A 54774-nucleotide genomic window follows, 5' to 3' on the forward strand; every position below is an offset into this window, starting at 1 on the left:
CTCTCGGCGCCATCGTTTCCCCGCCCGATGCCGTCGCGGCGAAGGCGGTGCTGCACGGTCTCGCACTGCCCGCCCGCACGATCACGCTGCTCGAGGGCGAAAGCCTGCTCAACGACGCGACGGGACTGGTGCTCTACCGGATGGCGGTGGTGGCCGCGTTGACCGGCGCGTTCAGCAGTTCGGATGCGGCGGGCAGCTTCTTCGCGTTGATCATCGGTGGCGTGTTCGTCGGCATCGCCTGCGGGTTCGCCGCGAGCACCTTGACCGGACGCTACCTAGACGGCGAGCTCGGGGTCACCGCGAGCTTCCTGGCCGCATGGGGATCCTACATCCTTGGTGAGTCGCTCCACGTGTCGGGCGTGCTGGCGACGGTCTGCTGCGGGATCATCATGGGCTGGCGGCAGCACGCCCTGCTCGATGCGGAACAGCGCTTCCAGTCGCGGGCGGTGTGGCGGGTGATCGGCTTCCTCCTCGAAAGCCTGGTCTTCATCCTGATCGGCCTTTCCCTGCGCAGCGTCCTCGCACGCCTATCGGTCGATGCGATCACCTCGCATGAGACGATGCTGCAGGTCGGCGCGATCGTCCTCGCGGTGATCGTGTCGCGCTTTCTGTGGATCGTGCCCGTCACCTACGGCATGCGCGCGATCTCCCCGTCGCTCCGCCGCCGCGATCCCTATCCGCCGTTCCGGATCCCGCTGGTCATGAGCTGGTCGGGCATGCGCGGCGTGGTGAGCCTGGCGGCCGCGTTGGCGCTGCCGGTCGGATTTCCTGGCCGCGACTTCATCCTGCTCGCGACGTTCGCGGTCATCCTCGTCACCGTCGTCGTGCAGGGGACGACGCTCGCCCCGCTCATCCGGTGGCTGCGTTTCGACCAGGCGGACCCCACGCCTCGCACCACGCTTTCCGAAACGCAGGCGCGCGAGCATGTGGTCTCGGCGCAGCTCGCCGCGGTCCAGGCGATGTCGGCGAACGAGGACGGCACGCACCGGCATCCGCGGCTGATCGAACAGCTGCAGTTCCGCCTCGGAGCGATCCGCCGCTCCGCCGACGCCGGCGGTGCGCTGGATCAGGTCCGGACGGACCACTTCGACACACTGCTTGCAGCGGCCGCTGCCGGTCGCAAGGAATTGATCCGGCTCTATGGCGCAGGCGAGCTCGACAACGAGATCCTCAACGCGCTCGAGAAGGAACTCGACGCGGACGAGATCCGCGCGCGCCACCTGCTGACACCGCTGGATCGCAGACGGGCGAAGGCGTGAGAGCGCTCACGCTGGGCGCCGCTTCGATCGGCACCCACCAACACGCTTTTCCATTCGAAGGTCCTTCATGCTGACACGGTTCAGGCACCACTCCGCCCACGCTTGGATAGCGGTCGCGGTGACCTTCATCGCGCTATTAGTAGCAGCCGGTCTTCGCTCCGCGCCGAGCGTCCTGATGGTCCCGCTGCAGGTGAATTTCGGCTGGGGACGTGGCACCATCTCCTTCGCCGCGGCGATCGGCATCTTCCTCTACGGTCTGGTGGGGCCCTTCTCCGCCGCCCTGATGATCTCGTTCGGCATCAAGCGCACGATGCTCGCAGGACTGACGCTGATGGCGCTGTCGACGTTCACCAGCCTCTGGATGACGGCTCCCTGGCAGTACGTGCTCACCTGGGGGGTCTTCTCAGGGATCGGCAGCGGAGCGATCGCATCAGTCCTGGGGGCCGCGGTCGTGAACCGCTGGTTCGCCACCCGGCAGGGGCTTGTCATGGGGATGCTGAGCGCGAGCACCGCGACCGGCGCGCTTGTGTTCCTTCCCCTCCTTGCCTGGCTCGCTGACGGCGGTGCATGGCGGCCGGTCGTGGTCGCCGTGACCATTGCCTGCGCCGCGCTCATCCCGGTCGTCGCGATCTTCATGTCCGAGCATCCGGACGACGTGGGCGGGCGCCGATACGGGGAGACCGAGCACACCCAGCCGGCGCCCGAGCTGAAGCAGGCCGCTACTCCGTGGCTCGCGTTCGAAGCCCTTTTCCGCGCGGCCAAGGTGCCGATGTTCTGGCTTCTCTTCGGAACTTTCTTTGTCTGCGGCCTCACCACCAACGGGCTGGTGGGCACGCACATGATCGCTTTCTGCGGCGACCACGGCATCGCGCCCGTCGCCGCCGCCGGTCTGCTTTCGATGATGGGGTTCTTCGACCTGTTCGGCACGACGGCTTCCGGCTGGCTGACCGACCGGTACGATCCTCGCAAGCTGTTATTCGCCTATTACGGTCTGCGCGGGCTTTCCTTGATCGCGTTGCCGTTCCTGGACTTCGGGCCGGCGAGCCTTGGGGTGTTCGCCATCTTCTACGGCCTCGACTGGATCGCGACGATTCCGCCGACGGTCAAGCTGGCCAACGTCACGTTCGGCCAGCGCGACGCCCCCATCGTCTTCGGCTGGATCGCCGTCGGCCACCAGGCCGGCGCCGCGACGGCTGCGTTCGGTGCGGGCGTCATCCGCGAACAGTTCGGGAGCTATGCGCCGGCCTTCGTCATCTCGGGCTGCATGGCGCTCGTCGCCGCCATCGTGGTGGTCTCGTTAAGGCTCGGGCCGCCGCCGCAGACCCGGCAGACTGCTCTGGCGTAAGGCGTCGGTGTCGGTGCCACTGCCGCATCCAGAAACGAGGCAGACGACTTCCCGAACTTCGTCTGCCGCAAAGTATTCCGCGCCGCAGTAGGAATCTGGGGCGTAGATAGTTACGAACCTTGCCGAATGCGGATGGCAGGCAGCGGGCGGCGTGTGGTTGACGCCGAGGTTGCCTCTAATATTCCATGATGCCCGGATCGATCAGCAGTCTTTCGAGGTCAATGACACATGGTGGATTTCAAGGGCCGCTTAGGCGGAAAGACCGTCGCACGGCCGGCCGATCCGATCGAACTTTACGGCACGCTGGATCGCGCCAGCGACAAGGGCCCGCTTCGCCCGTCGCAGGAGGCCGTTCTGAAGCAGTGGAACGTAAGAGCATCCAACACGCGTGACGTGATCGTCAAACTTCACACGGGTCAGGGCAAGACACTCGTCGGGCTGTTGATGCTTCAGGCGCGGCTCAACGCCGGCAACGGACCCGTCGTCTATCTCTGTCCCGATAATTTCCTGATCGCCCAGACCTGTGAGCAGGCCCGTCAATTCGGCATCCGGACCTGCACCGCTCCGAAGGAACTTCCCGAAGAGTTCCTCAACGGGACGAGCATCCTCGTGACGTCCGTCCAGAAACTTTTCAACGGTCTCACCAAGTTTGGTTTGAGAGGCGCAGCGATCAACGTCGACACCGTCTTAATGGATGACGCTCACGCCTGTGCGGACCGGATCCGCGAAGCCTGCCGCATCCGGATCCCGTCCACCGAGCCGGCCTATGCATCCCTGAAGGCGATGTTCGCCATCGATCTCGAACAACAGGGAGCGGGAACCTACGCGGACATCGAGAACGGTAAGCGTGAGTCGTTACTCCCTGTGCCCTACTGGTCGTGGATCGTCCGCGAAACGGAAGTGGCGAAGATCCTGTCGGGCGAGAGCGAGCGCAAACTCTATCAAGTTCGCATGGCCGCTGCTGAGGGATATACTGCCACACTGTCAGTGCATCTTTTCTGGCGCCGCGGTGGAGATCGAACCGTACCTGCCGCCGCTCGATGCCTTTGGATCCTACGCTAATGCGAAGCACCGCATCTTCATGTCCGCCACTGTCACGGACGATGCATTTCTCGTGAAGGGACTTCGCCTCGCGCCTACGACGATCACCAAACCGCTGACGTACGAGAAGGAAACCTGGTCCGGAGAGAAGATGGTCGTCATTCCATCGCTCATTCACGAGGATCTTGATCGCGACCGGATAATTGCCGGATACGGGAAGCCCCGTCCTGAGCGAAAGTATGGATTTGTGGCGCTCGTCCCGAGCGAAGCGATTAGCAAGGCGTGGGCGGACAAGGGTTCCGTGGTCGCAAACAAGGACACTATCGACTCGGCAATCGAGACCCTGCGGCGTGGCAACTACGAAAATACGGTCGTGCTGGTCAACCGTTACGACGGAATCGATCTTCCAGACGCGACCTGCCGTGTGCTCGTCTTCGACTCTCGACCCTATTCGGAGAGCCTGATCGATCTCTATGCCGAGGCGGTACGACCGCGGAGTGAGGCCACGCTTCTCCGCACCGTCCGCACGGTTGAACAGGGCATGGGGAGGAGTGTGCGTGGCGAGAAGGATTATTCGGTCGTCGTCATGGTCGGACCCGATCTCGTCAGATTGATCCGCGAAAAGTCCACTCGTCGATTTCTTTCGCCACAAGTCGACAAGCAGATCCAGATCGGCCTCGACGTCGCTGAAATGGCTCGCCAGGAGGTCGCGGACGGCGAAGAGCCGACGAAAGCCTACAACATACTCGTGAACCAGTCTCTCAAGCGCGATGAGGATTGGAAGGCATTCTACGCTGAACAGATGGACGGCATCGTTCCACGCGGGCCGAACGTGGACGTCCTGAATCTTTACGCAGGCGAACTGGCCGCCGAGGAGGCCTATGTCTCTGGGGATTACGCGGGGGCTTCGAAACTGATTCAGGACCTTCTTGATGTTGGCTCCTTCGATGATAGCGATCGGGCTTGGTATCTGCAGGAGCGGGCGAGATACGAGTGGGTCAGCAATCGGCCGCAGTCACAGATCCTGCAGGTTTCGGCGCACAAGCGGAACCGGCTGCTTCTCAAGCCGCCGACCGGTGTGACGGTGACGAAGCTCGAGGTGGTCAGTCAGGCGAGATCCGAACGGATGGCAGACTGGCTGCGGAAGTTCGACGACTATGCCGATATGGATGTGACGCTCTCCGACATTCTCGGACGACTGCGCTTCGGGGTGAAGGCCGACGACTTCGAGCAGGCTCTTGACGAACTCAGCTTCGCGCTCGGCTTCGCTGGAGAAAGACCGGATAAGGAATGGAAGGAGGGCCCGGACAACCTCTGGGCGCTCGATGACAACCGCTATCTGCTTGTCGAGTGCAAGAACGAGGTCGACGTCACGCGCGCCGAGGTGAATAAGCGGGAAGCGGAGCAGATGAACCGCTCCGCCGCCTGGTTCGAAAAGCATTATCGGGGGCTACGCGCCACTCGACTCATCATTCATCCCGCCAAGCGGATCGAAAGCGCCGCGGCCTTCACTCACGAGGTCGAGGGCGTCACCGAGCAGGATCTTGCGCGCTTCGTTCGCACATGTCGCGCGTTCTTCAAGTCGCTGGAAGGTCAGAACTTCGCCGACTTGTCGCCCGCCTACCTCGACGGGCTCATCAAGTCGCACAAGTTGACGGTCGACGATATTATTTCAGAATATTCGCGAAAGCTGAAGGACATGCGGTAGCTCGCGTCCCTTTAATGCGGTGCTCATGTTGCTGCCGGTCTCTGACACCCCAGCGGCAGGCCCAACTCCACGATCGCGCTGCCCTCCTCGTGATTGCCGATGCGGGCGGATCCGTCATGGGCCTCCACGGCGGAGCGGCAGATCGCCAGACCGAGGCCCATGCCGCCGGGCTTGGCGCTGGCGAACGCTTAGCGAAGGACGAGACCAAATCATGTCAAAGACCCCGCAGAAGGTGGATCGTGCCGCGTTCGTCGCGAGCAACCCGCGCTGCTGCTACTGCGCTGGGAGGCGGCCGACGACGGAGATCGATCACGCTCCGGCTCGGATCATCTTCATAAAGAAGCATGGCCCCGAGGGATTCCTGTTTCCCTCGTGCTCCGAGTGCAACCGTATCGCCGGCCTCAGCGAGCAGGTGATGGCGTTCTACATCCGCAGCTTCGATCGGTCGGCCGGTGGCCTCGACGAAGCGGAGTTCGCCAAGCTGGCTTCGGGGTTGATCAACAACGTTCCGGCGGCGGTGCCCCAGCTGCCGCCCCGTCCATCCCACGGCCTCGCGCTTTTCACGCATGGCATCTACGAGGCCGACCGTGCGACGACGGTGCCACCTGCCGCGAAGGCGCACATCGAACTGTTCGCCCTCAAAGTGCTGTACGCGTTGTACTACAGGGTGACCGGCCGCTTCGCTGGCTCGAGCAATCGCTATCTCCTGACTTGGGCACAGACCGGCACGGATGCGGCTCGGCTGATGCTGGCGACTGCCGACAATTGGTTTGACGAGCATGAGATCGGGCAGCGTCGAAATATCGATCTTGGCGATCAATTCCGTTTTCAATACGGCTACCATCAGTCACACGGATTCTTCGGGGTCCGGATGAGCTTCGCAGGTGCCTTCGTGATGTTCGGTGTCATCGGTCCGGCTCGGCAGATGGCGAAGCTCAAGGACCGCGATCCGCTGTGCCCGGCCATCTACGTTGCGGGGAAAAGGATCGAGAAGCGGTGGGGCCGGCGGGCACGTGGTCCCCTTGCGTGAGGATTTTCCAGTTAGAATGGATGCGGGCTCCATTTCCGAAACGCGATCCCCTCGAGAATGTCGTCACCCGTCGGATGATGTGATCTTTGGCGCCGGGCTTACGGTGTGATCACGACGCAAGCATCTGATCGCAACCATCCTTGCGCGAACCGCACCTTGCGATCGATGCAGGGCGCAGGCGATCATACTCACTTTTCGACGAAGTGCGATTAGCTCGCGCAGCTTTGCATCCTCTTCAAGGCTCCATGGCCGACGAATGCGATCAGTATCCGCCATCGCGTAAAGATCTCTGAAAATCGGCTTATCGCCTCAGCTCGCCAATGGGTGTGGATGCAGGCGTTGGAACTCTCGGCTTCAAAGATGTGCCTTATGTCGCGCACCGAGAACCTCGATAGCAGTTTGTGCGAAGTCTCGGAACGTCGCCTGCCACATCGGCCCGGCGTCGCTCCATGCGCAATCATCCAGCGTTCCGTGACGTCTGCTCTCCCATAGCTCGTCCGCCAACGCTTCGACCAGCGCGTCTAGGTCGTTCGACGTGCACAACCGGCAGCGGTAGTCGGGATCAGTCGGTTGCACGAGCGTCGATGAAATCGCCCGCGCGCGTCCATGCACGCTTCGGCCTGGCGTAGAGGTCCAAGCCGCGGACCAGGATGCACGGATCGCTGAACTCGATCCCGCCTGGCCCACTGCTGTGCACGTTACCCGACAAGCTGCGACCCTCGACCGCGCGGGCGGTGATCATCATTGGCCACGCGCCGCCGTCTTTTGTGGGCATGGGGAGGGTGATCGTCATTAAGCCATCGATAAGCGAGCAGGTGCCCATGACGTCTGGCGTCTCACCATCCCACGCCTCCTCGCCAACGACGACGATCTTCAAGTTTTGATCCGGGTCGGCTTCCTGGTCGCCCATGATCATGGTCCAGGTGCCATCGAGGTTGATGTCGGTCATACGGTCCTCGCGAGTCGGTGCGTCCATGGCGTCGGTATAAATCCGCAAAGGTGTTCCCGCAATGTTCTTGCCGATCGGCAAGTGTTGGGCCACGCTATGACCCACGCCGCCGCGCGGCGATTCGACATTGCTTGAGGACGAGAATGCAGCAGGAGCAGCATCTACGGGTGATTTTGCGCCCTACCCGCGACAGTGTCATCGCCACCGGCGGTGAACGACTCCTGATAGCGGACGTCCTTTAGGCGATGGCCGCTCCACACGAAACGCATCTGATCGAAGCTCCTCGAGAAGCCGCGCCCAGCCTGCACGACATCCCGTTCGAGCTCGTGCCGCGCGAGGTTCCGTTCTTCATCTGCGACACGCCCGCCGGCTTCCCGTCACCCGCTCAGGACGACATGCAGGATCCGATCGATCTTGGCGCGTGGCTCGTCGAACACCCGGCGGCCAGCTACATCATGCGGGTCGACGGTCAGTCAATGTCCGGCGCGGGGATCAACGATGGCGACCTGATCGTCGTGAACAGGGCCAAGAAGCCGAAGGCCGGGGCGATCGTCGTGGCGCTGGTGCACGGCGACCGGACGCTGAAGCGCCTGCGTTGGATCAACGGCCGGCATTGGCTAGTGCCCGAGGCCGAAGGCTACCCCGAGATCCTGGTCGACGAGGATGTGGAGATCTGGGGCGTGGTGGTCGGTGTGGCGCGCAAGATGGCATGAGCGCCCCGATCGCCCTGATCGACTGCAACAACTATTATGTCAGCTGCGAACGCGCATTCGATTCCAGCCTCGTCGGCGTGCCCGTCATCGTTCTGTCGAACAATGACGGATGCGCGATAGCCCGGTCGGCGGAGGCCAAGGCACTCGGGATCAAGATGGGCGACCCGATCCATCACCTGCGCGAGAAGGTGCGCGAGCACGGCATCCAAGTCCGATCGTCCAACTATGCGCTCTACGGCGACATGCAGCGCAGGGTGATCGCCGCCTGCGAGCCCTTCGCCCGCGATTTCGAGATCTACTCGATCGACGAGACCTTCATCGATCTGGCCGGGTTCGAAAGTCGAGATCTTGTCGCTCATGCGCATGCGATGCGGGCCCAGGTCCAGCAGTGGACGACGATCCCCACCTGTGTCGGTATCGCTGGCACGAAGACGCTGGCGAAACTGGCCAACGCAGCCGCCAAAAAGGATCCGCGCTTCGGTGGTGTCGCCGACCTGCGCGACGAGGGCACGCGCCAGGGCGTGATGCATGCGTTCGCAGTCGGCGACGTGTGGGGGGTCGGTGGCGCGACCGCGCGCAAACTCGCCGATCTGGGCGTCCATACCGCCGCTGCCCTTCGAGACATGCCGATGAAGCAGGCGCGAGGCATGGGCACCGTCGTCCTCGAGCGTCTTGTCGCCGAACTGCGCGGTGTGCCGTCGAACGCCGTCGAGGCCGTCGAGCCCCGCCGGAAGGGAATGGCCGTGACGCGGTCGTTCGGGACGCCGATCACCGACTTCGAGCAGATGATGGGGGCGCTATCCCAGCATGCGCTCCGGGCCGGCGAGAAGCTGCGGTCCCATGGTCTCGTCGCCGCCCGATTGACGACATTCTTCCATACCAATCGTCACAAGCCCGACCGGCCGCAATATAGCGGATCGCGAACGGTGACGCTCCACCCGATGACAAGCGACAGCCTCGAGCTGATCGCGGCAGCCCGACGCGGCGCGACCAAAGCATGGCGCGACGGCTACGCCTATACGAAGGCTGGGATCATGCTCGACGATCTACTGCCCGAGGACGAGAGACCGCGGACGTTGTTCGAAGAAGACGCAACCAAGCGCGATCGGTTGATGACAGCGCTCGACGACATCAACGGCCGCTTCGGCTCGTGGACCGCGGTAACGGCATCGCAGGGATTCAAGCGCGAATGGAAGATGCGGTCTGAAACGCGTTCGCCAGCCTGGACGACCAATCTCGCCGAGGTGCCCACCGTTCGGGCGTGATTACCGGGTTCGCTGCAACCGCCGCGACTCTGGTCGAGCGGCCCTATGCGTTCGCGCTGGAAATCCGATGACGGTTGGAGATCGATGCCGTTAACGCAATCCAATGCCTCCGCCGACTATGTGGTCCCCGTCAGGAGACGCCTATGAAGTTCGTCGAACTAAAGTCACGGGGCGGCGACTATTTCGTCGTGGCGGCCAACATTGCCTACCTCCGCGCTGACGAAAACGGTCAGACGAAGATCGGACTGATCGGTGGCGACTCGCTTCTCGTCGTCGGCAGCATGGCAGACATTGTAGCGGCGATCGGATCCGGAGACGCCGGGTTGCCGTAATTCGCGAATCACGGCGACCTAGGCAGTGTGTCCCTGGGCCCGAAGTCGTCCCAATAGCGGATGACAGAACTCGGCCCTCTCCTGCTAACGCGAGGGCTCAAGCCAATATCAAGCCAATATTTTGGTTAGCAACCGTTGACGTGACGTGAGTGCGTCTTGTCAAAGTGGCGACCCAGAAGGCCGCCGCCAACACCACCAGCAACAGTGCCAAGGACACCCCCGCCGAGGGCATTTCCGAGCAGTGCACCACCGACGCCACCCGCGATTGTGCCAACTGCGCCATTTCCGCCGCCGCAGCGATGTCGATGGTAGCTGCTATGGCCATGATAGGTGCGATGGCGCGCATCGGCTGCGGTCGGCATCGCAGCCGGAACGGCGACCACGGCCATCATGGCGGCCAGTGCAAACTTGCTCCTCATTGCAGTCTCCTTGGAATATCCCGTAGCGCCGGGACGACGAACGGCTGGGCCTTGCTTCCTATTCTTAAGCTAGGCCCGTGAACGGCGTCCTAATTGGATTGGCAGCTTCCTGTCAGGTTTCCACCGCGTTATTTCTCATCCCGCCGCGTCGGAAACACCGGCCCGCGCACGGTCATACGCTCGGCCGGGTACGGCTGCTGAAGCGCCGCCACGTCCTCGTAGCTTCCACGCAGCCATCGCTCGTGGTCGGCCGGCTCGAGCACAGTGATCATCGCCTTTGGGTGGATCGGCGCGACGAGGTCGTTCGGGTCGCACGTCACCATCGTGAACCCGTTGCCCTTGGCGGTGGCCTGCCAGAAGCCGGCGACCGCGAACAGCGGCTGGTCGATCACCTGGAACCACATCTCGCCCTTGAGCGACTTCTTGCCATCGCCAAGGTCGTGCGCCTCGGGCGTCCATTCGCAGAACTCGCTCAGCGGGATGAGGCAGCGGTTCTCGGGCTTGGCCGCGAGCGCGCGCCACTGGGACAGGCCGAGGTTGCGGACGTTGGTCATTGGCCATGCGGCGCCACCGCCGAGCACATCCCACGACATGATGTCGAGGCAACGGCCGCGATCGGTCTCGCGCACGACGTACGCCCGTCCACGCGGCATCAGCTCGGCCGGGTTGAAGCGGTTATCCATTGGGCGATCGACGCCGAACACGGTTCCGAAGTGGGTTCGGAGCGTCTCGGGCTCGTAGCTGTTGCGGGCGCGGTTGCACATGACGCGAGATTGCCGCAGCCGAGTAACGCTGTCGAGCGGCCTGAGACGGTCGGCTGAAGCGGCGACGGAGGGCAACGAAAAACGGGTAGTCGCGTTGTCGCGATCAGCGTGGCGCGTTGTCGTCCAGGATGCTTGTTTAAGGTGAGTCGATGACCCGACCTGTTGGCTTCGCGCCTCGAACCCCTGCGGAAATGGCTGAGCATGCGATGCGTGCGGATCGGATCGAGCCCTATGGCTTGCCGAGGAAGGTCTGGGTCGAGGACGGACACGTCCTGGTCGAGGGATATGATGGCAAGATCGTAAGCATGACGCCCGAGGTGGCGATCGACCTTGGCCGGACCATTAGCGAGGCTGGCACCGAGTCTCTCATCAACAAGGTCATGGACAGGGCCGCCACCGCAATTGACGAGCATGGCTCATCGACTGCAGCCTGAATCTAAAGGCGTTCTACGGGAACCGAATACTTCGGAATGAGCTCGCAGTCGCTGGGCGCCGTCCCGTACGCGGCGTGGTCGATGCAGTTGGCAGCGGATGCGAAGTTCGCCGCTATGGCAGCACGCACGATACCGTTGTCTCGCATCGACGCATCCACTCCGCCACCGGACACGGAGGTTGCGATCGTACAGTCAAACAGGACCCGGGCATCGTCGATGCGGACCAGCCGATAGCGGAGCGTCGTGGTCGTCTGATTGTGTGAAGGAAATCGGATGCCGTGAGGCGTACGATATCCTCCAAAGCAGGAAGCCGCGGGCCACGTGTACTGGCTATGGGGATTTCGAGTTTGGCCCGGCTGTGCGGCGCGTGTGACGGCTGTCGAGGCGCGTATCGGCGGCCGAGATCATGGTCCCGAGGGGCAGTGTCCGGGGTGCATCTTGCCCATGATCGCAGGTTGAAGGTGCCGCTGATGCAGTCGGTGATGTTGCCAGCACGAGCGGCAGCATCGCCGGAACCGCAAGACCTGCGTGGCGGGATGAAGCTGAGCCATGCGGGGTCATGGCGTGGTCGTCCCGGTCGATGCGGTGCTCTGCGGCGGTGCGCGCGGCTGCCGCCAGCGTTCGAAGGTCTCTATGACGACCATGTGCCCGCCGCAGCATGGACATGGCGGTCGAACGTCTTCCGGCCCGGTCGGCGCATCGGTGATGGCCGGCGGTGCAACGCCAAGTAGCTCACGGATCCGCTCGAGCTGCCCCTTGCGGGTGGCACCGGCGAGCAGGCCGTAGTGACGGATGCGGTGGAAGCCTTTTGGCAGGACATGGAGCAGGAAGCGGCGGATGAACTCATCGGCCGCGAGCGTCATGGTCTGCTGGCGGTCGGCTCCGTCTCGGCGGTAATCCTTGTAGCGGAACGTCACGCCGGTCTCGTCGAAGCGCAGCAGCCGGCCGTTCGAGATCGCCACCCGGTGGGTGTAGCGCGACAGATAGGCGAGCACCGCCTCTGGTCCCGCGAACGGTGCTTTGGCGTAGACGACCCAGTTCTTCTTCCGGACCGGCGACAGGTGGCGCAGGAACGCACGCCGGTCGGCGAGATGGCCCATGCTTCCGAAGAAGCCGAGCCGCCCGGTGTCGCGCAGCGCCATCAGTCGGGTGAGGAACAGGCGGCGGAACAGCTTGCCGAGCACGCGCACCGGCAAGAGGAACGCCGGGCGCGACGACACCCAGCGGCTGCCGTCGGGCGACAGCCCGCCGCCCGGCACAATCATGTGGATGTGCGGGTGATGGGTCATCGCCGATCCCCACGTATGAAGGACAGCGGTGATGCCGATGCGTGCGCCAAGATGCTTGGGGTCGGCGGCGATGGTGGTCATCGTCTCGGACGCCGCCTGGAACAGCAGGCCGTATAGCGCGGCCTTGTTCTGGAGGGCGATATCGGCGACCTCGGCCGGCAGCGTGAACACGACATGGAAGTAACCGACCGGGAGCAGGTCGGCCTCACGCTCGGCCAGCCAGGCGCGCGCGGCGGCACCCTGGCACCGCGGGCAGTGTCGGTTGCGGCAGCTGTTATAGGCCACCCGCCAATGCCCGCAGTCGGTGCAGGCTTCGACGTGACCGCCCATGACGGCGGTACGGCAATGTTCGATCGCCGACATGACCTTCAGCTGGTGCAGGCTCAGGTGCCCCGCATGCGCCGTTCGATATGCGGGACCAGCGCCGCGAAAGATGTTGGCGACCTCGAGGGAGGTCCGCACGAGGGCGTCAACCGGGCGGCGTCTTGCCCTCCATGAGCGCCATCAGCCGGTCGAGCGGGCTGGTCACGGCGCGGATCGTGCGCGTTGCGACCTTGGTGTAGAGCGCGGTCGTCTCGAGCTTGCTGTGCCCGAGCAGCACCTGGATCACGCGGATATCGACGTCCTGTTCGAGCAGGTGAGTGGCGAAGCTGTGCCGCAGCGTGTGCGGGCTGACGCGCTTTCGAATCCCCGCCGCCTCGGCCGCCTCGCAGACGGCACGGTGCAGTTGCCGGGTCGAGATCGGGTCGGTGTAGCTGCGCCCTGGAAAGAGCCAGCCGTGCGGCAGAAGGACACTGCGCCGCTTGCCTTCGCGCCACCACAGCCGCAGCAGCTCGAGCAGCTGCGGCGACAGCATGGCGTTACGATCCTTGCGGCCCTTGCCCTCCTCGATCCGGATCAGCATCCGCTTGCTGTCGATATCGTCGGCCTTGAGGTGCGCGACCTCCGACACGCGGAGACCGGCGCCATAGGCCACGCCCAGCGCCGCCCGGTACTTGATGCCCGGTGCCGCCTCGAGCAGCTTGGCCACCTCCTCGACGCTCAGCACGTCGGGCAGCTTCCTGGGACGATGCGCCAGCACCAGCCGCCGCGACAGGTCCGGCCGCTCGAGCGTCACGTCGAACAGGAAGCGCAGCGCCGACACCGAGCCGTTGATCGTGCCTTCCCCGACACCGTGCTCGCGCTGATGAAGCTGAAAGCGGCGCACATCCTCGGCGGTCGCGGTGTCAGGCGAACGCCCGAGGAAAGCCGCGAAGGCGCGGACGTGGCGGATATAATCATGCTGGGTCCGCGACCGCATCGCGCGCATCGCCATGTCGTCGAGCATCCGTTGACGCAGCGGGGTGACGGGTCGTTCGATCGGTACAATCGCCATGATGAAGTTCCTTTGGTTGAAGGAACTCCATCGTCTGCCGCCGCTGCCGCCGGGCCAAACCTCACCGCAAAGGCGCTACCTCACCACCAACACCAATGCCGCGCAGCGGCTTCGTGCTTTGGGAGCCGATGTGGAAGGGCGTCTTGTTGCCTTCCCATGTCACCAGCAAGCGAACATGCGCTTTATCGTTGGCGGGCGCGAGCAGGTTCATGCGCTCGAAGGTTTCGCGAAGCGCGGCGTTGACGCTCGACCGCTTGGCCGCGTGGATGAAATTCAGGCTTGAACTCCCGATCGTCGCGGGAAGTCCCTCGATTTCTGCGACTTCGACGTGATGGTACAGGACGTGGTTCTCGGCGACCGGTCTCGGTGATTCTGGAGTGAACGGCAACCCGATCGCGACCATCGGTATATCGTTCAGCGCCGCGTTGACGGGCGCGCCTACCACGGCGAGACAGGTGACGAGTGAACCGATGCGCATCGTGGCCCACTACCAGCTGGCGGTGTCCGCTAAGTTAATCTGGTCTGGTTCGGGCCGAAAGCGAGCGCGCGAACGCATGTCCACAGCGATATACAAAGATGGTGTATCGCGGCGGCTGCAGTTCTACCTTGGTGAGATTGCAGCCCTTTCACATACGATGCCTGTACCGGGGTCGACCTGACCTCGTGCATCGAGGGAAGGAGTGTGAGCGATGGCGCATTTTGTGGGTCTGGACGTCTCGGTGAAGGAGACGTCGGTGTGCGTGGTGGACGATGCCGGCAAGGTGGTGTGCGAGCGCAAGGTACCGACCGAACCCGATGACATTGCCGTGCTGTTGACGTCAGTCGGTGGTGATTACGTGAGAGTTGGTATCGAAGCCGGTCCGTTGTCGCAGTGGCTGGTGAACGGTCTCGCCGAGGCGGGCCTACCGGTCATCTGTGTCGAGACGCGGCACATGAAGGCGCTGTTGCAGGCGCAGCAGATTAACAAATCCGACCGCAACGACGCGCGTGGGATCGCACAGATGATGCGGGTCGGGCTGTTCAAGCCGGTGCATGTGAAGACGCTGGCCGCGCAGGAGCAGCGCATGCTGCTGACAGCCGCAAGCTCGTCCAGCGCAAGCTGATCGACATCGAGTCCGACATGCGCGGCACGTTGCGCAACTTCGGCCTCAAGGTCGGGGTCGTCAGCACGATCGGCTACGAGCCCCGGATCCGTCATCTGGTCGAGGGCTTTCCGCGACTGGCGGCGATCGTCGAGCCGTTGCTGACGGTGCGGCGGGTAATGCGCCAGCAGCTGGCCACGCTCCAGAAGATGCTACTCGACACGGTCCGGCACGATCCGGTGTGCCGGCGCTTGATGACCGCACCCGGCGTCGGCCCGGTGGTTGCGCTCACCTATCGCGCCTCGATCGACCAACCGCAGCGCTTCGTCCATTCCAGAGCGGTCGGCGCGCATGTCGGGTTGACGCCGCGGCGGCACCAGTCGGGCGAGATCGACTATGACGGCGGCATCTCCAAATCCGGCGACCCTATGCTGCGAACGGTGCTGTACGAAGCGGCGCAGGTCCTGCTGACCCAGAGTCGGCATTGGTCATGGCTCAAGGCCTGGGGAATGAAGGTCGCACAGCGCCGGGGCATGCGCCGAGCCATCGTGGCGGTCGCGCGCCGCCTGGCCGTTGTCCTCCACCGCATGTGGACGGATGGCACCGATTTCCGCTGGGGCAGCGAACCCGGCACCGCGGTCGCCGTCACTATCGCCTGACACAATTCTAAACAGGAGCTTTTACGGTTCTGCCTCGGCAGGAAAAGGTCCTCACGGGGACGAAGGTGGTGTGAGATCGTAACGACGGCAGCCTATCGCTCGCGATAAAGGCGTTACAAAGATTGATCCACGCCGCTTTTTCTTACCCCATCATGGGGCGGCTTCGTGCCGACCCCGGAGAGAAGCACGAACCCCGTGTGGCGATCTCACGCTCGGCAGAAACAGTATTTGTATTCCGTCGCCTACCATTTGTCAGACCGGCGCACTCGCGGCGGCGGAGAGTGGCCTGTGTCTGTTGACTCAGGCCGCGATAGAGAAGCCTGCGATCTCAAGGCTGCACTGGTTAGTCCGTCTGTGACGAGAAATTGAAACGCGCGAACGGCTCCGTCTCGCTCCCGCGGGCGAAGATCACGGTGTCGACCGGATGCATGTCCTGCTGCGCCCATCGATCCCACGCGGGGTGAATGAAGTCCGGCTTGCCCCAGATTCGCCTCGCCGAGTTATACTCATCGCCGCGGAATCCGACGAAATGCAGAGCGGGCGTGATCGGCGAAAGCACAAGGCGACGCCCATCCCCATCTCGACGACTTCGATCAATCGGCATAGCCTATCCAAGCCGACTAAGCGGCCGGAGGAAAGCCATGATTCGAAAGATGATGTTAGCGGCCGCATCGATCGCGCTGCTGTCCACGCCGGCGCTCGCCGCACCGTGCCGCGACACCAAGGGCAAGTTCATCAAGTGCGCCACCGCGGCGCCGGCCAAGCCTGCGCGTTGTAAGGCTGCCAACGGGAAGTTCGCGAAGTGCGGGACGCCCGGCGCTAAGCCCATCTGATGTCGATCGGCTCGCATCACGATGAGACAGGGTGGCTGTTCGACGATCGCGGACAGCTATGCTTTCGTCGTGATGCGGGCGGGACGTGGCGCCTCGATGCGCCGGACACTGCGCGCCGGTTGCTGGGCACGCATGTGCGGGTGACCGGCCGGCGGGCCGAGTTCGATTTGCTCGAGGTGGCCGAGCTCGAAGCCCATGGCGTCGAACAGACAGCCCCGAGGAGCATGCCGTGAGCGTGACGGTCGTCCTGTTCGCTCTGCTGCAAGCCCAGATGCTCGGCGGGACGAACGTCACGATCGACGCGCCGATGGTAGCGCCCGCAACCCATCCGAGTTGGTCGGACGAGTTCGATGGGCAGATACTCGACGCCTCGAAGTGGCGCTTCGACACCGATCGCAACAAGGCCGGTTGGTACAATCACGAGAAGCAATATTACGCACGTGCTCGACCCGAGAATACACGGCTGGAGCACGGACATCTCGTGATCGAGGCCCGGCGCGAGTCGCTTTCCTCCGCAGCCGACTGGGGCGGACAGGCCTACACATCGGCCAAGCTGGTCGCCCGGCGGCAGGGGCGTTACGGCTTCTATGAAATCCGCGCGAAGCTCCCGTGCGCGCGCGGCACGTGGCCCGCGATATGGATGCTGCCCGATCGCGGCGGCTGGCCAGATGCGGGCGAGATCGACATCATGGAGATGGTCGGCCACGACCCTACAATCGCGCATGCGACGCTACACACCGCCTTGTTCAATCACGCCAAGGGCACGCAGCGAGGTGCGCAGCAGACCGTGCCGACGAGCTGCACCCAATTTCACCGGTATCAAATGGACTGGCGGGCGGACGCGATCACGATCGGCGTCGATGATCATGCGTTCATGCGCGTTCGCAACGACCAGGCCGGAGGTCGCGGCGCGTGGCCCTTCGACACGCCCTTTCGTCTGATCCTCAATCTTGCTGTGGGCGGTGACTGGGGCGGCGCCAAAGGGATCGACGACGCCGCGCTGCCGCAGCGGATCGAAGTCGATTACGTGCGGGTGTGGGACGCGCCGTAGCAGCCTCGATCAGTCGCGTGCTGCGGTCACTGCAACGACCGATCAACCAACTGATCCAGCCGGAAAGCGATCTCTTTCCATCGGTCTACGCCAGCTTGATCACCTTCGATCGCGAGGGCGCCGATCCGCTCGGCGACATGGGCAGGCGCGTATGCGCCGTGCACCCGATGCACGGCCAATGCTTCCGCCCAACGCTCCTGATCTTCCGTCATCGACATTCGCCCATGTGGTAGCGGCGCCAATACGTATCCCATCGAACAGCCGCGCCAGCTGCGAGGATCGCGCAGGACAGCGACCGACCATCGGGCAACGTGCAGCGAGCGACGACGCGGGAATAGCTCTTGCCCATCGGTTGGCACGTCATCGTCCGGCGCAGCGTCAGCCGCTCGACGATAGCTCGGCTTCGCTCGGCCGCGAAATTCGAACACGTGTACTCGGCTCGCCTCTCGCGACACGGAACGGTGTCTTCGAAGTCCGGCGCCTGGATGCCGGCCACGCGGATCTTAATGCCGTTCGAGCACCAGAGCGGGCCGTCGCCATCGTGTACACGGGTGACGGTGCAGGAGAAGGCCGCGGTCGGGGCATCGGTAATCATCGAGAACATCATCGCGCTTCCTTGCGCTTAAAGGCTTACAGCAGCCAAGCGCACGGCGGGTTCGACAGCCTGCCATTCGGCCGGGCGAAACACCGAGCAATGCAACAAGACGATGAACAACGAAAACCGGCTAAGCAAGTTGCTCGAGAGCTTCAGGGGCATGATCTCGCTGGGGCCCGCCGAACTCGAAATGCTACACTTTCGGCCAACGCTTCAGGCAGCTACGAGGGCAAAAGAGATAGGCGCCCATTAAAATGACAAAGCCGAAGATGGTCAGAGCCGATGTAGACGAGCAGCCTGATCGCAAGCAGCTTCACCGCATAGTCGAAGGGCTCAGTGACGGCGTCGTGCTGATCGAGCCCGATGGTCGGATAGCCTGGGCCAACCAGGCCGCGCTTATCATGCATGGCTGCGCCGACGTGGCCGAGCTCGGTGCCACCGTAAAGGAATACCAGGGCCGTTTCGATCTCCAGCTCCGCGACGGCCAGCCGCTACCCAAGTCCGCCTACCCGATGGCGCGACTGTGCAGAGGAGAAGCCTTCGAAGATGTCGTGTTGGACGTACGCAAGGCGGGTCAGGCCGAGCCAGACTGGGTCCACCGCGAGCGCGGCTTCGTTCTAAACCGCGATGGCGATCCGGACTGTCTCGTGCTGATCATCTGCGATGCGACCGAGGCGTTCGAGGCGGAGGAGCGCTTCGAGAGCATGTTCAACGCGAACCCCGCCCCCGCCTTGATCGTACGGCTGGCAGACCTGCGATACGTACGCGTCAATGAGGGTTTCCTCGAACTGTCCAGCTGGGAGCGTGACCAGATCGTAGGGCGCTCGATCTACGAGTTCGACATTCTCGCGCAGGCCGCGGAGCGGGACAAGGCGAAGGCCCGGCTGGCGGAAGGCCGCTCAATTCCGCAAATGGAGGCGGACCTGCCGCTGCCCGATGGCGGCAGCAAGCTCGTGCTTCTCGCGGGGCATCCGGCCGAGATGCCCAACAATGAACAGTGCATGATCTTCACCTTCGCCGATCTCGAACCTCGCCGTCGCGCCGAGATGGCGTTGCGGCAGAGCGAGGAGCGCTTCGCCACCGCGTTCCGCTTCGCGCCGGTACCGATGCTGCTGACCAGCCTGGACGGGCACCGCATCCTCAACGTCAACCATGCCTTCCTCGCGCTGACCGACTGGGGCCACGACAGCGTGGTCGGCCGCAAGCCCGCTGAGATAGAGCTGTTCGAAAGCTCCGCGACGAGGCGGGAGATCGAGAAGAAGGTGTCCGAGAGCGGCTCGTTTCGCGGCTACGAACTGCAGGTCAAGACACGCACCGGCACGCTCGTCACCTGTCTCGCCTCGGCAGAGACCGTGTCGATCAACGGCCAGTTCTGCATTCTAGCAGCCTTCCAGGATATTAGCGACCGCAAGCGGACCGAGCTCGACCTGATCGCCGCTATCGAGGGCGCGATGCAGGACTCGAGCTGGCTCAGCCAGAAAATCATGGACCGGATGGCGGCGCTACGCGGCGGTGAGCCAAAGCCGGGCACATCCGGCCCGGTCGTTGAGCTTACGCCGCGCGAACGCGAGGTGCTGGCGTTGATCACCAGAGGCAAGACGGACGACGCGATTGCCGACGCACTATTCCTAAAACGCAACACAGTACGCAACCACGTTGCGCGTCTCTATGCCAAGATTGGGGTGCACAGCCGTGCGGAGGCGGTCATCTGGGCTCGCGATCGAGGACACCAACTCGGACTCGATTCCGCAAATTAATCGCGGTCATTGGTGTCGAGGCACCCATAGAACGGGTGCCTCCGCATCTTTGGCGCGTCCGTTCGCGCCCTTAACTTCTCCATCATCCGGGCCACCGCCCGGTCTGAGAGGAGAACGTCAATGTCCATTCTCGCGTGGATCATCCTGGGTCTCGTCGCCGGCTTCATCGGCAGCAAGATCGTCAACAAGTCCGGTGAGGGCATGCTGCTCGACATCGTCCTCGGTGTCGTCGGCGCCGTCGTCGGCGGCTTCCTGTTCAACCAGTTCGGCGCGGTAGGCGTCACCGGCCTGAACATCTACAGCCTGGTCGTCGCCGTCATTGGCGCGATCGTCGTGCTGGTCCTCTACCATTTGGTGGTCCGCGGCACGGCCCGCTGAACATCCGCCTCGCAACGACGTCACGACCCGGGCGGCTGTCGCCTGGGCATAGGAGAGAAGTATCATGACACAGACCATCACAGGCTTGTTCGACCATTACGACGACGCCCGCCGCGCGGTGCAGGATCTAGAGGCGGCCGGCGTCGCCCACCGCGACATCAGCATTGTCGGCCATAACAAGGGCGACCATGCCGGCACGGGCCGCGTCGGCGACGTTGCCGATCCTGCCGCCGAGGACGCTGGCAAGGGGGCCGGAATCGGTGCCGCCGTCGGCGGCGTCGGCGGCCTGCTCGCGGGGCTTGGCCTGCTCGCCATCCCGGGCATCGGCCCGGTCGTGGCCGCCGGCTGGCTGGCGGCGACTGCAGCTGGAGCAGTCGGTGGCGGCTTGATCGGTGGAGCCACCGGTGGCCTCATCGGTGCACTGACGCACGCGGGCGTCCCCGAGAACGATGCGCACGTCTATGCCGAGGGCGTCCGCCGCGGCGGCACGCTCGTCACCGCAAAAGTCGACGAGCCGCTAGTGCCGACCGCGCGCAACATCCTCGGTGACGACCGGACGGTCAACGTGACAGAGCGTCGCAACGCGTACGAGACGCAAGGCTGGAGCACCTTCGACGAAACGGCTCCCGCCTTCACCGACAGTGACATCGCCGCAGAGCGCTCGCGCTACGACCGCGTCTGAATCAACATAGAAGGACCGAACATGCGTATCATAACACCAATCCTGCTCGGGACCGCCCTCCTGGCGACCCCCGCACTCGCCCAGACCGCGCCGGCGAAGAACAACGTCGCGATCAAGACCGCTCATACCGTCAACGACGGCGGCTCGCGGCGCGGCGCGAACTCGTTCACGCAAGGTCAGGCGCGCGAGCACATCGCCAAGTCGGGCTTCACCGACGTGTCGGCCCTGACCAAGGACAGGCACGGGGTTTGGCGCGGCACCGCGAAGAAGGGTGGTGGCACCGTCCATGTCGGGCTCGACTTCAAGGGCAACGTATCCACCGGCAAGTGACGTGAGGGTGGTGGTGGCCCGCGGTCTTCAAAGCCGCGGGTCGCCACTTGCCGACGTGCCGACCGTATTCCATCGCCTGCATGCTGGAATCCTCGCGCTTGGGAGGCGGCATCGAGGAGACCGACCGTGTCGAAGACCCTCTACAATTTCGGGTGCAAGGTGTCCGCTTGGGGCGCCAACCTCGCGGGGCATCCGTTTTCCATCTTCACCGTCGCCATAGTCTGCGCGGCCTGGTTCATCATCGGCGGCACAGCGGCCGAGAACACCTTGACGCTCGCCCTGTCGGTCCTGGCGATCACCCTCACGCAGATGGTTCTGAACCAGCAGAGGCTGAGCGAGCGCGCGCTGCACATGAAGATCGACGAACTGGTTTTCGCCATGAAGGGCGCCCGCGACGAGATCGCCGGCATCGAGGGCAAGACCGAGGAGGAACTCGAGGCGCTCCGCCGCACTGGCGACATCGCCGAAGACGTTCTTGAGGCGCGACATAAGGTCTAGTTGGCACCTATTGGTCGCCGCTGCCGTTCCGTCGACGAATACGTCGCCGGCGGCGATTATCGCTGAACATTGTGCACCATGTCGGTGATCTTGCCGCCGCTCTGGCTCAAGTCGCGCGACTGGATCTAGAGTGTCATCAACGCGGCCACGTGTGGCGCCGGGTTGAACGCGCCTGCTCAGGAAGGTCACGACCATGCGAAGTCCAGTTCAAGCGCATATCGTCTACCGGGGCCTGAGGGTCGATTTCATCGATGGCGGCTACTTCTGCCGCATCCCGGTGGAGGCCGTCGCGATCGATGCTGACGGGGCTCCGGATGCCTATGGGCCGCCCCGGTTCGACGGCGATCTGCACGGATGCGGTACTGACTCTCTGACCCACGCGGGCTATCCCGACAACAAGCACAATTCGATACCGGACGATTGGCGCGACATCCTGGTGGCGGATGGAAAAGACCGCCCCTTCGTCACTGAAGACGGATACCACATTTCGAAGACTTCGCTTCAGGATGAGGCCGTCGACGATCGCTCGCCCGGAAAGTTCGTCGATGCGAGCCGCGTCTCCTACATCGTGATGCCGAGTTTCTGGATCGAGCGTCTTGGCGTCGAACTCGGGGACCTGTGCCTGCTGTGGCATTCGAGGCTCAAGATCAGGACCGTCGCGATCGTGGCCGATACGTGCCCAGTGGAGGAACCTCTCGGCGAGATGTCGATAGCCGCCGCGCGAAACATAGGCGGAAGGAACGTGTCTCCCATTACCGGCGTCGAGCTACCGGGAAATGGCACGGTCCACTGCTACATCTTCAAGAAATCCCGACCCGCATTTGTCTGGCCGATCACGGACCAGTTCGTGCAATCCTTCCGAAGCGATCTGGAGGCCCGGCTTGGAGCGGAGCATGCCTGATCTCAGGATACCCCACGCATTCACATCGCCAGTGGCCGATTGTATCCGGTGAGTTCGAGGTATCCTCGTCCACCACGCGTCCGAACTGCACCTTCCCAGTATATTGGGAGACCGCTCCGTCGAGCGTCCAGTTCCTGCGCGGCGAACAGCGGGACGAGCGGCCAGCGGTGCACGCCATCGGGCAGGCTCACGACCAGCTCCTGAGACACCGGATAGACCGCGCCGGTCGCCGGGCTGCGCCACCGCTGCAGGGTTCGGAACGCGACGTCACCCGGTGCCAGGATCACAGTCGTGCCATCCGGGCGGCGCAATGTTCCACCCGCCCACAGCGTTTCGCCCGACTTGCGTCGGATGCGGAACGCCATGAGCGCGCTGCCGTCGTCGAAATTGAGACCGGTCCAGTCCCAGCCCTGCGCGTCGGTCTGCAGATAGTTCGAGGACCATTCCCGGTCCAGCCACGCCTCGCCCGTCACCGCGACCGGACGGCCGCCGCGCGTAACCTGTCCCGACACCTTCAAATGCGGAATCGAGTAGTAATAGCTCGCCGCCTGCGGTTGCGGGCCCTTGCGGCTATAGCCCCCCTTGCCTTCCAACATCGGCGGCTGCGTCGGCGCGAAGGCGAGCGACAAGGTGAAGTCCTTCGCCACAATGTGCGTTGCCCATCGCCCGTCAGGCAACCGCCGCAGCCGCCAGTCGCGAATTGCGACGTCTCCGTCGCCGGTGCGCGCACCAGCCAGCCCGAACCCGGCCCGCGCCGAGCGCTCGCCGTGCACAAGCCTCCCAAGCCTCGGATCGGACAGTGCGGCGTGAGCGAACATCACCTGACCCGGCGCGAAGCGACTCGGATTGGCTGGATCGACCAGCGGCCGGGTGCGGAAGAAGGTGACTTGGAAACCGAGGTCGGCGCCGTCGGCCGTACGCAGCCAGCCGGTGACGTACCACCATTCGGTCCGGAACGCCGGGTGAGCGCCGTGGTCGCGCGGGAAGCGCAGAACGATACCGGGTCTCACCGCGGGATATGGAAGGGGCGCCGAAGGCAGAAGGGCAAAGGACGCTAGGAGCCCGACGAACCGGGACACCCGCATTACCAGTCCTCCCGGACGGATTGCACAGCGCTACGCGATGTCGCGCGCCGTCCGGCCAGCACCGCGGTCACCGCCGCCGCCCCGGTCAGTGCCGCCGCGACCGCCACCAGCGTTCCCACCGGCACGCGCGTGTCCATCGTCCAGTTGAACGACTGCGGGTTGATGACGTGGATCAGCACCTGCGACAGCACCAGTCCGAGGCCGATCCCGGCGAGCGCGCCGGTCAGCCCGACGATCGCGCCTTCCGTCGCGAGCATCGCGCTCAACTGGCCGCGCGTCAGCCCAAGGTGGCGCAACATGCCGAACTCGCGTTCGCGCGCCAGCGTCTGCGCCGACATGGTCGCCGCGACGCCGGCCAGGCCAACGAGGATCGCCACGGCTTCGAGCAGGTAGGTCACGGCGAAGCTGCGATCGAACAGCGTGAGCGCGAACCGCCGGAGCGTCGCGGGCTGCGTGATGTCGAGCTGCGTCCGAAGCGTCATCGGCAATCGCTCGCGAAGCATGCGCGCAACCACGGTCGCGTCGCTCCCTTTCCTGATCGTCGCCGACGCCTCGTCACGCCCCTGGTCGCCGGTGAGCCGCTGATAGTCGGTCTCGTCCACCAGCACCGCTCCGCCCTGACGTGCATAGTCGCGCCACACGCCCGCGACCGCGAAACGCGTGCCACCCGCGATCGGCAACCGGATAGTGGCACCCGGGTTCCAGCCGTAGAGCCGCTGCGCCGGCTCCGAGACCCAGACCGGCAGGACGTCCGCAGGCATGGAGGCTGCGCGCGAGATCAACACGAACTGCGGATCCTCGCCCCCGCGCTGCGGCCGTGCGATCAGCGTGACCGGAGGTCGTTCGGGCGTGATCGTCAAGGGCAGCTGCCGGCCAAAGGCCAGCCGGGCCACTCCGGGTGTCGCCGCAAGCCGCGCCCGCGTAGCGGCGTCGAAGCTCGCTCCGACGTCCGCGCGCATGTACAGGTCGGCGCTTAGGACCTGCCCGAGCCAATCGTCGACCGCACCGCGGAAGCTCGTCACCATCGTCGCCATCGCGATCATCAACGCGGTCGATGCTACGATCCCACACAGGGCGGTCGCCGCCTCTCCGGGCGCGCCGTGGAGATGGCGGATCGCAAGCTGGCGCGGGACATCCCTGCCGGATCGTCGCGCAAGCGGACCCAGCAGAATCCGGGCGAACCATGGCACGCCGGCGATCCCGCCCGCCAGGAGGAGTGCCATCCCGGCGAACCCGAACAAGGGAAGGTGCGCGACCGGCGGGAGCAACGCGACCAGGACGCCAGCTATGATGAGCGCCGCCGCGGGCCACCATGCCACCGGTGTGCGCGGATCGATCACGTCGCCCGCGTTCTTGAGCGCGGCCGCGGGCGCTGCGCGCGCAGCGAGGCGCGCCGGCACCGCACTCCCGACGATCGCGGCCAGCAGACCGATCGCGAAGAAGCCGATCGCGGCAACAGGCTGGAACACCACGCCGCCTCCTGCGCCACGGAAGTAGCCGGCCCCGAGGTCGCCCCCGAACCAGTGCAATGCGCTCCAGGCAAGGCCATACCCCGCAGCCAGTCCCAGCGCCGATCCCACCGTCCCGATCACGAGCCCCTCCACGACGATCGCCGCAACCACGCCACTGCGAGGCATGCCGAGCGTCCGAAGCAGGGCGAAGGCGCGCTGACGACGAGCGACAGAGAGCGATTGGGCCGAATAGACCAGGAACCCTCCGGTCAGCAGCGCGACCAGCGCAAGCATGTCGAGGTTCACGCGGTATGCGCGCGACAAGGCGTCGCCCTGCATGCTCTGCGCCTGCGCCGTGGCGAGCTTGGCGTCGGCGGGCAGAAGAGCCGGGAGCGATGCGTCTACTGCTGTGCGATCGGCAACCTTCAGGTCGAGACGATCCAGTCGGCCGAGCCGGTCGAACCGCCACTGGGCGGCACCGATGTCCATCACCGCCACGGTAGCGACTTCGTCGGTGGCGGGCAGCGTGCCCGCGATCCGCAGCGCCACCGTCCGTCCGTTCGCCGTCACGCTGACAACGCTTCCGACCGTAGCGCCGCTTTGCGCCAGCGCCGCGCGCGACACGAATATGGCAGCTTCATCGAAGGCCGCGGTGCCGTCCGCGCCGGGGCTATGCGGTGGGACGCCAATCAGTGTCGGGGTGACCGCCGCCGCCCGCAGCACATCCAGGCCAAGAAGGGTCAATCGTGTCTTGCCGATCCGGGCGTCCAGCTGGACGACGGGGCTCGCGTCCTCCACGCCTGCCGCCGTCGCCACACGCGGATAGAGCCGCTCGTCGAAACCGAGGCGGCTGGTCGCCTTCACAGACAGATCCGCGTTCCCGTTGACGCCACGGATGGCGCCGTCGAACGAGGCGAGCGCCGAGCCGTTGACGAGATGCACCGCGAACCCGAGCGCGACACCGACGGCGATCGCGACCGCGGTCATCAGGAAGCGTGCGGGATGGAATCGCCACTCCCCGCCGATCAGCCAGCCGAGCGCAAGCCGCCCGGACCATAGGCCGGGGTCAGCGCGCACGTCGCTCCGCCAGGCCCCCGGCGGTGAGCGTCAGCACGCGGTCGGCGATTGCGGCGGTCGCTTGGGAATGGGTGACCATCACCGTGGCGGCTCCTCGCCTGCGTGCGGCGTCCGCAAACAGCGCCAGCACACGTGCCGCCGTCTCGGGATCCAGATTGCCGGTCGGCTCGTCGGCCAGGATCAACGCGGGGCGGTGCACCAGCGCACGCGCGATTGCCACGCGTTGAAGCTCACCGCCCGACAGGTCGCGTGCGTATCCCGCGCCCCGCCCACCAAGTCCAACCGCGTCCAGCATCGTCTCCGCCTCGACCTGTGCCGCGTCGTTGTCTGGCGCCACGAGCGCCAACGGAAGCGCCACGTTCTGGCTGAGCGTCAGGTACGGGAGGATGTGGAAGGCTTGGAAGACGAAGCCGATGCGCTCTCTTCGAAGGCGCGTCCTTGCCGTCTCGCCGAGCTCTCCCAGCAGGACGCCGTCGACCGCCACGCTTCCCGCATCCGCATCGTCCAGCCCCGCGAGAATGTTGAGCAGAGTCGATTTTCCAACGCCCGACTCCCCGATGATCGCGACCACTTCGCCGGCGCCGAGGGCGAGATCAAGTCCCTCGAACAGGACACGAGGGCCTGGGACTCTCTTAGATAGGCCGGCGACTTTCAGCATTGGTGTCTCAATCATTGTCGCGTCTCGCAGATCGCGCGCGCCGCGGGAACGTCACGGCGATCCCGACACTTACCACCGGTCGACAAAGGCTTCGACATCAACCGGCGTAGATACGCGAGCCTTGAGTATGCGAGGGCAACGAGTGCCAGAAGCCGTCTTCTATTCGCCGCCCTGCACCGATAGGTCGCCGGTCGACACGTCGTCCATCTGGTCGTTCTTGACGTCCGCAGTAGGACCTCCTGCGGCATCGTCCATTGGGGGTTGCTCTGGAGGGATGATCTGCTCGATCGACACGTCGATTGCGTCGGCGTCGATCGGCATGTCCGACGTGGCGCCTGTCTGGCTGCAGTCGTCTGTCATGGAATGTCTCCTTTTCCTCGTTCTTGAACGCCCCTGCCGCGATAAGGAGCCGCCGCTTCTAATGCCCCCCCTCCACCCAGGGAACGCCCGCATCGCGGAACGCGTCGGCGAGCGCAGCCTCGATATCAAGCGATTCCCATCCTATGATCGGATTGAGATGTGCGACGAGATCCGGCAACAGACGAACGCCGAAGCGTCGCGCCGCGCCGCTCGCCTTGTAGCCCGCCTTGTGTTGATCAAAGCGCCAATCCGGATCGCGTGAGGTCTGCCCGACATACAGCCCCGAGCGGCCCGCCCCGCGCAGGTCGTGCAGCAGGATCACGTAGACGTGATGGTGCGCGTTGGGGTTGCCGACCGTCATTGCGCCCAAGCTGCATGCTGCCGATTTCGCGCGCTGCATCCAGACCGGATCCGTCACGCTAGCATCACCGTGCTTCGGTGACAGGAAGGACGGCTGGTCTCGGCAGGCGACTTGTCGGACAGGACGCTGTTGCGAAGTGGATAAGGGCATCTGAGGTTTCGCTCTTCCAGACGACCTGGCGATCGCCTGGGATCGCCAAAGGGCTGATCATAGTCCGTCGGACCTACCCTGGTTGCGCCGCCAGACCTGCTCGGCGAGAAGGGTCGCGAACCCGAGCCAAGCCACGAACGGCACGGCGGCCACCGCCGCAGGTCGATCGACCTTGGACGCCACGGCGACGTAGCCGGCACCGGTCGCAAGCATCACGCCCGATCCGATCGCGCTGGCGCCAAGTCGTCTCTCTCCGAAGAAGATCTGGGTCCAGCCACCAACCATCGCCGTCGTGACCAGCCACAGGCCCACTGCGGTGTCGCGGCGCGCGGTCCGCGGCGCGCGCAAAAGCCGATATCCGCCGAACGCCAGACCGCTCTCCATCACGGGCCAGGCCGCACCGAAAACAGGATCGGGCGGCGTGAAGGCGGGCTTGTCCAAACGCTTGTACCAGCGTTGGATGTTTGGATGGAGCGGGCCGGGCGAGTTGCGCTTGGCCACGATGGCGCTGGCACCCATCGCGATCGCAACGGCCCCGAATGCGGCCAATCGAGACAAGCCTCCAGGGCGGGTAGGCGAGCGCAATACGTGCTCAGGCCTGCTCGAGAAAACGTTCGAGATCGTCACTGCCGCCCACCCGCTCGCCGTCGATGAAGACCTGCGGGGTCGTGTCGACGCCGTGCTTCTCCTCGAACGCGTCCACCTCGTCGCGCGAGTGCAGGATGTGCTCCTCCACCGAATACCCGGCCTCGTCCAGCATGCGCTTGGCCTCGACGCCGAACGGACAGACGTGTTCGGGCAGCACCATCCGATACAGGATCGCGGTTTTGTCGGCCATGATGCGTCTCCTCGGACTGGAGTATCCGTGCCGCTTAAGCGAGCGAGCGGCAGGAGCGTTCCGCATCGGTCCTCCGTCGGACGCAACTTCGCTGCGGCGACCCGACAGCGGGACAACGGAACTGTTTGAGGGGCCGCGGCGACAGCTTCTTCCTCGGTGTCGGCAAAATCTGACGAAGGGATTATCGATCTCAAGCAGTTGCTGCAGGTTGATGGCAAGAATGGTTCGTTGTCCATGATCAGTACGTCGCTCACAGAAAGAGCTTCATGATTGCTGCCCCTATTGCCGGCGCCGAAGTTCTTGCAGACCTATGTTCGGGGGGCTGACAGCGCCTGCGCGACCTCAACTCGCCAGCGGCAGGCGCATCTCCACGATCGCGCCGCCCTCCTCATGATTGCCAATGCGGACGGTGCCGCCGTGGGCTTCCACGGCCGAGCGGCATATCGCCAGGCCGAGGCCCATGCCGCCGCGCTTGGTGCTGGCGAACGCCTCCAGCGCATTCTCGATGATCTCAGGGGCGAAGCCTGGACCATTGTCGCGCGCCGTTATGATCGCCGTCTGGCCTTCCACGCTGGAGGAGATCGTGAGCATACGCGCGCCCTCGGCGCCTTGCAGCGCCTGAAGCGCGTTCGTCGCCAAGTTGACCAGCGCCTGTTGAAGCAGGAGCCGGTCGCCCATCACATGTGAATCGGCGCCGTCCAGATCGAGCAGGAGCTCGGTCCGGTTGTCCAGCACCTCGAGGCGCACCAGCCGGGCTGCGTCCTTGATCATCTCGTCAATCCCGATCGGCAGGTCCTCGCGCTCCGATCGGCTGAGAAGGCGTCTTACGCCCTTCACGATGTCCCCTGCGTGGGCGGCAGCCGCCGCGACCTCCGCAAGCGCGTTCATCGCCTGGCGGATGTGATCCGGGCCGCGGGTGAGCCACCGCTGCGCTGCCTCCACGTTGGCCCGGATCGCCGCGAGGGGCTGGTTGACCTCATGTGCGATCGTTCCCGATACCTCGCCGATTGAGGTGATCCGCATCGCGTGTTCCAGATCGGATCGCGTCCGGGCGAGATCGTCGCTTACCTGCTTGTGCTCGGTCAGATCCACCATGCTGCACTGGATGTGGTCGTTCGCCTCGCCTTCATGCGGGAAGTGGAGCGTTATCCTCAGCGAAAGCGACGCCCCCTCCGGACCGGGCGCTGTGACCTCGCGCTCGAACAGAATGTCGCCGGTCTCAAGGGCCAGCAGGCACGACCGCAGATCCTCGTCGCTGAGTGGCAAGAAGTTGCAATACCGGTCGAGGAAGCGATCTCGGCATTGCAACCCCATCAGAACAAGGGCTTTTGGATTGGCGTTCACGACGCGGATCCTGCTCCGCACATACTTCAGGAAGACGGCGTCATCGGCAAGATGTCTGCTCAGATCAGACACGCCGCTCGCACGCGCTTCATCGAGCATGGTCCGGACCTCGGTGAAGTCGAATTCCAGCACTGCCACCGCCAAGGTGTGGAAGATGCTGCGGTATCGCCGCTCGCTCTTGTCGAGCGCACGGTCCGCCGCCCGCCGTTCCGTGATGTCGGTGCTAATCTCCAGTATACCCCATGGCGCGCCCGTGTCGTCGCGTTGCAGCGTCCACCGCGACGACACGGTCAGGAGCGTCCCGTCGGTGCGGGTCTGCTGGATCTCTCCGTTCCAGTACCCGTCATGTTCGAGCATGTCGTCGATCTGTTTGCGAGGCACATCGAACCGGCTGTCCAGCATATCGTGATGCCGTGTTCCCATGACGACCGAGCGCGGCGCCCCGTACAGTCTCGCTGCGCCCTGGTTCCACAATAGGACGTGTCCCTCGGGATCGCGGAGGACGATCGCGTCCGCGGCCTGGTCGAGCAGATGCGCCTGAGCCTCGTGTCGCTGCCGCGTGTCGAGGTTGTGGATTAGCAGCGATGTCGTGACCACGATCGCCAGAACGCTGAACGAGACCCTGAGCAGAGCGGATGGATCGGCGACCAGCGAGTGGTCAGCGAGGAAGCTCACCACCGTAAGGACGACGCAGATGCCGCTGAGGCGCAGGATCTCGAACTTGCTCGGGCTCGTGCCGACGGCGACGAGCACTAGGATGTAGAGGACGGCGATAGCGCTCGACAGCGAGGTAAACGTGTCGAGCGCGAAGATACCGAGCGCCGCCGCCGTCGCGCATGTCCAGCGGAGCCGCGCGTATCGATCGTCGCCACGATGGTGCCGCCCATCCTGCCACCGCCCCGTGCGACGACGGGCCTGCAGATCCTGCCATTTCGCCGACAGGCTCACACGGCCTGCTCCGGCGGACCGACGATCTGCGCTATCAGCTCGATCAGCCCATCGACGTCGCAGGGCTTTTCCAGAAACGCCCGCGCACCCGCATTCAGTGCACGCTTGCGCAGGCGCTCCTCGGCGAAAGCCGTCATTACCACGAAGGGCATGTCGGGGGCGACGTCGATTAGCGCGCGCTGCAGTTCGAGACCTGACATGCCAGGCATCTGCAGATCGGAGATCACGCACCCGAATCGCGACAGATCCTCCTCCAGCAGCGAACGGCCGCTGTCGAAGACCTGCGCCTGATAGCCTAGCGATTCGACGAGATTGCCCATGGCGCGGCGGACCGACGCGTCGTCATCGACGATGGCGATGCGCTGCGGCTGGCCTTGACCTGGATCGATCGGAGCGGACATTGGCTTTGACCTTTGGTGGGTTGGCTCGATCTCTTGCGGCAGCGCTGCCGACAGGCGACAAACCTTCCGAATCTCAGACGCGAGCCGGAGTGGCGCGCAGGGATTGTAACTCCGGTATCCTTCGGGCGACCCGGGCCGGGCGGCGCTGGACCGATACCTCGACCGCGGCTCGATCGAGGCTTGCGAGGAGCAGCGCGTGGTGCGCTGTCGAGAAGCCGGCCTCGATGAACCGGTCCCAATCTATCGCGCGCAGTTCGAGGTTGTGGTTGGCCAGCACCGCGCTCTGGCGCAGGATCTCCAGGCACGGGTCGGCGAGCGCCGCGTTTGACTGGGATCCGAACAGCGAACCTAGTGCCAGCGCGAGGCGGCTCGGTTCGCGCAGGGTCGACAGACCGTCGCGTTGGGCGATCGCGATGACCAGCCATTCGATGGGGGTGAACGTCGCGGCCGCCTGAACGGTTTCGGCGCACGGGGAGGACGTCGGCCATGCAGCGGGTTGGGAGGAGCTTGCCATGTCATTGTCCTCGATATGGCTATGGATCGTTGTTTCGCGGAATTGGCGTGACAGGTTGCGCATCAGCGGTTCCGATTGAAGGTTCGCGCGGCCCGATCGGGCGCCCTGCGGTACGTTCCGCCAAATCTTGCGATTATGCTGACGACCGCCAGTCCGAGCGTATCCATCCGGCGAAGGCCGCGCAGCCAAGCTATCTTACATAAGCTGCGAGCGTCGTTCATCGAGCATTTCGTTGAGGCGATCGAGGCCCCAACGAGTGAACGCGGTGACGGACTCGGCTGTTTCGTCGAGGCTGTCGATGATGCTGAGGCAGCCGTCCTCGGGTGACATTTGTTCGGCCAGTTCCTCAATGAGATCGAGATCAACACAGAGTCGGAGTGCGGCGTAGCGACTGGTGAACACCATGGACGGGGCGGCCATCAGGCGGCTTTTGCGACCTGGTTCGAGGGTGACCAGTTCCAGGGAAGGAGTTCGTCGAGCCGGGCGGCGGGATGATCGGCGATACGGGCGAGGACGTCGGCGAGCCATGCCTGCGGATCGACGTTGCTGAGCCGCGCGGTCTGGATGAGGGTGTAGAGGATCGCGGCACGCTGCCCGCCACGATCGGAACCGCAGAACAGCCACGCTTTGCGGCCGAGCGGGATGCAGCGAAGCGTACGCTCGGCGGCGTTGTTGGAGAGGCAGACCCGGCCATCGTCGAGGAACCGGGTGAACGCACCCCAGCGCCGCAGCATGTAGTTGATCGCCTTGGCGAGGTCGTGGTTGCGCGACAACGTCGCGTGTTGGGCGGTGAGCCAGGCCTGAAGCTCGTTCATTACCGGCGCGCTGCGCTGCTGCCGCGCGGCCAGGCGATCGGCGGGAGGCTTGCCGTTGATCTCACGCTCGATGTCGAACAGGGTATCGAGCCGTCGCACCGCCTCAAGCGCGATCGGGTAGATCATGCCGGCGTGTTCGCCGCGGCTCTTCTTGCGAGCGGCACCCGCGACATCGGCGAGCTCGAAGAACTTGCGCCGGGCGTGCGCGAAGCAACCAGCCTCGCGCACTGAACCGGGCAAGCGCCCGTCTCGATACAGCGCACCATAGCCACCATAAGCGTCGGCTTGCAGGATCCCGGACCAGGTCGCGAGATGCGCCTGGGGATGTTCGCCGCGTCGGTCGCGTGAGTAATGGAACAGTGCTGCCGGCGGATCGGCACCGGCGAACGGCCGATCATCGCGGACGTACACCCACAATCGACCGACATCGGTCTTGACCTTGGCCATGACCGGCACGGTCGTATCGTCGCCGTGCAGCCGCTCGGCGGCGAGGACATGCGCCTCGATCCGCTTGTAAAGCGGCGTGAGCGCAAAGGCGGCCGCGCCGACCTGATCGGCGAGCGTGGAGACGCTGAGCGGCACGCCTTCGCGGGCGAACCGTTCGGCCTGGCGGTTCAGCGGCTGGTGCTGCCCGTACTTCTCGAACAAGAGCATCGCGAGAAAGCTGGGTCCGGCCCACCCGCGCGGCACGACATGGAACGGTGCCGGCGGTTGGGTGATCTTCTCACAGTCCCGACAGGCGACCTTCTCGCGCACGGTCTGAATGACCTTCCACGCGCGCGGGATCACCTCGAGCGTCTCGGTCACATCTTCGCCGAGCTTCGACAGGCGCGTGCCACCGCAGGCCGCGCACGCGCACGGCGCTGCGATGACCACGCGCTCGCGCGGCAGATGGGAGGGGAATGGCTGGCGCGCCGGTCGCTTGCGCTCGAACGAGGCGACGCTGGTCGCCTTGGCGGCGGCGACTTCGGCGACGAGGCCGTCCGTGCCGGCGTCCGCTTCAAGGTCCTCGAGTTGCAGCTCCATCTGCTCGAGCAGACGGCGGCTGCGCTCGGCGCTTGGGCCGTACTGTTCACGCCTGAGCCTGGCGATCTGCAGCTTGAGGTGCGCGATCATCGCCTGGGTCGCGCTCTCGCGCGCCGCGGCGGTGGCAAGGCGCGCCTCGGCCTCGTCGGCGCGCTGGATCGTTGCAGCAAGCAGCGCCTTGAGCGCTGCGATATCATCCGGAAGAGGCGAAATGACGGCTTCCACGACGGAGAGTGAATCATCCTCCACGCCCTCATGCAAGCCGCAAAATGCGCTATCCCGCGCTCGCCGGGCGCCAGCTATGCTGCGGATTACGCCAGTCTATCCCGTCGAGCAGGCAGGCCAGCTGCGAGCGCGTCAAGGACACCACGCCATCCTTCGCCGAGGGCCAGATGAAGCGGCCGCGCTCGATCCGCTTGGAGTAGAGCGATGCGCCGATCCCGTCGTGCCAGATGATCTTCACCAACGATCCGGCACGGCCTCGGAACACGTACAGGTCGCCGCCATGCGGATCGCGGCCCAGACCTTGCTGCACGAGCAGCGCCAGACCCTGCATCCCCTTGCGCATATCGGTGTGGCCCATCGCGATCCACACCCGTGCATCCGACGGGATCATCGCATCGCCTTCAAGGCCGCCGCCGCCAGAGCCGGTGACGCTGAAGCAAAGATCTTCAGCCGCCCGCCATCGGGCAGATCGAAAACGGCAGCGACAACGGGCTCGCACACTTGCTGGGGTCGCTCATCCACCAGCACCGCCGGCACGAAGGCCGGGTCCGCCTGGCGCCGCATCACTTGCCGCCACTCGTAGATCTGGCTGCGGGCAACGTCATGGCGCCGCGCCACGTCGCAGACCCGCGCGCCCGACTGAAACGCCTCTGCGACAATCTGCTCGCGCTGCTCATCGCTCCAGCGACGGCGACGCTCCGGTCCCGCCAGTATCGTTACCTGCACCATGATCGAAACCGACGTCCTTACGTGCGACTGTAAGGACGTCCTCTAGCTCCAGCTCACAATCAGCAAGGCGGCCCCCGCCGGATGGCTACGTCCGAGCACGATCGCGGTGATCTCAACGTCGCCGAGCAGCATGTTCAGGAAGTGCCAGATCAGGACCGAAGTCGGTACTGCGAGCACCACAAGGGATAGTATCAACCGGGCCAGTCGGTCGCGGCGCGCGGCGGCGCGGGAAGCAAGCAGTCGATGGTCTCGTCTTGGAATGCGCATGATGCACCTCGGCTTTCGTCAAGGTGTATCCCGCGTCTCGGGTCCCGCAGCTATCGGACGGTGATGTGATCGGGTTAAACCAAGGTATGACAGCTGACGGCGTTGGCCATTTGGATGCGAGCAGGGCCGGAGCCAGTACTCTGGGGCAGGCACGGCGAAGGCGCCATCGCGCCCGTCGTTTCCGGCAGAAGCGGTCGTCCTCGAGTTAGCTCCCGATTCCGACCGGGGACGGTCCTATCGAGATACATAGGCGCATCGCGCGTGTTGATGCCGCGACAAAGGGGCGCGAGGGAGGCGGTCAAGCGACAGGCGCCAAGGCTGCGAGAGTTGGACGGCCGTGGCGTTTCGAATGGAATTCGGCAGTTCGGGCAACGTCGTGCGGCTAGATTTCCTGCCGGCTTATCTCTGCTCGCGCTTCATCATGTCTCCGGACTAAAATCCCTAACCCAGTTCGCTTTTCTAAATCGATCGAGACAGGAGCGGCGACGGCCGACTCTGCCACGCGGAACCGGGCTGGAACCGAGCTTCAGCATGCGGCTCTACCGCGAGCCTGAACCGGATGGTGTTACGAGCCATCGGGACCTCATCTGCTCGTCACGAAGCTCGGCCGCATATCGATGCAGGAGTTCCCTCGACATGTCATCGCTGACCGTCTCGACGATGCGCGTAACGCGAGCGCGCTCCAATTCCAGAAATACTTCGCGCGGCACGCTTGCCTCCGTTCCTGTGACCCCCCGATCGGATTGGCTTTGTTGCAAAACTGATGGCGGGGATTCACGCAGGGAATCGAGCGGTATAGATAGGCGTAATGCCCAAACCTGCCGCACCTGTGTATCGTACGACGAACTGGCCTGAGTATAATGCGGCGCTGAAGCGGCGTGGGTCGCTGGAAATATGGTTTGATCCGGAGATGCACTGGCTTTCGAAGCCGTGTGGTCGCCCTGGTCGCCCGATGCGGTTTTCAGACAGCGCGATAGAGCTGTGCCTGACGCTGAAGACGCTGTTCAACCTGCCTTTGCGGCAAGTGACGGGGTTGGTTTCGAGCCTGATCAAAATGGCGGGGCTGGATTGGTCGGTGCCGGATTATACGACGCTGTGCCGACGGCAGAAGACGTTGAAGGTCAACCTCGGCGGGCGGATCAGCTCGGGCGGACTGCACCTGCTGGTCGACAGCACCGGGATCAAAATGACGGGAGAAGGCGAGTGGAAGACGCGCAAACACGGACCGTCCTACCGTCGCCAGTGGCGCAAGGTGCATCTCGGGATTGATGCTGGGACGCTGGATATCCGGGCCATTGAGGTCACGACGAATGCCATTGGTGACGCACCGACGCTGCCCGTTCTCCTGGCGCAAATTCCCGGAGACGAGCGGATACTCAGCGTCGGCGGAGATGGCGCTTATGATACCAGGGACTGCCATGCCGCTATTGCCGGGCGCGGTGCCGATGCGGTCATCCCGGTCCGCCGCAACGGGCAACCATGGGCAGAAGGCGGTCCCGGCGTCGATGCACGCAATGGAGCGCTACGCGCGACAAAGCGGCTTGGTCGCGCAATCTGGAAAAAGTGGAGCGGCTATCATCGCCGCAGTCTGGTCGAGACCAAAATGCACTGCTTCAAACTCCTGGGCCAGCGCGTTGTCGCCCGCACCTTCGATCGTCAGATTACCGAGCTCAAAGTCCGTGCTGCAATTCTCAATCGGTTCTCCGAAATAGGAACGCCGGTGACCGTCCGCATCCAATAACATCTTCAAGTAAAACGTCGGTCATGCTCTCGCGTAATTATGCAACAAAGCCTGTCTCACGTGAGATCGGACATTCCCTTCGGGGCAATGCGCCAGGGGCGCCGCCGGTAACGCCGCCGGCCCGATCGCACCGGTGCTGAACCTTCATCTGCAAAGAGGGGATAACGGCAGCGGTCTGCGGTCTTCCCGCGGCCGGTCGTCTTCACGGCTGCAGACATCTCTGTGTCCGAAAAAGATTTTTCATCGCATCAACCCGGCGATCTCTGCCGACAACATTGAGACCGAAGCCGAGTTTGTGCATTTCGGGCCATCCGACCACACTGACAGTGCCACGACGGCAGAGTGCCGCGGCCCTTTCGCCATTCAGTGCTTGGCTGGCCAAACGCAGCGGCCGATTGGTGAGGTCTGGGTCATTACGGACTTCGTCCACCGCATTGATCGCCCAGCGCCCGTCGGTGGTCGATTTCGCCGGTTCCGTATTCACCACCACAAAGTCGCTTTTCTGCGTGGCGATGAAACGATCGAGCTGGACGTGCGGGTCTGTGAACCACCGCGCATGGAGCATCAGTATCGGTATCGCGGCCACCAGTGTCAGCAGGCTCAAGACGAGGATCATGCCGTCGGTCCGCTGCGGCGCTTTTGCAGCGAGCTGCTGATAGCCGAGCCCTGCGAGCAGGGCGAAGCTGCCGAGATAGGGGTGCAGATAGCGATATCCCCAGCCGTGACCCTGATACGGTAGGGTGAACCCTAGGAAGAGCAGCCAGATCGCAATCCCGAGAAGCATCGGCGCGGCGAGTCCGCCACGCCGGGCAACGGGCACGACCGCCACCATGAGTGGCAGCAAGGCGAGATTTTGCCAGGCGATGAAGCGTAGCATGTTGAGCATCATCCACGACAGCGTCAGCGGATCGCGCCGCAGGAGCAGGGGCACAACCTTGTCGAGGAACCGGCTGCCGCTCGGATCGGGATGCGCGGATGCGCCGGTCCGCAACGCTGCAAGCATCGGAAACCCGATCCACCAGGCGGCGATCCCGCAATAGGCGGCGCAATACAGCAGGAACAACCGCCATCGGCCCAGCCGAAGTTGCCAGGCGATGAACGGCGCGACGAAGAACAGATGGAACACCAGCTGGTGCAGCCCGGTCGCGAGAAACCCGATCGCGATCGCGCCGGCATGACCCCACCGACCGCCACGCAGAAAAACGCACAGCCAGATCAGGTTCAAGGCCATATGGCCCGTCATCGCATATGTAGTCATCGCGTTGACGAGCATCTGACTCGACGTGAAATAGACAATCACCGTGACCCAGATCGCGCGCGAATCTGAGCCGAACAGGCGTTTGGCGATATCGAGCAGCGCCACCGCCCCGAGCACCACCAACACGGGATTGAACAACACCGGGTCTATGATCTTGGAAAAGGCCAGGCGCATCAGTGCGTTGACCGGCAGGTACCCGGACACCATTCCGGTTGGCAAATCGGCGTTCAATAGGAACGCCGGCACCAACGCACTGGCATAAGGCCGCCACTGCGGGGCTAGAGGGGCCGCGAGCCGACCCTTGTCATAGACCCGCATATCAAAGGCAACCATAAACTCGTCGGCCGACACCGGAAAATTGAAGAGAAGCGCGTAGGCACACCATCCGAGCAATAGTGCGACGATGATGCCGACGATTATAACGAGCCGCGCACTCGGCGCGCGATCCGGCAGGTGCCATGCCGGTGCCCAACGCTGCAGGACGAGGAGCAAGGGCGGCAGCGCCAGCAGGATGACGATATCTTGCGTCTGGACCTGGTACAGGGTGAAAAGATTGCCCGTCGCCGTCGCTGCGCGCGCGACCAGCGGGAGCAGCATCAGCGCGGCGAGATCCAGCGATCCAAGCGGTTTTGCCCGCTTCTTCCCGCCACCGTTCGTATCCTGCATCGCATTCCCTGAAACGGTGGCGTGGCTCCTCTATAAGGCTGAGCCGAAGGTCGCCTTTACCTTGTCCGAGCAGCGGTGGGTTAGTCAAATGTCGGCAGACGCGGTAGCGGCGCCGTTCTCGCCGCCGGCAGCCGGACCCGGTGGTAGCAGTTGATTAACCGTTACCCGCTAGCCCGATACCAGCGCAGCGGAGTCCCTACATGTTCGTGCAACGGTTCGACAGAACGTCTTCGCCCGGCGCCACGCCGCTTGCGATCTCCATTGTGATGCCATGCCTCGACGAGGCGATCAGCTTGCCGCACTGCATCGCCAACGCCCGCGACGCGCTGGACAGGATCGAGCGCCAGTTCGGGATCAGCGGCGAGATCCTTATCGCCGACAACGGCTCGACCGATGGCAGCCAGGCGATCGCGATCGCGTGCGGTGCGCGGGTCGTCGCCATTGCCGAACGCGGCTATGGTGCGGCGATCATCGGCGGCGGGCACGCCGCCTTCGGCGAATATCTCCTCATCGGCGATGCCGATGGCAGCTATGATTTTACCGACGGCGTCGCGATGATCGCTCGTCTCCTGGCGGGTGCCGACCTGTGCATGGGATCGCGCTTCGCTGGCGGCATCGCGCCCGGCGCGATGCCCTGGAAGAACCGCTATATCGGTAATCCTCTGCTAACCGGCGTGCTCAATCTGCTGTTCCGCTCGGGCATCGATGATGCGCATTGCGGTCTGCGCGCGATACGCCGCGACGTGTTCGTTGCGCTGGGCCTGACCGGGGCGGGCATGGAATTCGCCAGCGAAATGGTCGTCAAAGCCAGCCTGAAGCGAATCCGTATCGAACAGGCGCCGGCGACCCTGTCGGTGGATTTGCGCGACCGAGCGCCGCATCTGCGACCGTGGCGCGACGGGTGGCGGCATCTGCGCTATTTGCTGATGCTCAGCCCGACATGGCTGTTCGGTATTCCGGCCCTCGCGGCGATGGGCGTCGCGACGGTCATCCTGGCCGTGGCGCTCGCGCATATGCTCGGCCTCCTCGCCGGGACGGGTGCGTTCGGCACGAGCTGGTCGCTGGTTGCGGGATTCCTGTTCTGCATCGGCCACCTTTCGGCCGTCATGGCCGCCGCGACGCATCTTCACAGCGTCAACGAGGGGTATCGCCACATGCCGAAGGTCGTGCGCCGTCATGCCCGGGTGCTGACATTGGAAACGATGCTGATCACCGGTGTTTCGCTGCTCCTCGTATCGGGATGCGGGCTCGCGGCAGTCGCGCTGGAGTGGTCCAACGGCGACTTTGCCGCCCTGTCCACCCCGTTGCCGCTGATTCTCGCATGCGTGCTGGGCGCGACCGGCTTGCAGACGATCATCGGCGGCTTCCTGCTGGCCATCATCGCCGGGCACGAAGCGCGCTTCGTCGCGACGGCGCGCCAGGACGCGTTGGTCGCAAGCGCCGTCCCAATCGAACGGATAGCGGCATGACGATATGGATCGCGGCGATCGGCCTCGGCTGAGCGCTGAAGCCGGAGCGTTCGATCCCTAAACGTGGTCGCATGGCCGGGTTAGTCAGATGTCTGCGCCAAGACTCCAAAGCGCGCCACAGCGTCGGTCAAACCCGTTGCTAGCGTATACCGTGGGCGATACGCGGTCTCGGCGAGCAAACGGTGGATTGCGCCTTCGATCAGGGGGGGATCATCCGGACGGGTCGGCATTGCCCCATAGATGACGCGATCGGCCGACCCGGCGGCTTGCGTCGCGATCTCGACGAAGCGCCGGACGGTCGTGGCCTCTCCGCTCGCGACGTTCAGTACGCCTTCGACCGGTGCGACGAGAATCGCTACCAGCGCGGCCGCGACATCCTCGACGTGAATGAAATCGCGCCGCTGCGAGCCCTCAGATACCTTTGCAACGCCGCCGCGCCGCGCTGCTTCGAGCAGCGAGCCGAGCAATCGCTCAGGGCGCTCGCCTGGGCCGTAGGGAAAGAAGATACGCGCCCAGGCGAGCGAAAGACCAAGTCCGGGTGCTGCCGTGGCGAGCATGGTATGGAGGCTTGCTTTTGCCGTGCCGTAAAGCGTAGCCGGCAGGATCGGCGACGTGGCTTCCTCGAGCCGGCCCGAACCCGTCCAGTCATATTCCGCGCAGCTGCCCGCAACGACCGCCCGCTGACCGCCGCCGGCCGCAAAGGCGCGAACGAGGCCGATCGACGCCGCCACCCAATCAAGATTCTCGGATGCCCCCCAAAAGCCGGGCTTGGCCTCCCAGGCGAGATGGAGCAGATGGGTCGCGCCAATTGCCTGAATCACGCCGCGATCGACGCCGGCCAACAGATCGGCCGGATGATGGATGACCCCGGAGTGATCGACAGACGATCGCCCCAGCGCGTGGACCTCGGCGCCGGCCCGCAGCAATAGCGGCACCACCTCGCGGCCGACAAAGCCACTGCCACCGGTGAGAAGGACCCGCATCAGATCATCTGGAGACTGGGCACCGCTACCACGAAGCGGGCATCCCATTCCCGGGCATAGGCGAGTTGCGTAACGACCTCGTCGCGCAGGTTCCACGGTAGGATCAAGATGCGGTCCGGCCGGTCGGCACGCAATCGATCCTGGGTGACGATCGGAATCCGGCTACCGGGCATGTAGGATCCCGCCTTCGCTGGATTGAGGTCGACCACATAGGGAAGCAGGTCGGGGCGGATGCCGGCGAAGTTGAGCAAGGTGTTACCCTTCGCCGCAGCGCCATAGGCGCCGACCTTCAAACCGTTGCGCCGCGCATCCAGCAGGAACACAAGCAAGTCGTCCTTCACCGTTTCCGCGCAGCGCTGGAACGTCGCGTAGAACGCGGGCGTCGTGATGCCGGCGCTTTGCTCGGCCTGGAGCAATGTCGTCACGGCCGAGGTGACGGCATGAGGTCCGCCCGCCCGCTGCGAAAAGACGCGCAGACTGCCGCCATGGGTCGGAAGGCACTGGACGTCGAACACCGAAAGGCCGTTCGCCGCGAAAATCCGTTCGACCGCCGTCAGCGAGAGATAGGAATAATGCTCGTGATACGCCGTATCGAACTGGTTGCGGGAAACCATTTCCAGCAAATGGGGGAATTCGAAGGTGGCAACGCCGGCCGGCTTCAGCAACCGCGCGAAGCCGCCGACGAAATCATTGATGTCCGGCACGTGCGCCAGCACGTTATTGGCGATGATCAGGTCTGCATCGCGCCCTTCGGCGGCCAGTTTCTCGCCGAGCGGGACGCCGAAGAAGTCCTCGACAATTTCGATGCCGCGCGCGCGCGCGGCCGTCGCCGTGCTGGCGGTCGGCTCGATGCCGTAGGTGGGGATGCCGGCGTCGCGGACATATTGCAGGAGATAGCCGTCATTGGCGGCGACCTCGACCACGCACGACGCCGCGTCGAGGCCGAGACGGGCGGTCATCTCGGTGACATACCGCCTCGAATGCTCCAGCCAGCTTTGGGAGAAGGAACTGAAATAGGCGTAGTCGGCGGTGAACAATGCGTCGCGGCTGGCGAAATCGACGGTCTGCACCAACCAACAGGCATGGCACACCAGCAGACGCAGCGGGAACCACGTCTCGGGCGCGTCGAGCTGATCCGCGGCAAGATAGGCATTGGACGGCGGCGCACTGCCGAGGTCAAGGAAGGGCGCCTGCAAAGGTGCGGCGCAGTGGCGACATTTCACAGCATCACTTCCCAAAATCGTCTGTTAGCATCGGCCGCAAGCGATCGCGGTCAGACATGATCGTGATCTCCCTGGGCCACGGTATCGCAAGGCGTCGGTCGAGCGGATTGAGGCCGTCTTCCGCTTCGGGAACATGGCGCGCCGAATGGAAATAGAGCAGATCGACCGTGTCGGTGAGCGTTTGGAAGCCGTGCGCAAAGCCCGGCGGAATCAGCATTGCGGTATGGTTGTCCGCCGACAATTCGGCCGAAACCGAGGTCAGAAAGGTGGGAGAACCGGCTCGCATGTCGGTCGCGACGTCCCACACCGCGCCGGCTAGACACAGCACCAGCTTGGTCTCCGCATGCGGCGCGCGTTGGAAATGCATGCCGCGAACCGTGCCGGCGTGCTCGGTCCGGCTGTGGTTCGCCTGGCGCATCGGCCCCGTCCAGCCGGCCGCCATCAGATCATCGTCGCAGAACACGCGTGTGAAGGCGCCCCGCGGATCCCCAACCGGATGTCGAACGACCCGGCGCGGCCCTCCAGGCATCAGTTCGGTAACGCTAAAACGGCTCATCGCGCTGCCCAGAATGCCGCAATGTCCGAGTCGCACAGCGCACGGGCATCGATGCCGTGATGCAGATCGCGGTACCAGCCCATCGTGCGACCGACCGCCTCCTCCAATGTCCAGCGTGGCACGATGCCCAGCGCGGCGCGCGCTCTGGCGATCTCCAGACTCAGCCAGCCGGCTTCGTGCGGTCCCGGCTCGACCGCACCGAAGCGCGCTTCGCCGCGACCATAGGCCGCCCGGGCGAGATCAACGACCGTCCGCACCGTCGCGGCGTCGCCGGTCTCCGGGCCAAAGTTATAGGCGCCGGCCAAAGCGGGGCGCTGCCACAGGGCCTCTGCCAGCTGCAGATAGGCATGGACCGCCTCGAGTACGTGCTGCCATGGACGGACCGCGTCGGGGCGGCGCACGTCCAGAACGGCGCCTGCCTGCCAATGCCGCACCGCATCGGGCAACAGGCGGTCGCCCGACCAGTCCCCGCCGCCAATGACGTTGCCCGCACGCGCTGTTGCGACGGCGATGCCGGCGCCCGCCAGATAGCTGTCTCGGTAGCTTGCGGTAACAATCTCGGCGGACGCCTTGCTGGCGCTGTAGGGGTCGTGCCCGCCCAGCGCATCGGTTTCCCGATAGGGATAGGGGTGCTCCAGATTGCGGTACACTTTGTCGGTGGTGACGACGACGATCACGCGCAGGCCGGTGCTGTCGCGGCAAGCCTCGAGAAGATGGGCGGTGCCCATCACATTCGTGGCGAAGGTCGCGAGCGGATCGGCGTAGCTTGCGCGAACCAGCGGCTGGGCGGCCAGGTGCAGGACGATTTCGGGGCAAGCGGCGCGCACCGCATCGGCAACGCCGGCGCGATCGCGGAGGTCGCATTCGCGATGCGTGAGGCCATCCGCGATCCGGGCTAGCGAGAACAGGTCGGGAGTCGTCGAGGGTGCCAGCGCGAGCCCCGTTACCTCGGCTCCAAGCTGGGCGAGCCGGATCGCGACCCAGCCACCCTTGAAGCCGGTATGGCCGGTGAGCAGAACCCGACGACCACGCCAGAAGGACGGGTCGGGCATCATCACCATGTCCGCCACGGCGCCCGCCCGGTAGCCCACATCTCCTCGAGCTGCTGCTTTTCGCGCATCGTATCCATCGGTTGCCAGAAGCCATCGTGCGCATAGGCCAACAGCTCGCCCTTGGCGGCCAGCGTCTCGAGCGGAGCGGCCTCCCAGGTCGTCGCATCGTCGGCGATTTCGGAGATGACGCTGGGGTTGAGAACGAAGAAGCCGCCGTTGATCATGCCCCCGTCGCCACGCGGCTTTTCCGCAAAGCCCATGACCTGGTCGCCGGTCGTCTTCAGCGCGCCGTATCGACCCGCCGGCTTTACCGCCGTGATCGTCGCAGCCTTGCCATGTGCCTTGTGAAACGCGATCGAGGCGGTGATATCGATGTCGGCGACACCATCGCCATAGGTGAAGCAGAACGCCTCCTCATCGCGGACATGGTCTGCGACGCGGCGCAAGCGCCCGCCGGTCATCGTCGCTTCGCCAGTATCGACCAAGGTTATCCGCCAGGGCTCGGCGCGGCGGTTCGAATAGGTGGTCTCGTTGCGTGCTAGGTCGATCGTGAGATCGGAAACATGCGACATGTAGTTCAGGAAATATTCCTTGATGATATAGCCCTTGTACCCGCAGCAGATCACGAAATCATTGATCCCGTGGGCGGAATAGATCTTCATGATGTGCCACAGGATCGGCTTGCCGCCGATCTCCACCATCGGTTTCGGGCGGAGATGGGTTTCTTCCGAAATGCGCGTCCCCAGACCGCCGGCGAGGATTACAGCCTTCATACAAAACTCCCCGCCCGATGTCGGCGTTTCGATACAGGACGATGGCCTGCGATGCTACTCCCGGACCGCCAATGGCTATCGACCGTGGAGTATAGCCCAGCGTGCCGACGTAAAATTCCACAGGAACAACAGGACAGTGGCGACCGGCGTCGCGACCATCACCGGCACGCGCAGCCCCGAGCAGAGTAGCACCATCAGCATCATCGAGCCCAGGAACCCGATGAGCGCGGTAAGCAAAAAGCGCTGCAGTCGAATCCAAGATCGCGCTTTCTCGAAGGTGAAGATGCTGTGGATTACGTAACCGACCGGCGTTGTAATGCAGAAGGAGAGGATCAGCATGACGGGGTACCCGACGCCGAGCTGCGTACCGCAGATCATGATAATATTGTGCAACAGTGCGCAGATGCCCCCCCCTGCCAAATAGCGGGAGGATTGCCACTGGATCGCTTGCCAGATCACGCGCGTGCCAGCATCGCGAAGTTGTTGCGCCAGGGTCGCACGCGCGCCTCCGCCACGATCGGTGAACGGCCGAACGCCTCGGCGAGCATGGCGTCGGCATCGGACTTGTAGAGATAGTGGACGTGGTCACCGGTCAGCCATCGATCGCCGGCGTGGCAGAGCCAGTGGATCGGTGTGGCCGTCCGCTCCCAATCCTTGAAAATCAGCGATCCTTCGGGGGCCACAGTTCGCCGCACCGCCGCCAGCAGTTCACGGCGCATCGCCGTCGGAACATGATGGATCACGTCGGACAGGATGACGAGATCGAACTGCCCCGGCTGCTCCAGCGCGACCGCCTGAACGGTCTTCTCCTCGAACGAAACGCGATCCCGGCATCCGCGAAACAAGCGTCCGGCATTGGGCGTCACGTCGATCGCCGTGATTTCGGCGTCGGGGTACAGTTGCACCAGCCGTTCGGTAACGGCACCTTCGCCGCATCCCACCTCGAGGATCCTGCGCGCCTGCGGCACCCATGCGCCGATCTGACGGCAATATGCGTCGATATCGATGAACACCGACCGATAGAGCGCGGCGACGAGATGTTCGTGCCGACCGAACATGCGGCGCACCGTGGGCCCGATCGGCATCGTCACAGCACTCCTGCGGATTTCGCGCGAAGGCGCGGCAGCGCGCGCTCGATGATGCGCGATCGATGAATGTAGCGTCCGGCGCCGACGGGCCCGAGCAGAAGCACCGACAGCAGCGCTTCCCCGAGAGCGCGCAACCGACCGTTCGCAACGTCGGCGAGCGCCGAATTTACGGCGATCGAGGCATTGGCGAGCCGGCGCACCTGTGCGCGACGGCTCGCCGGAATAGCGGCGATGTGACGCTCAACGACGATGCGGTGCTGCGCCTTGAAATTGCTCGCCTCGCGGCTGCCGGTCGTGGTGGCGGACGACCCGTGGATGCGAAAGGCGGCGGTGACGGTGTCGTGATAGAGGACCTCGCCATGCAGTGCGAGCTTGATCCACAGATCCCAGTCACCGGTGTACCAGAGATCAAGGTCGAGACCGCCGCAGGCAAGCCAGGCGTCGCGGCGGATGACCGGGCTCGCCACCGCGACGAAATTCTGCACGAGCAGCTTTTCGAGGAGTGCGGTCCGCTCGACCGGTTCTTCGCGGTCAGCCAGCGGACAACGCCAGATACCGCGAACCTTGTCGTCTTTGTCGATGATAGCGGTCGGCGCGAGGTGCAGCGCCGCGTCCGGCCGCCCCATGATCCAGCCCCGCACTGCCGCCGTCCTGCCAGGCAACCACAGATCGTCCTGGCATAGCCATGTGACATGCCGAGCGGAGGCATGGCGGACACCAAGATTGGTTTTGGGCGAGCAGCCGTCTATGCCGTTGGGATCGACAAACCGAAAGTTCAGCCGGTCCGCGAAGCTTTGGATAATGGACATCGATCCGTCATCGGGGCTGCTGTCGATGACGACCACCTCGATGCCAGGATCAGGATCGGCGGCGATCGAAGACAGCGTCCGTTCCAGCCATTCCTCCCCGCGATACACGGGCAGAATGACCGAGAGCCAAGGCCGAGTTTGGGTTTGCTCAGCCTGGGATGCTTGCATAAGATCCAGAGCTGGAAGCATTTTCGCGTCGTCCCGAATGGTGCACGCCGTTTCTACAGACTGATAGTTAACGAAATCCCTAGGGGTGTGCCTCGCCGAACGGCGATGACGATGGCGGTCGCTGCAGGGAGCTTCCGACGGCGGATCGCGCGCCGGCGCATCAAACCGACACGGCCTGCTCCGACCTGCCACCTTCGCCGAAAATGCGCAGATAGCGCGCGATCTCGGCGGGATCGCCGGTTGCTTTGGCCGGATTATCGGACAGCTTCACCGCCGGCCGGCCATTGGCGCGCGTCACCTTGGCGACCAGCGAGATCGGTTCCAGGCCATGGCCGTCTGCTGGATCGCAGCCGCGAAAGTCGTTGGTCAGGTTGGTCCCCCACCCAAAGCTCATCCGCACGCGGCCGTGAAAGTGCCGATAGGTCTCGGTGATCGTATTGACGTCCATTCCGTCGGAAAAGACCAACAGCTTGCACGTCGGGTCACGCCCCTGCGCCTGCCACCACGCGATGATCTGCTCGCCGCCGGCGATCGGGGGCATGCTGTCGGGGCGGAAGCCGGTCCAGTCGGCGAGCCAGTCCGGCGCATCGCGCAGGAAGGCGGTCGTACCGAACGCGTCGGGGAGCGCGATCCGCAGATTGCCGTCATAATGCGCCTGCCATTCCGCGAGCACGCGGTACGGCGCGCTGGCGACCCCGGCATCGTCGTCGGCGAGCGCGGCCAGCACCATCGGCAGTTCGTGTGCGTTGGTGCCGATCGCCTCGAGATCGTTGTCCATCGCGAGCAGCACGTTCGAGCTGCCGATGAAGCGCGACCCCAGCCCTTCCTTCAGCGCCTCGACGCACCAGCGTTGCCATAGAAAGCCGTGCCGCCGCCGCGTGCCGAAATCGGAGAGGACGAGGTCGGGCAAGTCGCGCAGCCGCTCGACCTTGTCCCACAGCTTCGCCTTTGCGCGCGCGTAGAGGATGTCGAGCTCGAAGCGTCCCTTGCCCTTCAGCGCGGCGCGCGATCGCAGTTCGTTGACGATCGCCAGCGCCGGGATCTCCCACATCGTGGTATGGGCCCAGGGACCGGCGAAGGTCAGCTCGAACTGACCCTCGACGGTGCGCAATTCATATTCGGGCAGCTGGAAATCGGCGAGCCAGGCAATGAAGTCGGGCGCGAACATGCGCTCGCGGCCGTAGAAGCTGTTGCCGGCGAGCCAGATCAGCTCCTTCTTGGAAAAGCGTACGGCGCGCGCGTGGTCAAGCTGCTCGCGCAACTCGCGCTCGTCGATCACCTCGGCCAGGCGCACGCTCTTGCTGCGGTTGATCAGCGAGAAGGTCGCCTCGACGTCGCCGTGCAGGTGGCGGATCATCTGCAGCATCAGCAATTTGTAGAAATCGGTATCGAGCAGGCTCCGCACGATCGGGTCGAGCCGCCAGCCATGATCATACGTGCGGGTGGCGATGTCGGTGACGGTCATCGCCTGCTTGCGGCGTTTCCAGGGCGGGAGCGGCGCGCGGCCGCGGCACCGCTGTTCACCGTATCCTCGTGCGCGAGCTTGCGCCAACGCGCGACGCGCGCGGGATCGAGCTCTCCTGCCGCCATCGCCGCGTTGATGGCGCATCCGGGTTCCGCGACATGCGTGCAGTTCGAGAACCGGCACTCGAGCGCCACGTTCGTGACATCGTCGAAGACCTCGGTCACCCCGCTGCTCACTTCGGACATCTGCAGCTCGCGCATGCCGGGCGTGTCTACGAGCCAGCCCCCCTCCTGCGCGCCACTGGCGAGGCGATACATCTCGCGGACCGTCGTCGTGTGACGGCCCTTGCCGTCGTCCTCGCGGACGGCCTGCGTGGCGATGTCGCTCGATCCCGTCAGCGTCTTGACGAGTGTGGACTTGCCAACACCCGACGATCCCACCAGCGCGACCGTCTGTCCGACGCCGCAATAGTCGACCAAGTGGGCGGCGCTCGCCGGATCGCGCCCGTCGACCAGTTCGACCCGCAGCCCCGACTGAAGCGCGCGCGCTGCATCGACCAACAGCTCGGGCTCGGGCGATAGATCGGCTTTGGTGAGGACTACGACCGGGCGAACGCCCACCTCGCGCGCGAGCACGAGATAGCGTTCCAACCGCGCGACGTTGAAGTCGTGCTTGCAAGACGTGACGATGAAGAGCGTGTCGACATTCGCGGCGATGAGCTGCACCCGGCGCTCATCGCCGGGGGCGGGCCGCTTGAAAAGACTGGTCCGTTCTAGGATGCGCACGATGGTCCGGCTGTTCGGATCGACCAGCAGCCAGTCGCCCACGGTCGGCCGGTCCTCCGCGCCACCTGCCACGGGCAGGCTGGAGGGGATCGATTCCTCGAACCCTTCGCCCGAAACGGTCACCCGTCCACGATGCACCGAGATCACCCGGGCCGGCTGCACGCTGCAGCGCTCCTCGGGGGAAAGCTGTTCGCTGAAGAACGCCTTCCAGCCGAGCTGCGCGAGACTGAGATCGGACGTTTCCACCGTAGCGTCAGCCGTCCTGCGGACGGCCTGATTCACCCGCATCCGGCGTCTGCTGCTCGACAGCCCGCTTGTCCGCCTTGGCCTGAGCCTTCTTCGCAGTCTCAGCCGCTTTGGTCTTTTCCCGCTCGCGGCGCTCGAAGTCGTAATTTGTCTTGCGTGGTATGTCGGTCACTCCGAAGCGCGTTGGCCCGGCATGAGCAAAGCGCTCGCCCCGGGACTCTTGCTCTTGCGGATACACGGATCCGTTGGTCGCGACTAGGGTCAGGGCGTGGGCACGCGTGAGTGCTGGTCCAGAAACAGTCGCTCCATCGACCCGCACCAGAGCGGGATTTGTGAAGGAAATCGGATGCCGTGAGGCGTACGATTTCCTCCAATGCAGGAAGCCGCGGGCCGCGCGCGGTGCCTATGGGGATTTCGAGTTTGGCCCGGTTGTGCGGCGCGTGTGACGGCTGCCGAGGCGCGTATCGGCGGCCGAGATCATGGTCCCGAGGGGCGGTGTCCGGGGTGCATCTTGCCCATGATCGCAGGTTGAAGGTGCCGCTGATGCAGTCGGTGATGTTGCCAGCACGAGCGGCAGCATCGCCGGAACCGCAAGACCTGCGTGGCGGGATGAAGTTGAGCCATGCGGGGTCATGGCGTGGTCGTCCCGGTCGATGCAGTGCCCTGCGGCGGTGCGCGCGGCTGCCGCCAGCGTTCGAAGGTCTCTATGACGACCATGTGCCCGCCGCAGCATGGACATGGCGGTCGAACGTCTTCCGGCCCGGTCGGCGCATCGGTGCTGGCCGGCGGTGCAACGCCAAGTAGCTCACGGATCCGCTCGAGCTGCCCCTTGCGGGTGGTGCCGGCGAGCAGGCCGTAGTGACGGATGCGGTGGAAGCCTTTTGGCAGGACATGGAGCAGGAAGCGGCGGATGAACTCATCGGCCGCGAGCGTCATGGTCTGCTGGCGGTCGGCTCCGTCTCGGCGGTAATCCTTGTAGCGGAACGTCACGCCGGTATCGTCGAAGCGCAGCAGCCGGCCGTTCGAGATCGCCACCCGGTGGGTGTAGCGCGACAGATAGGCGAGCACCGCCTCTGGTCCCGCGAACGGTGCTTTGGCGTAGACGACCCAGTTCTTCTTCCGGACCGGCGACAGGTGGCGCAGGAACGCACGCCGGTCGGCGAGATGGCCCATGCTTCCGAAGAAGCCGAGCCGCCCGGTGTCGCGCAGCGCCATCAGTCGGGTGAGGAACAGGCGGCGGAACAGCTTGCCGAGCACGCGCACCGGCAAGAGGAACGCCGGGCGCGACGACACCCAGCGGCTGCCGTCGGGCGACAGCCCGCCGCCCGGCACAATCATGTGGATGTGCGGGTGATGGGTCATCGCCGATCCCCACGTATGCAGCACCGCGGTGATGCCGATGCGTGCGCCAAGATGCTTGGGGTCGGCGGCGATGGTGGTCATCGTCTCGGACGCCGCCTGGAACAGCAGGCCGTATAGCGCGGCCTTGTTCTGGAAGGCGATATCGGCGACCTCGGCCGGCAGCGTGAACACGACATGGAAGTAACCGACCGGGAGCAGGTCGGCCTCACGCTCGGCCAGCCAGGCGCGCGCGGCGGCACCCTGGCACCGCGGGCAGTGTCGGTTGCGGCAGCTGTTATAGGCCACCCGCCAATGCCCGCAGTCGGTGCAGGCTTCGACGTGACCGCCCATGACGGCGGTACGGCAATGTTCGATCGCCGACATGACCTTCAGCTGGTGCAGGCTCAGGTGCCCCGCATGCGCCGTTCGATATGCGGGACCAGCGCCGCGAAAGATGTTGGCGACCTCGAGGGAGGTCCGCACGAGGGCGTCAACCGGGCGGCGTCTTGCCCTCCATGAGCGCCATCAGCCGGTCGAGCGGGCTGGTCACGGCGCGGATCGTGCGCGTTGCGACCTTGGTGTAGAGCGCGGTCGTCTCGAGCTTGCTGTGCCCGAGCAGCACCTGGATCACGCGGATATCGACGTCCTGTTCGAGCAGGTGAGTGGCGAAGCTGTGCCGCAGCGTGTGCGGGCTGACGCGCTTTCGAATCCCCGCCGCCTCGGCCGCCTCGCAGACCGCGCGGTGCAGTTGCCGGGTCGAGATCGGGTCGGTGTAGCTGCGCCCTGGAAAGAGCCAGCCGTGCGGCAGAAGGACACTGCGCCGCTTGCCTTCGCGCCACCACAGCCGCAGCAGCTCGAGCAGCTGCGGCGACAGCATGGCGTTACGATCCTTGCGGCCCTTGCCCTCCTCGATCCGGATCAGCATCCGCTTGCTGTCGATATCGTCGGCCTTGAGGTGCGCGACCTCCGACACGCGCAGGCCAGCGCCATAGGCCACGCCCAGCGCCGCCCGGTACTTGATGCCCGGTGCCGCCTCGAGCAGCCGTCCCACCTCATCGACGCTCAGCACGTCGGGCAGCTTCCTGGGACGACGCGCCAGCACCAGCCGCCGCGACAGGTCGGGTCGCTCGAGCGTCACGTCGAACAGGAAGCGCAGTGCCGATACCGAGCCGTTGATCGTGGACTCTCCGACACCCTGCTCGCGTTGGTGAAGCTGGAAGCGGCGCACATCCTCGGCGGTCGCGGTATCGGGCGAGCGCCCGAGGAAAGCCGCGAAGGCGCGGACGTGGCGGATATAATCATGCTGGGTCCGCGACCGCATCGCGCGCATCGCCATGTCGTCGAGCATCCGCTGACGCAGCGGGGTGACGGGTCGTTCGATCGGTACAATCGCCATGATCAAGTTCCTTTGGTTGAAGGAACTCCATCGTCTGCCGCCGCTGCCGCCGGGCCAAACCTCACCGCAAAGGCGCTACCTCACCACCAACACCAATGCCGCGCAGCGGCTTCGTGCATTGATCGCAGAGCGGACCACGGCACAGACCTCCGGCGCGCATCCCCTGCCCCCCGAAAGCGGCCGTTTGGTAATCGGACTGACACCGGTACTCGGCGAGCTCGGCGGCGCATGGGTTCGGCGAGCAGGCAAAGCGCCTCAGCGGATCTGCGCTCCGCTTATTTCCGTATCCCCGCGCTTTGATCGCGGATCGCCTTGAACTCGGAGGTCGCTTTCCAGCTCGGCCAGGTCGACGCGTTCGCCACCTCGCGGCCGATCGTCAGCATCAGGTCGATGTCCTGCTTGGCGCCCGCAAGGTTCCAGTCGGGCGACCAGGCGTCGCACGCCTGGTGGTAGCATTTACCCGTATAGGCATCGATCCACGCCTGCCCCGCAGCGGCCCCGCCCTGTTCCAGGTCGGAAGCGCCGGCGATCCCCATCTGCAGCAGGACCGGAACGCCGCGCTTGGCCAGGCTGAAATGATCGGCGCGGTAGAACAGCCCGCGCTCGGGCAGACCCTCGGGCGTCACCCGGCGCCCCTGCGTCGCGGCGACGCGCGCCATGTCGTCCTGCAAGCTGTCCTGCCCGACGCCGACCGGGATCGCGTCCTTCGCCTTGCCCGCGGTTTGCAGGATATCGATCGTCAGATTGGCGGCGGTCTTTTCGAGCGGATAGGCGGGATGGGTCGCATAATATTCCGACCCGAGCAGCCCGCGCTCCTCGGCGGTCCACAGCGCGAAGGCGATCGTCCGCCGCGGCGCGGGCTCGGCCTTGAGGATCCGCGCGATCTCGAGCAGCGCCGCGACGCCGAGGGCGTCGTCATTGGCACCGCGCCGGATCGTCTGGCTATCCTTATCCGGCGCGCCGACGCCATACGCGTCCCAATGCGCGCCGAACATCACCGTCTGGTCGGGCGCCGCCGTACCGGGAATGCGCGCGAGCACATTGTGGCTTTCGACGATCGCATGCTCGACGGCGATCGCGGCAGAAAAGCGTGCGCCCTTCAGCACGACCGGGGTGAAACGCTTCTGCCGCGCGGCCGTGCGCAGCGCCGAAAGATCGAGCCCGGCGCTCGTGAACAGCGCGCTAGCGGCGTCGCCCTTGATCCACCCCTGCAGCCGCAGGCTGGTGATCGTGTCCGGCGCGCGCGCGATGTCATACGCTTCGCCCTGGCCGGAGACCACGACGTTCCAGCCATAGCCCGCGCCAGCGGTATCGTGGATGATCAGCGCACCGATCGCGCCGCGCCGTGCCAGTTCCTCGAACTTGTAGGTCCAGCGCCCGTAATAGGTCATCGTCCGGCCGCCGAACTTGCCAAGCGCGTCGTCGCCCTGCACCGCCTCGAAATCGGGATCGTTGACCAGCACGACGGCGACCTTGCCGTGGAGATCGACACCCTTGAAATCGTCCCAGCCGCGTTCCGGCGCGCTGACGCCGTACCCGACGAAGACGAGCGGGGCCGCGTCGATTACGGCCTGGTCCTTGGGTTGCAGCGACCAGACATAGGCTTGCTCGCCACGCGTCCAGCGCTGCTGCTGCCCGCCGACCGCCACGCCAAAGCGCGTGGTGTCGCCCAGCTTGGTCCGCAACAAGGGGACGGTCTGCGTCCATGTCCCATCGGCAGCCCCGGGCTCAAGCCCGAGTGCGGCGAAGCGCTTGACGAGATACGCGATCGTCACCGCCTCGCCCGGTCCGCCGGGCGCGCGGCCCTGGAACGCGTCCGACGACAGATCCTGCACGCTCTTGGTGATCGCGACCGGATCGACCCCCTGCGCCAGCGCAGGGCTCGCCGCGGCGAGCAGCGCGAGAATCGAAAGCGTTTTCAACATCGGAAGAGTCCCTGGCGGCCGGGACGATCGCCCCGGCGTGTAGCACGATCGTTCGGCGTATCGCGTCGGTCAGCCTGCATAGGCCTTGATCAGGTCGAACAGATAATCGCGGCCCGAATAGACTGCCTTGACGATCGCGCGCTCGTTGAGGCCGTGCGTGCCGTTGCCGTCGGGATCGCCATAGGTGCCCGGCGGGCCGTAGACGGGAATGCCGATCGCCTCGAGGAAGATGCCGTCGGTCGCGCCGGTCGACATCATCGGGCTGAGCGGCACGCCGGGGTAGTATTTGGCGAGCAGCGTCTGCGCCGGGCCGATGATCTTGGGGTCGAGCGGTACCGGCTTGGCGACCGGCCCGCGGTTGTCGGTCTGCTTCACGCTCAGCGCCGGATCGGCGATGACCGCGGCGAGCTGGTCGCGCACGGCGTCTGGCGAGACACCGGGGAAGATCCGGCAGTTGATGTTCGCGCCGGCGCGCTGTGGCAGCGCATTGTTGGCATGGCCGCCGTCGAGCAGCGTTGCGACGCAGGTCGTGCGCAGCATCGAATGATAGCTCTTGTCGGTGTCGACCAGGGTGAGCGCCGCTGTGTCGGCGGGATTGGCCGCGAGTGCGATCATCGCGCGGCCCATCGCATCCCCGCGCGCGGCGCCGGCGGTGCGGAAATACGCCTTGGTCGTGTCGGTCAGCATCACCGGAAAATCATAGCCGCGCAGCCGGACAAGCGCGTCGGACAGCTGGTAGATCGCGTTTTCCTTGACCGGGGCCGAGCTGTGGCCGCCCGGATTGGTCGCCTCGATCCGATAGTTGATCGCGGTCTTCTCGCCGACGTGCAGCGTCGCGATGACGAGCTTGCCGTGCCCATCGCTGCGCCCGCCGCCGCCTTCGTTGAGCGCG

General features: G+C 64.8%; 61 protein-coding genes and 2 pseudogenes (2 of these 63 only partly in view). 22 read left to right on the forward strand and 41 right to left on the reverse strand.

Features of this window, described 5'->3' with window-relative positions; all coding sequences use genetic code 11:
* The 4 genes from ACVWYO_RS07570 to ACVWYO_RS07585 form a co-directional block, all read left to right on the forward strand.
* A protein-coding gene (locus tag ACVWYO_RS07570) for a Na+/H+ antiporter (protein WP_457349548.1) crosses the window boundary here: on the forward strand, nucleotides 1-1259 show its 3' portion. It extends 349 nt beyond the left edge of the window; the window shows 1259 of its 1608 coding nt (coding positions 350-1608); its start codon lies beyond the left edge, outside the window; its stop codon occupies nucleotides 1257-1259.
* A 67-nt stretch (nucleotides 1260-1326) separates the two neighbouring features.
* On the forward strand, nucleotides 1327-2604 hold the full coding sequence (locus ACVWYO_RS07575) for an MFS transporter (RefSeq protein WP_457349550.1): 1278 nt from the start codon (nucleotides 1327-1329) through the stop codon (nucleotides 2602-2604).
* Nucleotides 2605-2832: 228 nt separating this feature from the next.
* A complete protein-coding gene (locus ACVWYO_RS07580) occupies nucleotides 2833-3666 on the forward strand; it encodes a DEAD/DEAH box helicase family protein (protein WP_457349552.1) in 834 nt (277 codons plus the stop codon).
* Complete coding sequence (locus tag ACVWYO_RS07585) at nucleotides 3614-5353, forward strand: helicase C-terminal domain-containing protein (RefSeq protein WP_457349554.1); 1740 nt, start codon at nucleotides 3614-3616, stop codon at nucleotides 5351-5353. The genes ACVWYO_RS07580 and ACVWYO_RS07585 overlap by 53 nt, the downstream gene beginning before the upstream one ends.
* Nucleotides 5354-5376: 23 nt before the next feature.
* Here the strand turns inward: ACVWYO_RS07585 and ACVWYO_RS07590 are convergent.
* A pseudogene (locus ACVWYO_RS07590) lies at nucleotides 5377-5517 on the reverse strand (hypothetical protein); the annotation flags it as partial.
* Nucleotides 5518-5564: 47 nt separating this feature from the next.
* Here ACVWYO_RS07590 and ACVWYO_RS07595 point away from each other — a divergent pair.
* On the forward strand, nucleotides 5565-6383 hold the full coding sequence (locus tag ACVWYO_RS07595; protein ID WP_457349556.1) for an HNH endonuclease: 819 nt from the start codon (nucleotides 5565-5567) through the stop codon (nucleotides 6381-6383).
* 562 nt (nucleotides 6384-6945) lie between these two features.
* On the opposite strand, the gene ACVWYO_RS07600 is transcribed toward ACVWYO_RS07595, so the two are convergent.
* Nucleotides 6946-7413, reverse strand: a complete 468-nt coding sequence (locus tag ACVWYO_RS07600; RefSeq protein WP_457349558.1) for a hypothetical protein — start codon at nucleotides 7411-7413, stop codon at nucleotides 6946-6948.
* A gap of 164 nt (nucleotides 7414-7577) precedes the next feature.
* Here ACVWYO_RS07600 and ACVWYO_RS07605 point away from each other — a divergent pair, with 164 nt between their 5' ends.
* From ACVWYO_RS07605 to ACVWYO_RS07615, 3 genes are all read left to right on the forward strand, one after another.
* Nucleotides 7578-8045 (forward strand): LexA family protein, encoded by a 468-nt coding sequence (locus ACVWYO_RS07605; RefSeq protein WP_457349559.1) that lies wholly within the window; start codon nucleotides 7578-7580, stop codon nucleotides 8043-8045.
* Entirely contained in the window at nucleotides 8042-9310 is a 1269-nt protein-coding gene (locus tag ACVWYO_RS07610; protein WP_457349561.1) for a Y-family DNA polymerase, read from the forward strand. Before ACVWYO_RS07605 ends, ACVWYO_RS07610 begins: the two co-directional genes overlap by 4 nt.
* Nucleotides 9311-9453: 143 nt before the next feature.
* Nucleotides 9454-9642, forward strand: a complete 189-nt coding sequence (locus ACVWYO_RS07615; RefSeq protein ID WP_457349563.1) for a hypothetical protein — start codon at nucleotides 9454-9456, stop codon at nucleotides 9640-9642.
* A 97-nt stretch (nucleotides 9643-9739) separates the two neighbouring features.
* On the opposite strand, the gene ACVWYO_RS07620 is transcribed toward ACVWYO_RS07615, so the two are convergent.
* Nucleotides 9740-9988 (reverse strand): hypothetical protein, encoded by a 249-nt coding sequence (locus ACVWYO_RS07620; RefSeq protein ID WP_457349565.1) that lies wholly within the window; start codon nucleotides 9986-9988, stop codon nucleotides 9740-9742.
* A 201-nt stretch (nucleotides 9989-10189) separates the two neighbouring features.
* On the reverse strand, nucleotides 10190-10825 hold the full coding sequence (locus ACVWYO_RS07625; protein WP_457349567.1) for an SOS response-associated peptidase family protein: 636 nt from the start codon (nucleotides 10823-10825) through the stop codon (nucleotides 10190-10192).
* A 191-nt stretch (nucleotides 10826-11016) separates the two neighbouring features.
* On the opposite strand from ACVWYO_RS07625, the gene ACVWYO_RS07630 reads away from it, so the two are divergent.
* Nucleotides 11017-11259, forward strand: a complete 243-nt coding sequence (locus tag ACVWYO_RS07630) for a hypothetical protein (RefSeq protein WP_457349569.1) — start codon at nucleotides 11017-11019, stop codon at nucleotides 11257-11259.
* A 557-nt stretch (nucleotides 11260-11816) separates the two neighbouring features.
* Here the strand turns inward: ACVWYO_RS07630 and ACVWYO_RS07635 are convergent.
* From ACVWYO_RS07635 to ACVWYO_RS07645, 3 genes are all read right to left on the reverse strand, one after another.
* Nucleotides 11817-13010: an IS91 family transposase gene (locus ACVWYO_RS07635; protein ID WP_457348794.1), complete on the reverse strand. Its 1194-nt coding sequence runs from the start codon at nucleotides 13008-13010 to the stop codon at nucleotides 11817-11819.
* A 7-nt stretch (nucleotides 13011-13017) separates the two neighbouring features.
* Nucleotides 13018-13923 (reverse strand): tyrosine-type recombinase/integrase, encoded by a 906-nt coding sequence (locus tag ACVWYO_RS07640; protein WP_457349571.1) that lies wholly within the window; start codon nucleotides 13921-13923, stop codon nucleotides 13018-13020.
* A gap of 61 nt (nucleotides 13924-13984) precedes the next feature.
* On the reverse strand, nucleotides 13985-14401 hold the full coding sequence (locus ACVWYO_RS07645; protein WP_457349573.1) for a hypothetical protein: 417 nt from the start codon (nucleotides 14399-14401) through the stop codon (nucleotides 13985-13987).
* Between the two features lie 211 nt (nucleotides 14402-14612).
* Between ACVWYO_RS07645 and ACVWYO_RS07650 the strand changes: the two are divergent.
* Nucleotides 14613-15664 (forward strand): annotated as a pseudogene (locus tag ACVWYO_RS07650) (IS110 family RNA-guided transposase).
* Between the two features lie 343 nt (nucleotides 15665-16007).
* Here the strand turns inward: ACVWYO_RS07650 and ACVWYO_RS07655 are convergent.
* A complete protein-coding gene (locus ACVWYO_RS07655; RefSeq protein WP_457349575.1) occupies nucleotides 16008-16223 on the reverse strand; it encodes a hypothetical protein in 216 nt (71 codons plus the stop codon).
* Between the two features lie 94 nt (nucleotides 16224-16317).
* Here ACVWYO_RS07655 and ACVWYO_RS07660 point away from each other — a divergent pair, with 94 nt between their 5' ends.
* The 3 genes from ACVWYO_RS07660 to ACVWYO_RS07670 are packed head-to-tail and all read left to right on the forward strand — an operon-like array spanning nucleotide 16318 to nucleotide 17548.
* Nucleotides 16318-16497 (forward strand): hypothetical protein, encoded by a 180-nt coding sequence (locus ACVWYO_RS07660; protein ID WP_457349577.1) that lies wholly within the window; start codon nucleotides 16318-16320, stop codon nucleotides 16495-16497.
* Entirely contained in the window at nucleotides 16497-16730 is a 234-nt protein-coding gene (locus tag ACVWYO_RS07665; RefSeq protein ID WP_457349579.1) for a DUF5818 domain-containing protein, read from the forward strand. The genes ACVWYO_RS07660 and ACVWYO_RS07665 overlap by 1 nt, the downstream gene beginning before the upstream one ends.
* Complete coding sequence (locus tag ACVWYO_RS07670; RefSeq protein WP_457349581.1) at nucleotides 16727-17548, forward strand: glycoside hydrolase family 16 protein; 822 nt, start codon at nucleotides 16727-16729, stop codon at nucleotides 17546-17548. The genes ACVWYO_RS07665 and ACVWYO_RS07670 overlap by 4 nt, the downstream gene beginning before the upstream one ends.
* Before the next feature lie 26 nt (nucleotides 17549-17574).
* Here the strand turns inward: ACVWYO_RS07670 and ACVWYO_RS07675 are convergent, their stop codons facing one another.
* Together ACVWYO_RS07675 and ACVWYO_RS07680 are read right to left on the reverse strand one after the other, a co-directional pair.
* Nucleotides 17575-17766: a DUF6961 family protein gene (locus ACVWYO_RS07675; RefSeq protein WP_457349583.1), complete on the reverse strand. Its 192-nt coding sequence runs from the start codon at nucleotides 17764-17766 to the stop codon at nucleotides 17575-17577.
* Complete coding sequence (locus tag ACVWYO_RS07680; RefSeq protein WP_457349585.1) at nucleotides 17757-18155, reverse strand: thermonuclease family protein; 399 nt, start codon at nucleotides 18153-18155, stop codon at nucleotides 17757-17759. Before ACVWYO_RS07680 ends, ACVWYO_RS07675 begins: the two co-directional genes overlap by 10 nt.
* A gap of 257 nt (nucleotides 18156-18412) precedes the next feature.
* Between ACVWYO_RS07680 and ACVWYO_RS07685 the strand changes: the two genes are divergently transcribed.
* The 6 genes from ACVWYO_RS07685 to ACVWYO_RS07710 all read left to right on the forward strand — a co-directional run bounded on the left by ACVWYO_RS07685 (nucleotide 18413) and on the right by ACVWYO_RS07710 (nucleotide 22689).
* Nucleotides 18413-19900: a PAS domain S-box protein gene (locus ACVWYO_RS07685; protein ID WP_457354907.1), complete on the forward strand. Its 1488-nt coding sequence runs from the start codon at nucleotides 18413-18415 to the stop codon at nucleotides 19898-19900.
* 120 nt (nucleotides 19901-20020) lie between these two features.
* A complete protein-coding gene (locus ACVWYO_RS07690) occupies nucleotides 20021-20278 on the forward strand; it encodes a GlsB/YeaQ/YmgE family stress response membrane protein (RefSeq protein WP_457349587.1) in 258 nt (85 codons plus the stop codon).
* A 64-nt stretch (nucleotides 20279-20342) separates the two neighbouring features.
* The gene (locus tag ACVWYO_RS07695; protein ID WP_457349589.1) at nucleotides 20343-20960 is read left to right on the forward strand and encodes a general stress protein; all 618 of its coding nucleotides are present in this window, start codon (nucleotides 20343-20345) and stop codon (nucleotides 20958-20960) included.
* Between the two features lie 21 nt (nucleotides 20961-20981).
* Nucleotides 20982-21290 carry a hypothetical protein gene (locus tag ACVWYO_RS07700; protein WP_457349591.1) on the forward strand — a complete coding sequence of 103 codons (309 nt, stop codon included), beginning with the start codon at nucleotides 20982-20984 and terminating at the stop codon, nucleotides 21288-21290.
* 126 nt (nucleotides 21291-21416) lie between these two features.
* Nucleotides 21417-21788, forward strand: coding sequence for a low affinity iron permease family protein (locus ACVWYO_RS07705; protein WP_457349593.1), 372 nt, complete (start codon nucleotides 21417-21419; stop codon nucleotides 21786-21788).
* 193 nt (nucleotides 21789-21981) lie between these two features.
* Nucleotides 21982-22689 (forward strand): hypothetical protein, encoded by a 708-nt coding sequence (locus ACVWYO_RS07710; protein WP_457349595.1) that lies wholly within the window; start codon nucleotides 21982-21984, stop codon nucleotides 22687-22689.
* A 20-nt stretch (nucleotides 22690-22709) separates the two neighbouring features.
* On the opposite strand, the gene ACVWYO_RS07715 is transcribed toward ACVWYO_RS07710, so the two are convergent.
* From ACVWYO_RS07715 to ACVWYO_RS07785, 15 genes are all read right to left on the reverse strand, one after another.
* Complete coding sequence (locus ACVWYO_RS07715; RefSeq protein ID WP_457349596.1) at nucleotides 22710-23699, reverse strand: lipocalin-like domain-containing protein; 990 nt, start codon at nucleotides 23697-23699, stop codon at nucleotides 22710-22712.
* Nucleotides 23700-23773: 74 nt separating this feature from the next.
* The gene (locus tag ACVWYO_RS07720) at nucleotides 23774-26302 is read right to left on the reverse strand and encodes an FtsX-like permease family protein (RefSeq protein ID WP_457349598.1); all 2529 of its coding nucleotides are present in this window, start codon (nucleotides 26300-26302) and stop codon (nucleotides 23774-23776) included.
* Nucleotides 26292-26960, reverse strand: coding sequence for an ABC transporter ATP-binding protein (locus tag ACVWYO_RS07725; protein WP_457349600.1), 669 nt, complete (start codon nucleotides 26958-26960; stop codon nucleotides 26292-26294). The genes ACVWYO_RS07720 and ACVWYO_RS07725 overlap by 11 nt, the downstream gene beginning before the upstream one ends.
* A 159-nt stretch (nucleotides 26961-27119) precedes the next feature.
* On the reverse strand, nucleotides 27120-27320 hold the full coding sequence (locus ACVWYO_RS07730) for a hypothetical protein (protein ID WP_457349602.1): 201 nt from the start codon (nucleotides 27318-27320) through the stop codon (nucleotides 27120-27122).
* Nucleotides 27321-27378: 58 nt separating this feature from the next.
* A complete protein-coding gene (locus tag ACVWYO_RS07735; RefSeq protein WP_457349604.1) occupies nucleotides 27379-27738 on the reverse strand; it encodes a hypothetical protein in 360 nt (119 codons plus the stop codon).
* 150 nt (nucleotides 27739-27888) lie between these two features.
* Complete coding sequence (locus ACVWYO_RS07740) at nucleotides 27889-28380, reverse strand: TspO/MBR family protein (protein WP_457349605.1); 492 nt, start codon at nucleotides 28378-28380, stop codon at nucleotides 27889-27891.
* A gap of 43 nt (nucleotides 28381-28423) precedes the next feature.
* Nucleotides 28424-28669, reverse strand: a complete 246-nt coding sequence (locus ACVWYO_RS07745) for a glutaredoxin domain-containing protein (RefSeq protein WP_457349607.1) — start codon at nucleotides 28667-28669, stop codon at nucleotides 28424-28426.
* 342 nt (nucleotides 28670-29011) lie between these two features.
* Complete coding sequence (locus ACVWYO_RS07750) at nucleotides 29012-30961, reverse strand: PAS domain-containing sensor histidine kinase (protein ID WP_457349609.1); 1950 nt, start codon at nucleotides 30959-30961, stop codon at nucleotides 29012-29014.
* Nucleotides 30958-31362, reverse strand: coding sequence for a response regulator transcription factor (locus ACVWYO_RS07755; protein ID WP_457349611.1), 405 nt, complete (start codon nucleotides 31360-31362; stop codon nucleotides 30958-30960). Before ACVWYO_RS07755 ends, ACVWYO_RS07750 begins: the two co-directional genes overlap by 4 nt.
* Nucleotides 31363-31435: 73 nt before the next feature.
* On the reverse strand, nucleotides 31436-31939 hold the full coding sequence (locus ACVWYO_RS07760) for a hypothetical protein (protein ID WP_457349613.1): 504 nt from the start codon (nucleotides 31937-31939) through the stop codon (nucleotides 31436-31438).
* A gap of 132 nt (nucleotides 31940-32071) precedes the next feature.
* A complete protein-coding gene (locus tag ACVWYO_RS07765; protein WP_457349023.1) occupies nucleotides 32072-32296 on the reverse strand; it encodes a hypothetical protein in 225 nt (74 codons plus the stop codon).
* Nucleotides 32296-33942 (reverse strand): IS66 family transposase, encoded by a 1647-nt coding sequence (tnpC, locus tag ACVWYO_RS07770; protein WP_457354909.1) that lies wholly within the window; start codon nucleotides 33940-33942, stop codon nucleotides 32296-32298. Before tnpC ends, ACVWYO_RS07765 begins: the two co-directional genes overlap by 1 nt.
* A gap of 49 nt (nucleotides 33943-33991) precedes the next feature.
* Nucleotides 33992-34333 carry an IS66 family insertion sequence element accessory protein TnpB gene (gene tnpB / locus ACVWYO_RS07775; RefSeq protein ID WP_457349022.1) on the reverse strand — a complete coding sequence of 114 codons (342 nt, stop codon included), beginning with the start codon at nucleotides 34331-34333 and terminating at the stop codon, nucleotides 33992-33994.
* Nucleotides 34330-34671 carry an IS66-like element accessory protein TnpA gene (tnpA, locus tag ACVWYO_RS07780; protein WP_457349615.1) on the reverse strand — a complete coding sequence of 114 codons (342 nt, stop codon included), beginning with the start codon at nucleotides 34669-34671 and terminating at the stop codon, nucleotides 34330-34332. Before tnpA ends, tnpB begins: the two co-directional genes overlap by 4 nt.
* A gap of 42 nt (nucleotides 34672-34713) precedes the next feature.
* Nucleotides 34714-34938, reverse strand: a complete 225-nt coding sequence (locus ACVWYO_RS07785; RefSeq protein ID WP_457349617.1) for a hypothetical protein — start codon at nucleotides 34936-34938, stop codon at nucleotides 34714-34716.
* A gap of 808 nt (nucleotides 34939-35746) precedes the next feature.
* On the opposite strand from ACVWYO_RS07785, the gene ACVWYO_RS07790 reads away from it, so the two are divergent.
* Complete coding sequence (locus tag ACVWYO_RS07790) at nucleotides 35747-36679, forward strand: IS5 family transposase (RefSeq protein WP_457348219.1); 933 nt, start codon at nucleotides 35747-35749, stop codon at nucleotides 36677-36679.
* Between the two features lie 202 nt (nucleotides 36680-36881).
* On the opposite strand, the gene ACVWYO_RS07795 is transcribed toward ACVWYO_RS07790, so the two are convergent.
* A complete protein-coding gene (locus ACVWYO_RS07795; RefSeq protein ID WP_457349618.1) occupies nucleotides 36882-38534 on the reverse strand; it encodes a hypothetical protein in 1653 nt (550 codons plus the stop codon).
* Between the two features lie 269 nt (nucleotides 38535-38803).
* On the opposite strand from ACVWYO_RS07795, the gene ACVWYO_RS07800 reads away from it, so the two are divergent.
* A complete protein-coding gene (locus ACVWYO_RS07800; protein ID WP_457349620.1) occupies nucleotides 38804-40072 on the forward strand; it encodes a glycosyltransferase family 2 protein in 1269 nt (422 codons plus the stop codon).
* An 80-nt stretch (nucleotides 40073-40152) separates the two neighbouring features.
* On the opposite strand, the gene ACVWYO_RS07805 is transcribed toward ACVWYO_RS07800, so the two are convergent.
* The 13 genes from ACVWYO_RS07805 to ACVWYO_RS07865 all read right to left on the reverse strand — a co-directional run bounded on the left by ACVWYO_RS07805 (nucleotide 40153) and on the right by ACVWYO_RS07865 (nucleotide 51957).
* A complete protein-coding gene (locus tag ACVWYO_RS07805) occupies nucleotides 40153-41055 on the reverse strand; it encodes an NAD-dependent epimerase/dehydratase family protein (protein ID WP_457349622.1) in 903 nt (300 codons plus the stop codon).
* Entirely contained in the window at nucleotides 41055-42278 is a 1224-nt protein-coding gene (locus ACVWYO_RS07810; protein WP_457349624.1) for a class I SAM-dependent methyltransferase, read from the reverse strand. Before ACVWYO_RS07810 ends, ACVWYO_RS07805 begins: the two co-directional genes overlap by 1 nt.
* Before the next feature lie 4 nt (nucleotides 42279-42282).
* Nucleotides 42283-42834 carry a dTDP-4-dehydrorhamnose 3,5-epimerase family protein gene (locus tag ACVWYO_RS07815; protein WP_457349626.1) on the reverse strand — a complete coding sequence of 184 codons (552 nt, stop codon included), beginning with the start codon at nucleotides 42832-42834 and terminating at the stop codon, nucleotides 42283-42285.
* The gene (rfbG, locus tag ACVWYO_RS07820; protein WP_457354911.1) at nucleotides 42831-43895 is read right to left on the reverse strand and encodes a CDP-glucose 4,6-dehydratase; all 1065 of its coding nucleotides are present in this window, start codon (nucleotides 43893-43895) and stop codon (nucleotides 42831-42833) included. The genes ACVWYO_RS07815 and rfbG overlap by 4 nt, the downstream gene beginning before the upstream one ends.
* A complete protein-coding gene (gene rfbF / locus ACVWYO_RS07825) occupies nucleotides 43889-44659 on the reverse strand; it encodes a glucose-1-phosphate cytidylyltransferase (protein ID WP_457349628.1) in 771 nt (256 codons plus the stop codon). Before rfbF ends, rfbG begins: the two co-directional genes overlap by 7 nt.
* A gap of 75 nt (nucleotides 44660-44734) precedes the next feature.
* Nucleotides 44735-45118 carry a GtrA family protein gene (locus tag ACVWYO_RS07830; protein ID WP_457349629.1) on the reverse strand — a complete coding sequence of 128 codons (384 nt, stop codon included), beginning with the start codon at nucleotides 45116-45118 and terminating at the stop codon, nucleotides 44735-44737.
* The gene (locus tag ACVWYO_RS07835; protein WP_457349631.1) at nucleotides 45115-45744 is read right to left on the reverse strand and encodes a class I SAM-dependent methyltransferase; all 630 of its coding nucleotides are present in this window, start codon (nucleotides 45742-45744) and stop codon (nucleotides 45115-45117) included. Before ACVWYO_RS07835 ends, ACVWYO_RS07830 begins: the two co-directional genes overlap by 4 nt.
* Before the next feature lie 2 nt (nucleotides 45745-45746).
* Nucleotides 45747-46745 (reverse strand): glycosyltransferase, encoded by a 999-nt coding sequence (locus ACVWYO_RS07840; protein WP_457349633.1) that lies wholly within the window; start codon nucleotides 46743-46745, stop codon nucleotides 45747-45749.
* A 139-nt stretch (nucleotides 46746-46884) separates the two neighbouring features.
* Nucleotides 46885-48189: a nicotinate phosphoribosyltransferase gene (gene pncB, locus ACVWYO_RS07845; protein WP_457349635.1), complete on the reverse strand. Its 1305-nt coding sequence runs from the start codon at nucleotides 48187-48189 to the stop codon at nucleotides 46885-46887.
* The gene (rsgA, locus tag ACVWYO_RS07850; protein ID WP_457349637.1) at nucleotides 48186-49220 is read right to left on the reverse strand and encodes a ribosome small subunit-dependent GTPase A; all 1035 of its coding nucleotides are present in this window, start codon (nucleotides 49218-49220) and stop codon (nucleotides 48186-48188) included. The genes pncB and rsgA overlap by 4 nt, the downstream gene beginning before the upstream one ends.
* Nucleotides 49221-49227: 7 nt before the next feature.
* The gene (locus tag ACVWYO_RS07855) at nucleotides 49228-49392 is read right to left on the reverse strand and encodes a hypothetical protein (protein WP_457349639.1); all 165 of its coding nucleotides are present in this window, start codon (nucleotides 49390-49392) and stop codon (nucleotides 49228-49230) included.
* A 458-nt stretch (nucleotides 49393-49850) separates the two neighbouring features.
* Nucleotides 49851-51044 (reverse strand): IS91 family transposase, encoded by a 1194-nt coding sequence (locus tag ACVWYO_RS07860; RefSeq protein ID WP_457349641.1) that lies wholly within the window; start codon nucleotides 51042-51044, stop codon nucleotides 49851-49853.
* 7 nt (nucleotides 51045-51051) lie between these two features.
* Nucleotides 51052-51957 (reverse strand): tyrosine-type recombinase/integrase, encoded by a 906-nt coding sequence (locus ACVWYO_RS07865; RefSeq protein WP_457348793.1) that lies wholly within the window; start codon nucleotides 51955-51957, stop codon nucleotides 51052-51054.
* On the opposite strand from ACVWYO_RS07865, the gene ACVWYO_RS07870 reads away from it, so the two are divergent.
* Complete coding sequence (locus ACVWYO_RS07870; RefSeq protein WP_457349643.1) at nucleotides 51956-52273, forward strand: hypothetical protein; 318 nt, start codon at nucleotides 51956-51958, stop codon at nucleotides 52271-52273. The genes ACVWYO_RS07865 and ACVWYO_RS07870 overlap by 2 nt on opposite strands.
* Here ACVWYO_RS07870 and ACVWYO_RS07875 read toward each other — a convergent pair.
* Entirely contained in the window at nucleotides 52233-53882 is a 1650-nt protein-coding gene (locus ACVWYO_RS07875; RefSeq protein WP_457349645.1) for a M20/M25/M40 family metallo-hydrolase, read from the reverse strand. The genes ACVWYO_RS07870 and ACVWYO_RS07875 overlap by 41 nt on opposite strands.
* A gap of 69 nt (nucleotides 53883-53951) precedes the next feature.
* Nucleotides 53952-54774, reverse strand: partial view of a M20/M25/M40 family metallo-hydrolase gene (locus tag ACVWYO_RS07880; RefSeq protein WP_457349647.1) — the 3' portion only. It continues 593 nt past the right edge of the window; the window shows 823 of its 1416 coding nt (coding positions 594-1416); its start codon lies beyond the right edge, outside the window; it ends in the stop codon at nucleotides 53952-53954.

The sequence above is a fragment of the Sphingomonas sp. UYP23 genome (assembly GCF_054059235.1).

Excerpts from the sequence above, each read along its gene's own strand:
- ACVWYO_RS07875 (WP_457349645.1), bottom strand. The coding sequence starts at position 53,882 with ATGTTGAAAACGCTTTCGATTCTCGCGCTGCTCGCCGCGGCGAGCCCT.
- ACVWYO_RS07660 (WP_457349577.1), top strand. The coding sequence starts at position 16,318 with ATGATGTTAGCGGCCGCATCGATCGCGCTGCTGTCCACGCCGGCGCTC.
- ACVWYO_RS07665 (WP_457349579.1), top strand. The coding sequence starts at position 16,497 with ATGTCGATCGGCTCGCATCACGATGAGACAGGGTGGCTGTTCGACGAT.
- ACVWYO_RS07640 (WP_457349571.1), bottom strand. The coding sequence starts at position 13,923 with ATGGCGATTGTACCGATCGAACGACCCGTCACCCCGCTGCGTCAACGG.
- ACVWYO_RS07865 (WP_457348793.1), bottom strand. The coding sequence starts at position 51,957 with ATGGCGATTGTACCGATCGAACGACCCGTCACCCCGCTGCGTCAGCGG.
- ACVWYO_RS07725 (WP_457349600.1), bottom strand. The coding sequence starts at position 26,960 with ATGCTGAAAGTCGCCGGCCTATCTAAGAGAGTCCCAGGCCCTCGTGTC.
- ACVWYO_RS07615 (WP_457349563.1), top strand. The coding sequence starts at position 9,454 with ATGAAGTTCGTCGAACTAAAGTCACGGGGCGGCGACTATTTCGTCGTG.
- ACVWYO_RS07710 (WP_457349595.1), top strand. The coding sequence starts at position 21,982 with ATGCGAAGTCCAGTTCAAGCGCATATCGTCTACCGGGGCCTGAGGGTC.
- ACVWYO_RS07605 (WP_457349559.1), top strand. The coding sequence starts at position 7,578 with ATGGCCGCTCCACACGAAACGCATCTGATCGAAGCTCCTCGAGAAGCC.
- ACVWYO_RS07730 (WP_457349602.1), bottom strand. The coding sequence starts at position 27,320 with ATGACAGACGACTGCAGCCAGACAGGCGCCACGTCGGACATGCCGATC.
- ACVWYO_RS07840 (WP_457349633.1), bottom strand. The coding sequence starts at position 46,745 with ATGCTTCCAGCTCTGGATCTTATGCAAGCATCCCAGGCTGAGCAAACC.
- ACVWYO_RS07610 (WP_457349561.1), top strand. The coding sequence starts at position 8,042 with ATGAGCGCCCCGATCGCCCTGATCGACTGCAACAACTATTATGTCAGC.
- ACVWYO_RS07630 (WP_457349569.1), top strand. The coding sequence starts at position 11,017 with ATGGCTGAGCATGCGATGCGTGCGGATCGGATCGAGCCCTATGGCTTG.
- ACVWYO_RS07625 (WP_457349567.1), bottom strand. The coding sequence starts at position 10,825 with ATGTGCAACCGCGCCCGCAACAGCTACGAGCCCGAGACGCTCCGAACC.
- ACVWYO_RS07745 (WP_457349607.1), bottom strand. The coding sequence starts at position 28,669 with ATGGCCGACAAAACCGCGATCCTGTATCGGATGGTGCTGCCCGAACAC.
- rfbF (WP_457349628.1), bottom strand. The coding sequence starts at position 44,659 with ATGAAGGCTGTAATCCTCGCCGGCGGTCTGGGGACGCGCATTTCGGAA.
- ACVWYO_RS07620 (WP_457349565.1), bottom strand. The coding sequence starts at position 9,988 with ATGCGCGCCATCGCACCTATCATGGCCATAGCAGCTACCATCGACATC.
- ACVWYO_RS07795 (WP_457349618.1), bottom strand. The coding sequence starts at position 38,534 with ATGCTGCTCCCGCTGGTCGCGCGCGCAGCGACGGCGACGGGCAATCTT.
- pncB (WP_457349635.1), bottom strand. The coding sequence starts at position 48,189 with ATGACCGTCACCGACATCGCCACCCGCACGTATGATCATGGCTGGCGG.
- ACVWYO_RS07835 (WP_457349631.1), bottom strand. The coding sequence starts at position 45,744 with ATGCCGATCGGGCCCACGGTGCGCCGCATGTTCGGTCGGCACGAACAT.
- ACVWYO_RS07755 (WP_457349611.1), bottom strand. The coding sequence starts at position 31,362 with ATGTCCGCTCCGATCGATCCAGGTCAAGGCCAGCCGCAGCGCATCGCC.
- tnpA (WP_457349615.1), bottom strand. The coding sequence starts at position 34,671 with ATGGTGCAGGTAACGATACTGGCGGGACCGGAGCGTCGCCGTCGCTGG.
- ACVWYO_RS07645 (WP_457349573.1), bottom strand. The coding sequence starts at position 14,401 with ATGCGCATCGGTTCACTCGTCACCTGTCTCGCCGTGGTAGGCGCGCCC.
- ACVWYO_RS07760 (WP_457349613.1), bottom strand. The coding sequence starts at position 31,939 with ATGCGCAACCTGTCACGCCAATTCCGCGAAACAACGATCCATAGCCAT.
- ACVWYO_RS07575 (WP_457349550.1), top strand. The coding sequence starts at position 1,327 with ATGCTGACACGGTTCAGGCACCACTCCGCCCACGCTTGGATAGCGGTC.
- ACVWYO_RS07870 (WP_457349643.1), top strand. The coding sequence starts at position 51,956 with ATGATCAAGTTCCTTTGGTTGAAGGAACTCCATCGTCTGCCGCCGCTG.
- ACVWYO_RS07785 (WP_457349617.1), bottom strand. The coding sequence starts at position 34,938 with ATGCGCATTCCAAGACGAGACCATCGACTGCTTGCTTCCCGCGCCGCC.
- ACVWYO_RS07690 (WP_457349587.1), top strand. The coding sequence starts at position 20,021 with ATGTCCATTCTCGCGTGGATCATCCTGGGTCTCGTCGCCGGCTTCATC.
- rfbG (WP_457354911.1), bottom strand. The coding sequence starts at position 43,895 with ATGGTGATGATGCCCGACCCGTCCTTCTGGCGTGGTCGTCGGGTTCTG.
- ACVWYO_RS07765 (WP_457349023.1), bottom strand. The coding sequence starts at position 32,296 with ATGGCCGCCCCGTCCATGGTGTTCACCAGTCGCTACGCCGCACTCCGA.
- tnpB (WP_457349022.1), bottom strand. The coding sequence starts at position 34,333 with ATGATCCCGTCGGATGCACGGGTGTGGATCGCGATGGGCCACACCGAT.
- ACVWYO_RS07675 (WP_457349583.1), bottom strand. The coding sequence starts at position 17,766 with ATGTCGATGACGGAAGATCAGGAGCGTTGGGCGGAAGCATTGGCCGTG.
- ACVWYO_RS07580 (WP_457349552.1), top strand. The coding sequence starts at position 2,833 with ATGGTGGATTTCAAGGGCCGCTTAGGCGGAAAGACCGTCGCACGGCCG.
- ACVWYO_RS07800 (WP_457349620.1), top strand. The coding sequence starts at position 38,804 with ATGTTCGTGCAACGGTTCGACAGAACGTCTTCGCCCGGCGCCACGCCG.
- ACVWYO_RS07595 (WP_457349556.1), top strand. The coding sequence starts at position 5,565 with ATGTCAAAGACCCCGCAGAAGGTGGATCGTGCCGCGTTCGTCGCGAGC.
- ACVWYO_RS07685 (WP_457354907.1), top strand. The coding sequence starts at position 18,413 with ATGGTCAGAGCCGATGTAGACGAGCAGCCTGATCGCAAGCAGCTTCAC.
- ACVWYO_RS07680 (WP_457349585.1), bottom strand. The coding sequence starts at position 18,155 with ATGATGTTCTCGATGATTACCGATGCCCCGACCGCGGCCTTCTCCTGC.
- ACVWYO_RS07805 (WP_457349622.1), bottom strand. The coding sequence starts at position 41,055 with ATGCGGGTCCTTCTCACCGGTGGCAGTGGCTTTGTCGGCCGCGAGGTG.
- ACVWYO_RS07700 (WP_457349591.1), top strand. The coding sequence starts at position 20,982 with ATGCGTATCATAACACCAATCCTGCTCGGGACCGCCCTCCTGGCGACC.
- ACVWYO_RS07790 (WP_457348219.1), top strand. The coding sequence starts at position 35,747 with ATGCCCAAACCTGCCGCACCTGTGTATCGTACGACGAACTGGCCTGAG.
- ACVWYO_RS07815 (WP_457349626.1), bottom strand. The coding sequence starts at position 42,834 with ATGAGCCGTTTTAGCGTTACCGAACTGATGCCTGGAGGGCCGCGCCGG.
- ACVWYO_RS07695 (WP_457349589.1), top strand. The coding sequence starts at position 20,343 with ATGACACAGACCATCACAGGCTTGTTCGACCATTACGACGACGCCCGC.